Origin of the sequence: Pseudomonas saudiphocaensis (assembly GCF_000756775.1) — a bacterium.
GTDB lineage: Bacteria > Pseudomonadota > Gammaproteobacteria > Pseudomonadales > Pseudomonadaceae > Stutzerimonas > Stutzerimonas saudiphocaensis.
In genome coordinates this window covers 2,665,798-2,720,371 of record NZ_CCSF01000001.1, presented here as the reverse complement: position 1 = coordinate 2,720,371, position 54,574 = coordinate 2,665,798, and the positions used below count along the sequence as shown (strand labels likewise).

Annotated in this window: 57 protein-coding genes and 1 pseudogene (2 of these 58 running past the window's edge); 34 read left to right on the top strand and 24 right to left on the bottom strand. The window is 63.2% G+C overall.

Annotated elements, in window-relative coordinates:
* Window positions 1-8, top strand: partial view of a PilZ domain-containing protein gene (locus tag BN1079_RS12545; RefSeq protein WP_037024850.1) — the final stretch only. It extends 259 nt beyond the left edge of the window; 8 of the gene's 267 nt are visible here — the last part of the coding sequence; the start codon falls outside the window, past its left edge; its stop codon occupies window positions 6-8.
* A gap of 107 nt (window positions 9-115) precedes the next feature.
* On the opposite strand, the gene BN1079_RS12540 is transcribed toward BN1079_RS12545, so the two are convergent.
* The 9 genes from BN1079_RS12540 to def form a co-directional block, all read right to left on the bottom strand.
* Window positions 116-433 (bottom strand): tetratricopeptide repeat protein, encoded by a 318-nt coding sequence (locus tag BN1079_RS12540; protein ID WP_037024849.1) that lies wholly within the window; start codon window positions 431-433, stop codon window positions 116-118.
* A 144-nt stretch (window positions 434-577) separates the two neighbouring features.
* Window positions 578-1,405, bottom strand: coding sequence for an ectoine/hydroxyectoine ABC transporter ATP-binding protein EhuA (gene ehuA / locus BN1079_RS12535; protein WP_037024848.1), 828 nt, complete (start codon window positions 1,403-1,405; stop codon window positions 578-580).
* Entirely contained in the window at window positions 1,402-2,061 is a 660-nt protein-coding gene (gene ehuD, locus BN1079_RS12530) for an ectoine/hydroxyectoine ABC transporter permease subunit EhuD (protein WP_037024846.1), read from the bottom strand. Before ehuD ends, ehuA begins: the two co-directional genes overlap by 4 nt.
* Window positions 2,058-2,717 carry an ectoine/hydroxyectoine ABC transporter permease subunit EhuC gene (gene ehuC / locus BN1079_RS12525; RefSeq protein ID WP_037024843.1) on the bottom strand — a complete coding sequence of 220 codons (660 nt, stop codon included), beginning with the start codon at window positions 2,715-2,717 and terminating at the stop codon, window positions 2,058-2,060. The genes ehuD and ehuC overlap by 4 nt, the downstream gene beginning before the upstream one ends.
* A 190-nt stretch (window positions 2,718-2,907) precedes the next feature.
* Window positions 2,908-3,762 (bottom strand): ectoine/hydroxyectoine ABC transporter substrate-binding protein EhuB, encoded by an 855-nt coding sequence (gene ehuB / locus BN1079_RS12520; protein WP_037024840.1) that lies wholly within the window; start codon window positions 3,760-3,762, stop codon window positions 2,908-2,910.
* 291 nt (window positions 3,763-4,053) lie between these two features.
* On the bottom strand, window positions 4,054-5,427 hold the full coding sequence (gene trkA / locus BN1079_RS12515; RefSeq protein ID WP_037024838.1) for a Trk system potassium transporter TrkA: 1,374 nt from the start codon (window positions 5,425-5,427) through the stop codon (window positions 4,054-4,056).
* Between the two features lie 30 nt (window positions 5,428-5,457).
* The gene (gene rsmB / locus BN1079_RS12510) at window positions 5,458-6,780 is read right to left on the bottom strand and encodes a 16S rRNA (cytosine(967)-C(5))-methyltransferase RsmB (protein WP_037026919.1); all 1,323 of its coding nucleotides are present in this window, start codon (window positions 6,778-6,780) and stop codon (window positions 5,458-5,460) included.
* Window positions 6,781-6,785: 5 nt separating this feature from the next.
* Window positions 6,786-7,715: a methionyl-tRNA formyltransferase gene (gene fmt / locus BN1079_RS12505; protein ID WP_037024836.1), complete on the bottom strand. Its 930-nt coding sequence runs from the start codon at window positions 7,713-7,715 to the stop codon at window positions 6,786-6,788.
* Window positions 7,716-7,772: 57 nt separating this feature from the next.
* A complete protein-coding gene (def, locus tag BN1079_RS12500) occupies window positions 7,773-8,279 on the bottom strand; it encodes a peptide deformylase (RefSeq protein WP_037024834.1) in 507 nt (168 codons plus the stop codon).
* Window positions 8,280-8,428: 149 nt separating this feature from the next.
* On the opposite strand from def, the gene BN1079_RS12495 reads away from it, so the two are divergent.
* The 3 genes from BN1079_RS12495 (at window position 8,429) to tsaC (ending at window position 11,241) form a co-directional block, all read left to right on the top strand.
* On the top strand, window positions 8,429-9,454 hold the full coding sequence (locus BN1079_RS12495; protein ID WP_037024832.1) for a LysM peptidoglycan-binding domain-containing protein: 1,026 nt from the start codon (window positions 8,429-8,431) through the stop codon (window positions 9,452-9,454).
* A gap of 79 nt (window positions 9,455-9,533) precedes the next feature.
* On the top strand, window positions 9,534-10,634 hold the full coding sequence (gene dprA, locus BN1079_RS12490; RefSeq protein ID WP_037024830.1) for a DNA-processing protein DprA: 1,101 nt from the start codon (window positions 9,534-9,536) through the stop codon (window positions 10,632-10,634).
* A gap of 49 nt (window positions 10,635-10,683) precedes the next feature.
* Window positions 10,684-11,241 carry an L-threonylcarbamoyladenylate synthase type 1 TsaC gene (gene tsaC, locus BN1079_RS12485; RefSeq protein ID WP_037026915.1) on the top strand — a complete coding sequence of 186 codons (558 nt, stop codon included), beginning with the start codon at window positions 10,684-10,686 and terminating at the stop codon, window positions 11,239-11,241.
* A 154-nt stretch (window positions 11,242-11,395) separates the two neighbouring features.
* Here tsaC and BN1079_RS12480 read toward each other — a convergent pair whose 3' ends face one another.
* A complete protein-coding gene (locus BN1079_RS12480; RefSeq protein WP_037024829.1) occupies window positions 11,396-12,373 on the bottom strand; it encodes a quinone oxidoreductase family protein in 978 nt (325 codons plus the stop codon).
* Window positions 12,374-12,518: 145 nt separating this feature from the next.
* Here BN1079_RS12480 and hemF point away from each other — a divergent pair, with 145 nt between their 5' ends.
* A complete protein-coding gene (gene hemF / locus BN1079_RS12475; RefSeq protein ID WP_037024825.1) occupies window positions 12,519-13,433 on the top strand; it encodes an oxygen-dependent coproporphyrinogen oxidase in 915 nt (304 codons plus the stop codon).
* A gap of 23 nt (window positions 13,434-13,456) precedes the next feature.
* Complete coding sequence (gene aroE, locus BN1079_RS12470) at window positions 13,457-14,275, top strand: shikimate dehydrogenase (RefSeq protein WP_037024822.1); 819 nt, start codon at window positions 13,457-13,459, stop codon at window positions 14,273-14,275.
* Window positions 14,276-14,282: 7 nt separating this feature from the next.
* Here aroE and BN1079_RS12465 read toward each other — a convergent pair whose 3' ends face one another.
* A complete protein-coding gene (locus BN1079_RS12465) occupies window positions 14,283-14,894 on the bottom strand; it encodes an NAD(P)-dependent oxidoreductase (RefSeq protein WP_037024820.1) in 612 nt (203 codons plus the stop codon).
* Window positions 14,895-14,929: 35 nt separating this feature from the next.
* The gene (locus tag BN1079_RS12460) at window positions 14,930-15,244 is read right to left on the bottom strand and encodes a DUF883 family protein (RefSeq protein WP_037024818.1); all 315 of its coding nucleotides are present in this window, start codon (window positions 15,242-15,244) and stop codon (window positions 14,930-14,932) included.
* A 165-nt stretch (window positions 15,245-15,409) separates the two neighbouring features.
* Between BN1079_RS12460 and pbpG the strand changes: the two genes are divergently transcribed.
* The 5 genes from pbpG (at window position 15,410) to BN1079_RS12435 (ending at window position 20,705) form a co-directional block, all read left to right on the top strand.
* A complete protein-coding gene (gene pbpG / locus BN1079_RS12455) occupies window positions 15,410-16,333 on the top strand; it encodes a D-alanyl-D-alanine endopeptidase (protein WP_037024816.1) in 924 nt (307 codons plus the stop codon).
* Window positions 16,334-16,435: 102 nt separating this feature from the next.
* Window positions 16,436-18,505 carry a maltose alpha-D-glucosyltransferase gene (gene treS, locus BN1079_RS12450; protein ID WP_037024815.1) on the top strand — a complete coding sequence of 690 codons (2,070 nt, stop codon included), beginning with the start codon at window positions 16,436-16,438 and terminating at the stop codon, window positions 18,503-18,505.
* 275 nt (window positions 18,506-18,780) lie between these two features.
* A complete protein-coding gene (locus BN1079_RS12445; protein WP_037024813.1) occupies window positions 18,781-19,224 on the top strand; it encodes an NfeD family protein in 444 nt (147 codons plus the stop codon).
* Window positions 19,225-19,255: 31 nt separating this feature from the next.
* Complete coding sequence (locus tag BN1079_RS12440) at window positions 19,256-20,119, top strand: SPFH domain-containing protein (protein ID WP_037024811.1); 864 nt, start codon at window positions 19,256-19,258, stop codon at window positions 20,117-20,119.
* An 82-nt stretch (window positions 20,120-20,201) separates the two neighbouring features.
* Entirely contained in the window at window positions 20,202-20,705 is a 504-nt protein-coding gene (locus BN1079_RS12435; RefSeq protein ID WP_037024808.1) for a DUF4126 family protein, read from the top strand.
* A gap of 84 nt (window positions 20,706-20,789) precedes the next feature.
* On the opposite strand, the gene yghU is transcribed toward BN1079_RS12435, so the two are convergent.
* The gene (yghU, locus tag BN1079_RS12430) at window positions 20,790-21,635 is read right to left on the bottom strand and encodes a glutathione-dependent disulfide-bond oxidoreductase (RefSeq protein ID WP_037024805.1); all 846 of its coding nucleotides are present in this window, start codon (window positions 21,633-21,635) and stop codon (window positions 20,790-20,792) included.
* A 397-nt stretch (window positions 21,636-22,032) separates the two neighbouring features.
* The gene (gene galE, locus BN1079_RS12425) at window positions 22,033-23,100 is read right to left on the bottom strand and encodes a UDP-glucose 4-epimerase GalE (protein ID WP_037024803.1); all 1,068 of its coding nucleotides are present in this window, start codon (window positions 23,098-23,100) and stop codon (window positions 22,033-22,035) included.
* 401 nt (window positions 23,101-23,501) lie between these two features.
* On the opposite strand from galE, the gene BN1079_RS12420 reads away from it, so the two are divergent.
* The 5 genes from BN1079_RS12420 (at window position 23,502) to BN1079_RS12400 (ending at window position 29,588) form a co-directional block, all read left to right on the top strand.
* The gene (locus BN1079_RS12420; protein WP_037024801.1) at window positions 23,502-24,686 is read left to right on the top strand and encodes a glycosyltransferase family 1 protein; all 1,185 of its coding nucleotides are present in this window, start codon (window positions 23,502-23,504) and stop codon (window positions 24,684-24,686) included.
* Entirely contained in the window at window positions 24,674-25,912 is a 1,239-nt protein-coding gene (glf, locus tag BN1079_RS12415) for a UDP-galactopyranose mutase (RefSeq protein ID WP_037024799.1), read from the top strand. Before BN1079_RS12420 ends, glf begins: the two co-directional genes overlap by 13 nt.
* A gap of 12 nt (window positions 25,913-25,924) precedes the next feature.
* Window positions 25,925-27,079, top strand: a complete 1,155-nt coding sequence (locus BN1079_RS12410; protein WP_037024797.1) for a glycoside hydrolase family 1 protein — start codon at window positions 25,925-25,927, stop codon at window positions 27,077-27,079.
* Window positions 27,076-28,866, top strand: coding sequence for an ABC transporter ATP-binding protein (locus BN1079_RS12405; RefSeq protein WP_037024795.1), 1,791 nt, complete (start codon window positions 27,076-27,078; stop codon window positions 28,864-28,866). The genes BN1079_RS12410 and BN1079_RS12405 overlap by 4 nt, the downstream gene beginning before the upstream one ends.
* 506 nt (window positions 28,867-29,372) lie before the next feature.
* Window positions 29,373-29,588: a dodecin gene (locus BN1079_RS12400; RefSeq protein ID WP_037024793.1), complete on the top strand. Its 216-nt coding sequence runs from the start codon at window positions 29,373-29,375 to the stop codon at window positions 29,586-29,588.
* 309 nt (window positions 29,589-29,897) lie between these two features.
* Here the strand turns inward: BN1079_RS12400 and BN1079_RS12395 are convergent, their stop codons facing one another.
* From BN1079_RS12395 to BN1079_RS12385, 3 genes are all read right to left on the bottom strand, one after another.
* A complete protein-coding gene (locus BN1079_RS12395) occupies window positions 29,898-30,893 on the bottom strand; it encodes an LLM class flavin-dependent oxidoreductase (RefSeq protein ID WP_037024791.1) in 996 nt (331 codons plus the stop codon).
* A 21-nt stretch (window positions 30,894-30,914) separates the two neighbouring features.
* Window positions 30,915-31,325, bottom strand: a complete 411-nt coding sequence (locus tag BN1079_RS12390) for a PA0061/PA0062 family lipoprotein (RefSeq protein ID WP_037024790.1) — start codon at window positions 31,323-31,325, stop codon at window positions 30,915-30,917.
* A gap of 218 nt (window positions 31,326-31,543) precedes the next feature.
* Window positions 31,544-31,969: a PA0061/PA0062 family lipoprotein gene (locus BN1079_RS12385; protein WP_037024787.1), complete on the bottom strand. Its 426-nt coding sequence runs from the start codon at window positions 31,967-31,969 to the stop codon at window positions 31,544-31,546.
* Window positions 31,970-32,063: 94 nt separating this feature from the next.
* Here BN1079_RS12385 and BN1079_RS12380 point away from each other — a divergent pair, with 94 nt between their 5' ends.
* The 3 genes from BN1079_RS12380 to BN1079_RS12370 all read left to right on the top strand — a co-directional run bounded on the left by BN1079_RS12380 (window position 32,064) and on the right by BN1079_RS12370 (window position 35,243).
* Window positions 32,064-33,152, top strand: a complete 1,089-nt coding sequence (locus BN1079_RS12380; RefSeq protein ID WP_052114478.1) for an aminopeptidase — start codon at window positions 32,064-32,066, stop codon at window positions 33,150-33,152.
* A gap of 186 nt (window positions 33,153-33,338) precedes the next feature.
* A complete protein-coding gene (locus BN1079_RS12375) occupies window positions 33,339-34,508 on the top strand; it encodes a hypothetical protein (protein WP_037024785.1) in 1,170 nt (389 codons plus the stop codon).
* Window positions 34,509-34,520: 12 nt separating this feature from the next.
* Window positions 34,521-35,243 (top strand): demethoxyubiquinone hydroxylase family protein, encoded by a 723-nt coding sequence (locus tag BN1079_RS12370; protein ID WP_037024783.1) that lies wholly within the window; start codon window positions 34,521-34,523, stop codon window positions 35,241-35,243.
* Window positions 35,244-35,363: 120 nt separating this feature from the next.
* Here BN1079_RS12370 and BN1079_RS18050 read toward each other — a convergent pair whose 3' ends face one another.
* From BN1079_RS18050 to BN1079_RS12350, 5 genes and pseudogenes are all read right to left on the bottom strand, one after another.
* Window positions 35,364-36,068, bottom strand: coding sequence for a methyl-accepting chemotaxis protein (locus BN1079_RS18050; RefSeq protein ID WP_414860266.1), 705 nt, complete (start codon window positions 36,066-36,068; stop codon window positions 35,364-35,366).
* Window positions 36,069-36,266: 198 nt separating this feature from the next.
* Window positions 36,267-37,148 (bottom strand): annotated as a pseudogene (locus BN1079_RS18045) (methyl-accepting chemotaxis protein); the annotation flags it as partial.
* Window positions 37,149-37,440: 292 nt separating this feature from the next.
* Window positions 37,441-38,085: an HAD family hydrolase gene (locus BN1079_RS12360; RefSeq protein ID WP_037024781.1), complete on the bottom strand. Its 645-nt coding sequence runs from the start codon at window positions 38,083-38,085 to the stop codon at window positions 37,441-37,443.
* 100 nt (window positions 38,086-38,185) lie between these two features.
* A complete protein-coding gene (locus tag BN1079_RS12355; protein WP_037024778.1) occupies window positions 38,186-38,725 on the bottom strand; it encodes a gamma carbonic anhydrase family protein in 540 nt (179 codons plus the stop codon).
* Between the two features lie 26 nt (window positions 38,726-38,751).
* Window positions 38,752-39,567, bottom strand: coding sequence for an AraC family transcriptional regulator (locus BN1079_RS12350; RefSeq protein ID WP_037024776.1), 816 nt, complete (start codon window positions 39,565-39,567; stop codon window positions 38,752-38,754).
* An 84-nt stretch (window positions 39,568-39,651) separates the two neighbouring features.
* Here BN1079_RS12350 and BN1079_RS12345 point away from each other — a divergent pair, with 84 nt between their 5' ends.
* From BN1079_RS12345 to BN1079_RS12300, 10 genes are all read left to right on the top strand, one after another.
* Window positions 39,652-40,653, top strand: coding sequence for a bile acid:sodium symporter family protein (locus tag BN1079_RS12345; RefSeq protein WP_037024774.1), 1,002 nt, complete (start codon window positions 39,652-39,654; stop codon window positions 40,651-40,653).
* An 87-nt stretch (window positions 40,654-40,740) separates the two neighbouring features.
* A complete protein-coding gene (prlC, locus tag BN1079_RS12340; protein ID WP_037024772.1) occupies window positions 40,741-42,789 on the top strand; it encodes an oligopeptidase A in 2,049 nt (682 codons plus the stop codon).
* Window positions 42,786-43,064, top strand: coding sequence for a YheV family putative zinc ribbon protein (locus BN1079_RS12335; protein WP_037024769.1), 279 nt, complete (start codon window positions 42,786-42,788; stop codon window positions 43,062-43,064). Before prlC ends, BN1079_RS12335 begins: the two co-directional genes overlap by 4 nt.
* 16 nt (window positions 43,065-43,080) lie before the next feature.
* Window positions 43,081-43,512, top strand: a complete 432-nt coding sequence (locus tag BN1079_RS12330; RefSeq protein WP_052114477.1) for a DUF3658 domain-containing protein — start codon at window positions 43,081-43,083, stop codon at window positions 43,510-43,512.
* Window positions 43,513-43,593: 81 nt separating this feature from the next.
* Window positions 43,594-44,658, top strand: a complete 1,065-nt coding sequence (locus tag BN1079_RS12325) for a PA0069 family radical SAM protein (RefSeq protein ID WP_037024767.1) — start codon at window positions 43,594-43,596, stop codon at window positions 44,656-44,658.
* A gap of 194 nt (window positions 44,659-44,852) precedes the next feature.
* Window positions 44,853-45,122, top strand: coding sequence for a hypothetical protein (locus BN1079_RS12320; RefSeq protein ID WP_037024759.1), 270 nt, complete (start codon window positions 44,853-44,855; stop codon window positions 45,120-45,122).
* Between the two features lie 235 nt (window positions 45,123-45,357).
* Window positions 45,358-46,491, top strand: coding sequence for a cytochrome c oxidase subunit II (coxB, locus tag BN1079_RS12315; protein ID WP_037024758.1), 1,134 nt, complete (start codon window positions 45,358-45,360; stop codon window positions 46,489-46,491).
* 12 nt (window positions 46,492-46,503) lie between these two features.
* Entirely contained in the window at window positions 46,504-48,132 is a 1,629-nt protein-coding gene (gene ctaD / locus BN1079_RS12310; protein WP_037024756.1) for a cytochrome c oxidase subunit I, read from the top strand.
* Window positions 48,133-48,158: 26 nt separating this feature from the next.
* Window positions 48,159-48,722, top strand: a complete 564-nt coding sequence (locus tag BN1079_RS12305; protein ID WP_037024753.1) for a cytochrome c oxidase assembly protein — start codon at window positions 48,159-48,161, stop codon at window positions 48,720-48,722.
* A complete protein-coding gene (locus BN1079_RS12300; RefSeq protein WP_052114476.1) occupies window positions 48,719-49,654 on the top strand; it encodes a cytochrome c oxidase subunit 3 in 936 nt (311 codons plus the stop codon). Before BN1079_RS12305 ends, BN1079_RS12300 begins: the two co-directional genes overlap by 4 nt.
* A gap of 9 nt (window positions 49,655-49,663) precedes the next feature.
* Here BN1079_RS12300 and BN1079_RS12295 read toward each other — a convergent pair whose 3' ends face one another.
* A complete protein-coding gene (locus BN1079_RS12295) occupies window positions 49,664-49,864 on the bottom strand; it encodes a twin transmembrane helix small protein (RefSeq protein ID WP_037026904.1) in 201 nt (66 codons plus the stop codon).
* Window positions 49,865-49,934: 70 nt separating this feature from the next.
* On the opposite strand from BN1079_RS12295, the gene BN1079_RS12290 reads away from it, so the two are divergent.
* The 5 genes from BN1079_RS12290 (at window position 49,935) to BN1079_RS12270 (ending at window position 54,017) form a co-directional block, all read left to right on the top strand.
* A complete protein-coding gene (locus BN1079_RS12290) occupies window positions 49,935-50,666 on the top strand; it encodes an SURF1 family protein (RefSeq protein ID WP_037024752.1) in 732 nt (243 codons plus the stop codon).
* The gene (locus BN1079_RS12285; protein ID WP_037026902.1) at window positions 50,647-51,216 is read left to right on the top strand and encodes a hypothetical protein; all 570 of its coding nucleotides are present in this window, start codon (window positions 50,647-50,649) and stop codon (window positions 51,214-51,216) included. Before BN1079_RS12290 ends, BN1079_RS12285 begins: the two co-directional genes overlap by 20 nt.
* 138 nt (window positions 51,217-51,354) lie before the next feature.
* Entirely contained in the window at window positions 51,355-52,443 is a 1,089-nt protein-coding gene (locus BN1079_RS12280; RefSeq protein WP_037024751.1) for a COX15/CtaA family protein, read from the top strand.
* Between the two features lie 20 nt (window positions 52,444-52,463).
* Entirely contained in the window at window positions 52,464-53,363 is a 900-nt protein-coding gene (gene cyoE, locus BN1079_RS12275; protein WP_037024748.1) for a heme o synthase, read from the top strand.
* Window positions 53,364-53,381: 18 nt separating this feature from the next.
* Window positions 53,382-54,017: an SCO family protein gene (locus BN1079_RS12270; RefSeq protein ID WP_037024745.1), complete on the top strand. Its 636-nt coding sequence runs from the start codon at window positions 53,382-53,384 to the stop codon at window positions 54,015-54,017.
* Between the two features lies 1 nt (window position 54,018).
* Here the strand turns inward: BN1079_RS12270 and darH are convergent, their stop codons facing one another.
* Window positions 54,019-54,574: the 3' portion of a BtrH-related acyltransferase DarH gene (gene darH / locus BN1079_RS12265; RefSeq protein WP_037024741.1), read on the bottom strand. Its footprint extends 440 nt past the window's final position; the window shows 556 of its 996 coding nt (coding positions 441-996); the start codon falls outside the window, past its right edge — the gene reads right to left on this strand; its stop codon occupies window positions 54,019-54,021.

Below are 54,574 nucleotides of genomic sequence, written 5' to 3'. Positions count from 1 at the left end.
CGAACTGATAGCTGTAGGGCCGAACTTCTTCGGCCTTACAGCTGCTGAATGAATTCGGCTTCAGGCTTAAAAAGCGCTTTTGCAAGCGCGATGCAGGCCGAAGCGGGGAGAAGGCTCAAGGGCTCTGCGCCTTGTCCAGCTTGCGCAGAAATACCGTCATTTCCTTCTCGGCCTGCTTGTCGCCATGTGCCTGTGCGGCAACCAGCCCTTTTTCCCAGGCCGCGCGTGCTCCATCGAGATCGCCGCAACTCTGTAACGCCCGCCCCAGCAACTTCCAGGCTGCGGAATACTTCGGGTCCAGCTCCACGCAGCGGCGAAAGTGCGTGACCGCCCGCTCGGCATCACCGGCATCCAGATAGCCCTTGCCCAGACCGAAACGCAGCATGGGGTTGTCCATGCCCTGCGCAAGCATCTTTTCCAGTGAATCAAGCATCGGTTGCCTCCTTTGGCGCGCTGAAAGCGTCAAGTGACTGAAGCGAGCCGGCAGGCTCACGTCCAGCTTAATCGTTCTGCCCCCAATAGCCATGTTCCAGGGGCTGAACGAAAAAGTGCATTGCTCGAAGGCGGCGTGCAGAGCCTAGTGCGCTTCGTTGACTGCACTGAGAAACGCCTGGGTACGCTCCTGCTGTGGATTGCCAAAGAGCTCGTCCGGCGTGCCCTCCTCGAGAATACGTCCCTCGTTGAAGAAGCATACGCGGTCGGCGAACTCCCGGGCGAAGCCCATTTGGTGGGTCACCATCAGCATGGTCAGGCTGTGCGCATCGCCGAGTCGGCGAATCACGTTGAGCACTTCGCCACAGAGTTCGGGGTCAAGCGCCGAGGTAACCTCATCGAACAGCATCACTTTGGGCCGCATGGCCAATGCCCGGGCGATCGCCACGCGCTGCTGCTGGCCGCCGGAAAGCTGCGACGGATAGTGCTCGAACTTGTCGTCCAGACCGACCATGGCCAGCAACTCGGTAGCCCGCTCGCGCGCCTCAGCCGTGGACAGGCCGAGCACCTGCACCGGCGCTTCCATCACGTTCTGCAGCGCATTCATGTGAGGGAACAGATTGAAGCTCTGGAATACCATGCCGACCTTGCCGCGCACGTTGCGCTGATGCCGGGAACTGGCGCGCACCAGCTGGCCGTTGGCATCGGGCATGTGGGTCAGTGGCTCGCCGTCGACCATGATCATGCCCTCGTCGATGTCCTCCAGGGTCATCAGGGCGCGCAGCAAGGTGGATTTTCCGGAGCCGCTGGGGCCGATGATGGCGACCTTTTCGCCGTTATGAACATCGAGGTCCAGATGGTCGAGTACCGTCAGGTCGCCATAGCGCTTGGTTACGTCGCGAAACTGCACCATGGGTTCCGAGCTGGCGCTGGTTTCGGTGGGCTGGACGGGGGTGGGCGTCGACGGGTTCATCGGGCGAGCTCCATGCGGTTTTCCAGACGGCGCACCAACCAGGCGAGGCCGAGACTGAGGATAAGGAAGAACAGGCCGACCATGGTGATCGGCTCCAGGTAGCGGAAATGTTCGGAGCCGATGTTCTTGGCCCGCTGCATGATTTCCACCACGGTGATCGCGGACAGCACCGGCGTGTCCTTGAGCATCGAGATCAGGTAGTTGCCCAGTGCCGGCAGAATCGGCCGCAACGCCTGGGGCAGGATGATCTTGCGGTAGGCGGTCAGCGGCTTCATGTTCAGCGCAGTGACTGCCTCCCACTGAGCGCGCGGCACCGCGTCCAGCCCGGCGCGGTAGACCTCGGCGGTGTAGCAGGCGTAATGCAGCGCGATGCCGATGATGCCGGCCTGCAATGCCGTCAGGTTGAGGCCGTAGGCCGGTGCCACGAAGAACAGGAAATAGACCTGGATCAGCAGCGGCGTGCTGCGGATGAATTCGATCAGGCCGGTCACCGGCCACGACAGCCAGCGCAGGCGGCTGCGACGGCCGATGGCAAGGAACAGGCCGAGCACGATGGCGATGGAAAAGCCGGCCAGGGTGATGCCGATGGTCTTTAGCGAGGCATCCAGCAGCCGCGGCAGGATGCTCCAGGCAAATTCCCAGTCGAAGAAGTTCATGACAGACCTCCACGCATGCGCCCGCGACTGAGCCGACGCTCCAGCGCCCGCATGGAGAAATTGATGATCTGCGCCAGGATGAAGTACATGACCAGCGCCAGGCCGAAGATCTCCAGAGTCATCAGCGTCGCCTGATCCAGCTGGCGCGCGCGGAAGGCCAGGTCCGACAGGGTGATCAGGGAGACCAGCGAGGTGTTCTTCAGCAGCTCGATCAACAGGTTGGTTCCCGGCGGAATCGCTGCCAGCAGCGCCTGCGGCAGGATGATGCGCCGGGTGCGCTGCCAGGGCGTCATGTTCAGCGCCTGGCACGCCTCGTACTGGCCTTCATGTACTGATCGGATGGCCCCGCGCAGCACTTCCGCGCCATAGGCACCAATGTTTAGGCCCAGCCCGATAACCGCCACCTGGAAGGCACTGAGACTGACATTGAAGGGCGGCATCGGCAGCACGAAGTAGAGCCAGAAGAGCTGCACCAGCAAGGAGCTGCCGCGAAAGACTTCGATATAGCTGATGGCCAGCCAGCGCAGCGGGGCAATCGGTGACAGGCGGCCGAAGGCGGCCACCAGCGCGACGGCAATGGCCAGCAGGGAGCCGAAGAAGGTGACCTGCACGGTCACCCAGGCACCCTCCAGCATCAGGGGGAGGAGTTCATTCATGGACTTTTCCGATTGGCCCGAGGCAGGCCAGGTAAAAACGTGCGGCCGGAGTCGGCGCGTTCGACCACCGGCAAGCGCACCGCGGGAGAGGCGATGGGCTTGGGTGAAGACGAGGTGTTCCGGTGGGCGGAAATCAAGGTGGGTGCAAGGCTGCAGCGGTGCCCTTAGGCCTCGCGTACAGCCGTTCCGGTCAGGCGGAGCAGAGTTCCTCGGCCGTCTTGTCGGTGACATTGGAGCGGTCGAAGCCGAAAGGCTCAACGGTCTTCAGATGCTCCTCACTGCCCAGCCACTTCTTTAGCTCGGCGTTCACTGCATCACGCAGCGCCTTGTCCTGGGGACGGAAGGCCAGCGCACCGTAGCCGGTGTGAGCAGGATCATCCTTGAAGTCGGTGGTCGCTTCGACCTGATCGCCGGCCTTCTCGGCCAGGCCTTTCATGGTCAGCTGGGTGCCGATCGCAGCATCCGCGCGGCCGGTGCGTACGGCCTGCAGCTGCGAGGTTGTGTCCGGAACCTGGACGATCTGCGAATCCTTGATCCCGGCCTTGCGTGCATAGGCCAGGTTGACGGTGCCGGACATGATCGCCAGCTTGGCATCGGGGTTGTTGGCGATGTCCTCATAGCTGCGCAGATTCTTTGGATTGCCGGTCTTCACCAGCAGGGTGTCGGGCAGCTGATAGTGTGGGTCGGTGAACAGCACCTGCTTGCAGCGCTCGGGGGTGATGTACATGCCGGCGGCGATGAGGTCGAAGCGGCTGGCGCGCAGGCCGGGGATCAGTGAGCCCCATTCGGTAAGGACGGGGTTGATGGTTTCGATGCCCAGTCGCTGGAAAATCTTTTCGACGATTTCGGGGGATTCGCCGGTGACGCTGCCGTCGGTGGCGGTGTAGGCGAAGGGTGTTTCGTTGGCATAGCCGATGCGGACGCTGCTGTTTTCCTTGATCTTGGCCAGCGTATCGGCCTGGGACAGGCTGCTGATCGTGATGCTGGCCAAGGCCGTACAGCCGATCAGAAGCCGGGAAATGGGTGAGATGGTGGGAGCCCTCATGGTGTTTCTCCTGTTTGTTGTTCTTGCATCGCGGATGGCGAATCGTTTGCCAGGAGGCATCGGGGTGCCGCTACAAGCGCGACGGATGTATCGAGTGAATGCCTCGCCGGTTGCTGGTTGACAGACTATAGGGAGCCTCGGCTCCCGGCGTGAGCATACAAAGCTGAGCCGCAAACGAAAACCCGAAGCCATCTGAAGCGAATGGTCGCCAATTTTGACCGAACAAACGAAACCCGGTTCAGAGCGGATTTCGGGGCCAACTTGCAGCGAAACGGCCGTATGGGCAGGAGATTAGAAAAAGGTCAGGCCGGCCTGGAACAACCGCTCGACATTGCGCACCTGCTTCTTGTCGACCAGGAACAGGATCACGTGGTCGCCGGATTCGATCACGGTATTGCTGTGGGCGATGAGGACCTTTTCGTCGCGGATAATGGCACCGATGCTGGTGCCCGGCGGCAACGAGATCTTGCCGATCTCCCGGCCGATGACCTTGCTGGAGCGGATATCGCCATGGGCGACCACCTCGATGGCTTCGGCGGCGCCGCGGCGTAGCGAGTGGGCGCTGACGATGTCACCGCGGCGCACGTGGGTCAGCAGCGTACCAATGGTGGCCAGCTGCGGGCTGATGGCGATATCGATCTCGCCGCCCTGCACCAGGTCGACGTAGGCCGGGTTGTTGATGATGCACATGACCTTGCGCGCACCGAGACGTTTGGCCAGTAGCGACGACATGATGTTGGCTTCGTCATCGTTGGTCAGCGCGAGGAACACATCCACGTCACGGATGTTTTCCTCCAGCAGCAGGTCGCGATCCGAGGCGCTGCCATGGAGGATGACGGTGTTGTCCAGGGTATCGGAGAGGTAGCGGCAGCGAGCCGTGCTCATTTCGATGATTTTTACCTGGTAGCGGTTTTCGATGGCCTCGGCCAGGCGCTCGCCGATATGGCCGCCGCCGGCGATCAGGATGTTCTTGTAGCTTTCGTCCAGGCGGCGCATTTCGCTCATCACCGCGCGGATGTCGGCTTTGGCGGCGATGAAGAATACTTCGTCATCGGCCTCGATTACGGTGTTGCCCTGGGGCAGGATCGGCTGGTTGCGGCGGAATATCGCCGCTACGCGGGTGTCGACGTTGGGCATGTGCGCGCGGATCTGGCGCAGTTCCTGTCCAACCAGCGGGCCGCCATAGTAGGCGCGTACGGCCACCAGCTGCGCCTTGCCGCCGGCGAAGTCGATCACCTGCAGCGAGCCGGGAATCTCGATCAGGCGCCTGATGTAGTTGGTCACCACCTGCTCGGGGCTGATCAGCACATCCACCGGAATGGCTTCGTTGTTGAACAGGCTGGTGCGTGTCAGGTAGGCCGGTTCGCGCACCCGGGCGATCTTGGTCGGCGTGTTGAACAGGGTGAAGGCGACCTGGCAGGCGACCATGTTGGTTTCATCGCTGTTGGTGACCGCCACCAGCATGTCGGCATCATCGGCGCCGGCCTGGCGCAGCACGGTGGGAAAGGATGCGTGGCCGACGACGGTACGAATATCCAGGCGGTCGCCCAGATCGCGCAGGCGGTCGGGGTCGGTATCCACCACGGTGATGTCGTTGGCCTCGCTGGCGAGGTTTTCCGCCAAGGTCCCGCCGACCTGCCCTGCCCCCAAAATGATGATTTTCACGCGGTCACTCCTGAAGCGCGATGAAGCCCGTTAGCGTTTCCCAGCGCCCGGCTGGGCGGCAATCTTGATCAGTTTGGCGTAATAGAAGCCGTCGTGCCCGTCTTCCTGGGGCAGCAGTTGCCGGCCGTGGGGCTGCTGGAGGCCGAAGGCATCAGGCAGGTCCAGCTCGCGGGCGCCAGGCGTGCGGTTGAGAAAGGCTTCGATCACCTCGCGATTCTCGGTCGGCAGCACCGAGCAGGTGGCATACAGCAGTACGCCCCCGACTTCCAGGGTGGGCCAGAGCGCATCGAGCATTTCGCCCTGCAGGATGGCCAGGGGGGCGATGTCGTCTGCCTGGCGTGCCAGTTTGATGTCCGGGTGACGGCGGATAACGCCGGTGGCCGAGCACGGCGCGTCGAGCAGAATGCGCTGGAAGGGCTTGCCGTCCCACCAGGCTTGGGTGTCGCGGGCGTCGGCAGTGGTCAGGGTGGCCTTGAGTTGCAGGCGCTGGAGATTCTCCTGCACACGCTGCAGGCGCTTGGGTTCCAGGTCCAGGGCGACGACTTCCGCCAGCTCCGGCTCACGTTCGAGGATATGGCAGGTCTTGCCGCCCGGTGCGCAGCAGGCGTCCAGCACGCGCTGACCGGGTTTCAGCTCCAGTAATCCGGCAGCCAGCTGCGCGGCTTCATCCTGCACGCTGACGCGACCTTCCGCGAAACCCGGCAGTTGCTGCACATCGCAGGCCGCTGCCAGACGGATGCCGTCCTCACTGAACCGGCAGGCGAAGGCCTCGATGCCGGCGGCCTGCAGTTCGGCCAGATATTCGTCCCGGCTGGTCTGACGGCGATTGACCCGCAGCATCATCGGCGGATGCGCATTGTTGGCGGCACAGATGGCTTCCCAGTGCTGCGGCCAGAACGCCTTGAGCGATTTCTGCAACCAGCGCGGGTGCGCGACGCGAATCACCGGGTCGTGTTCCAGCTCGGCCAGCAAGGCTTCGCCTTCGCGCTGGGCGTTGCGCAGCACGGCATTGAGAAGGCCCTTGGCCCAGGGTTTCTTCAGTTTTTCCACGCAACCGACGGTCTCGCCGATGGCCGCATGATGGGGAATACGGGTGTAGAACAGCTGATACAGGCCGACCAGCAGCAAGGCCTCGACATCGCGGTCGGCCGCCTTGAAGGGCTTCTGCAGCAGGCGTTCGGCCAGGCCCGCCAGGCGCGGTTGCCAGCGCGCGGCGCCAAAGGCCAGCTCCTGGGTCAGGCCGCGGTCACGTGCTTCGACCTTGGCCAGGACATCGGGCAGGCTGCTGCCCAGCGAGGCCTTGCCGGCGAGCACCGTTGACAGCGCGCGGGCGGCGGCCAGGCGCGGGTTCATCGCCATTATTCGAACACCTTGCCGGGTGTGAACTGCTCGCGCCGGCTGTTGAACAGATCGCCAAAGCCCAGCGGCTTGCCGCCCGGTAGTTGCAGGCGAGTGAGCAACAGTGAGCCCTGACCGCAGGCGACTTCCAGGCCGTCCTTGCCAGCGGCAAGGATCTGACTGGGATTGCCCTGCCCTGCGCCGATCTTGGCTGCGTGAATCTTCACCACTGCACCGTCGAGGCTGGCATGGCAGATCGGCCAGGGATGGAAGGCGCGGATCAGTCGTTCCAGCTCGAGCGCCGGACGTGTCCAGTCGATGCGCGCTTCGTCCTTGTTCAGCTTGTGGGCGTAGGTGGCCAGGGTGTCGTCCTGCACTTCGCCTTTAAGGGTTCCGGCTGCCAGTGCCGCCACACCTTCAACCAAGGCCTGGGAACCCAGGCTGGCGAGGCGGTCATGCAGGCTGCCGCCGGTGTCATCGGCGCTGATTGGCGTGCTGACCTTGAGCAGCATCGGCCCGGTGTCCAGGCCTGCTTCCATCTGCATCAGAGTTACACCGGTTTCACTGTCGCCGGCTTCGATGGCGCGCTGGATCGGCGCCGCACCGCGCCAGCGCGGCAGCAGCGAAGCATGGCTGTTGACGCAGCCCAGGCGCGGCATGTCCAGCACCGCTTGCGGCAGGATCAGGCCATAGGCGACCACCACCATCAGGTCCGCCTGCAGCGCCTGGAGCTCGGCCTGGGCAGCGGGATCGCGCAGGGTCTGCGGCTGATAGACGGGAATCGCATGTTGCAGGGCGAGCTGCTTGACCGGGCTGGGCATCAGCTTCTGACCCCGTCCGGCGGGGCGATCCGGTTGGGTATAGACCGCAACGATGGCATGGCCAGCATCAAGCAGAGCCTGAAGGTGCTGGGCGGCGAATTCCGGCGTGCCGGCGAAAACGATGCGCATGGAAAAGGTCCGTCAAATAAAAAAGGCTTGCCGTAGCAAGCCTTCGAAGTGTGGGTCTCAAGCCTGCTGGCGGTGAATCTTTTCCAGCTTCTTCTTGATCCGGTCGCGCTTGAGATTGGACAGGTAGTCGACAAACAGCTTGCCGTTGAGGTGATCGCACTCGTGCTGAATGCACACCGCCAGCAGGCCCTCGGCTTCCAGCTCGAAAGGCTGGCCGTCGCGGTCCAGCGCCTTGATCCGCACCTTCTGCGGGCGGTCGACATTCTCGTAGAAGCCGGGTACCGACAGGCAGCCTTCCTGATACTGGTCCATTTCGTCGGTGAGGAACTCGAACTCGGGGTTGATGAAAACCCGTGGCTCGCTCTTGTCCTCGGAAAGGTCCATTACCACCACGCGCTTGTGCACATCCACCTGAGTTGCGGCCAGGCCAATTCCCGGTGCGTCGTACATGGTCTCGAACATATCGTCGATCAATTGACGAATGCTGTCATCGACCACTTCGACCGGCTTGGCGATGGTGCGCAGGCGTGGATCGGGAAATTCGAGGATGTTCAGAATCGCCATATACGTTTGTGATGCACTTATGGAATAAATTCAAAAGCCGCTGCTAAGATGCCGGGCAGCTTGTAAAACGGCTTAACGCCGCTTTCCACAAGGATTACCGCGGCGCCCGGGCGCTTTACGTGAAGGCACATCATAAAGGGATTCACCACATGAGGAAATCACTACTCGCCTTGCTGCTGGTGGCGGTTAGCGGTATCGCCCAGGCTGAAGTTCAGCTCAAGGCAGATCATCCCGAGCAGTACACCGTAGTCAAAGGCGACACGCTCTGGGACATCTCGGGGCGATTTCTGCGTGAACCCTGGAAGTGGCCTGAACTCTGGCATGCCAATCCCCAAGTGGAAAACCCGCACCTGATCTATCCCGGTGACCGCCTCAGCCTGGTCTATGTTGATGGCCAGCCACGGCTGATGCTCAACCGCGGCGCTTCGCGCGGCACCATCAAGCTCTCGCCCACGGTGCGCACCACACCGATGGCCGAAGCCATTCCCACCATCCCGCTGCAGGCGATCAACAGCTTTCTGCTGAGCAACCGCATCGTCGACAGTGCGGAAGAGTTCAATGGTGCGCCCTATATCGTTGCGGGTAATGCCGAACGGGTTATCAGCGGCTCGGGTGATCGGGTCTATGGCCGTGGCGTTTTTGAAGACAACATCCCGGTCTACGGCATCTTCCGCCAGGGCAAGACCTATATCGACCCGGAAACCGGAGAGTTCCTCGGCATCAATGCCGATGACGTCGGCAGCGCAGAGATTGTCGACATGGAAGGTGATATCGCCACCATGATGCTGACCCGCGTTACTCAGGAAGCGCGTATCGGTGATCGCCTGTTTGCCAGTGAAGAACGTGCGGTCAATTCCTCCTTTATGCCCAGCGAGCCGGAAGAGGAAATCAACGGCCTGATTCTCGACGTGCCGCGCGGTGTGACGCAGATCGGCCAGTTCGATGTGGTCACCCTGAACAAGGGCGCCCGTGATGGCCTCAAGGACGGCAACGTCCTGGCCGTATACAAGACCGGCGAAACCGTACGCGACCGGGTTACCGGTGAGAATGTGAAGATTCCCGATGAACGTGCCGGCCTGCTGATGGTGTTCCGCACCTACGAGAAGCTCAGCTACGGCTTGGTGCTGCAAGCCACACGCTCGCTGGCGGTACAGGACAAGGTCCGCAACCCCTGACAAACAAGCCCCGCTGATGCGGGGCTTTCAGCTTCTGGGTGCCGCACGGATGCAGCGCCCGGCAACAAGGAGGTTTGCCATGCCCGCCATTTCCCCCGCCGAACTAGAAGCACGCCTGCGTCTGCACCTGTTGCCCGAACTGGGGCCACGGCGCCTGCAGCGGTTGCTTGAAGCCTTTCCCAACGCCTCCTCTGCCCTGAGCGCACCGGCCAGCGCCTGGCGTTCGCTTGGTTTGCCCCTTAGCTGCGCCGAGTACCGCCGCGAATCCTCGGTGCGTGAACGTGCTGCCGCAGCGCTGACCTGGCTGGAGCAACCTGGCCATCATCTGCTGATGTGGGATGACCCCAGCTACCCTGCGTTATTGGCAGAGCTGCCGGATGCTCCGCCGCTGCTGTTCGTCGAGGGCGACGTCAGCCTGCTGGAACGCCCGCAACTGGCCATGGTGGGCAGCCGCCGCGCTTCGCGTGCAGGGCTGGACAATGCACTGTCGTTCGCCCGCAGCCTGGCGCGGGCCGGCTTTGTCATCACCAGCGGCTTGGCGCTGGGCATCGATGGCGCAGCCCACCAGGGTGCGCTGGATGTTGATGGCCACACCATCGCGGTACTGGGCACCGGCCTGCAGCGGCTTTACCCGGCGCGCCACGTGGGCCTGGCCGGCAGAGTCGTTGAAGGCGGTGGTGCGCTGGTATCGGAACTGCCGCTGGATTGCCCGCCGCAGGCATCCAACTTTCCCCGGCGCAACAGAATCATCAGCGGTCTTTCCCTGGGCGTACTGGTGGTCGAGGCCAGTCCGTCCAGCGGCTCGCTGATCACCGCACGTCTTGCCGCTGAGCAGGGCCGCGAGGTGTATGCCATTCCCGGCTCCATTCATCATCCCGGCGCCCGCGGCTGCCATCAGTTGATCCGCCAGGGCGCGGCGCTGGTGGAGGGTGTCGAGGATATCCTTCAGGCTCTGCGGGGCTGGCAGCAGGTGGTGCCGCACGCAACGTTGGACACGGCGGCGCCCGAGCCCGAAAAGCATGAGCTGCTCGTCCAACTACACGCAGCGCCCATGAGCAGCGAAGCCCTCGCCAGCGCGCTTGATCGACCGCTCGCGCAGGTGCTCGCCGAGCTGACCGAACTGGAGATCGAAGGCCGGGTGGCCTGCGAGCATGGCCAGTGGATTGCGTGCAGCGGTTGAGCGCCCTGCTCAGGTAAACTGCCGCGGTTTTCCTTCAGCTGGGGTCATGATGTTCGGCAATTGGCGTATACAACAGGCGGCGCGTGTGGTGCGGGCCGGTGGCGTGATTGCCTATCCCACGGAGGCCGTCTGGGGCCTGGGTTGCGATCCCTGGGACAGTGACGCGGTGTATCGCCTGCTGGCGCTCAAGGAGCGGCCAGTGGAAAAGGGCCTGATCCTGATCGCCGGCGACATCAGGGATTTCGACTTTCTTCTCGCTGACCTGCCCGAGCGCTGGCTTGATCGGCTGACTAGCAGCTGGCCGGGCCCCAATACCTGGGTGGTGCCGCACCGCCAGCTTCTGCCCGAATGGATCACCGGACGGCACGATACCGTGGCGCTGCGCGTGACCGACCACCCGCTGGTGGCCCGACTCTGTGCATTTACCGGACCGCTGGTGTCCACCTCGGCCAATCCAGCCGGCCGCCCTTCTGCCCGTTCGCGTCTGCGAGTAGAGCAATATTTCCCGCGCCAGCTGGATGCCGTTCTCGACGGCCCGCTAGGTGGAAGACGCAACCCCAGCACCATTCGCGATGTGCGTAGCGGCGAAGTCATACGGGCCAGTTAGCGTTGGGCTAACCCTGTTTGAGCATGCGTGATAGCAATGGAAAAGCTTCGCGCCGAGGGCTGCGCTCCCACCGAACAAAGCCTCCGCTCCGGTGGGAGTCGCGCCCTCGCGGCGAATGCAGGCCTAAGGACTGCAAATAGGGAAAGCCGTATATCTACGGCAGCAGGATGGTCGACCCAGTGGTGCGTCCCTCTGCAAGCAGGCGCTGGGCTTCGGCGGCTTCGCCAAGTGCGAAACGCTGACCGATCTCCACCTTGATCCGGCCGCTTTCAATCATTTCGAACAGCTCGGCGGCCATTGCCTGCAAGCGCGGCGCCGTGTCGGCATAGCCCGCCAGGATCGGCCGGGTGACGAACAGCGAACCCTTCTGCGCCAGCACGCCCAGGTTGACGCCCGTTACCGCACCCGAAGCATTGCCGAAGCTGACCAGCAGGCCGCGCGGCGCCACGCAATCGAGGGAGATTTCCCAGCTGCTCTTGCCCACCGAGTCGTAGACCACCGGACACTTTTGCCCGTCGGTCAGCTCCAGTACGCGCTGCACCACATCCTCGCGGGTGCGGTCGATGGTTTCCCAGGCACCCAGTGCCTTGGCGCGCTCGGCCTTTTCTTCCGAACCGACCACGCCGATCAGCTTGGCGCCCAGAGCCTTTGCCCACTGGCAGGCAATCGAGCCCACGCCACCGGCTGCCGCATGGAACAGAATGGTTTCGCCTGCCTGCAGCGGATACACCTGGCGCAGCAGGTATTGCGTGGTCAGGCCCTTGAGCATCACCGCCGCCGCCTGCTCGAAGCTGATCGCCTCCGGCAGCTTCACCAGATGCTGCGCCGGCAGTACATGATGCTCAGCGTAGGCGCCCAGCGGGCCGGTGGCGTAGGCGACGCGATCACCGATCTGCCACTGATCGACGCCCTCCCCCAGCGCCTCGATCACGCCGGCGCCTTCGGTTCCCAGCCCCGACGGCAGGCTCGGTGGCGCGTAGAGGCCGCTGCGGAAGTAGGTGTCGATGAAGTTCAGGCCGATGGCATGGTTGCGCACGCGGACCTCACCGGCTGCGGGAGCGGGAATCTGGGTCTCGATCTGTTCGAGAACCTCGGGACCACCGTGCTGGCTGAATTGAATGCGCTGCGACATGGGAAGCTCCTGGGGGTGGACCTAAAGGAGTCTATCCAACCGCCCTGCCAGGAATTCGTCAACCGGGTGGATGATATGCTTACGCCTTTTCACCCCGGCCTAAGCCGTCGGGGATGTACTGCCCATCAAATGCCAAGGTGATTTCGTGAGCGACCGGACCGAAGCCGTCAAAGCCTACCTGCTCGATCTGCAGGACCGTATCTGCGCCGCACTGGAGGCCGAGGACGGCAGTGCGCGCTTCGTCGAGGATGCCTGGGAGCGGCCGGGTGGCGGTGGTGGCCGTACCCGGGTGATTGAAAGCGGCGCGATGATCGAAAAAGGTGGCGTCAACTTTTCCCATGTGTACGGCAGCGGCCTGCCGCCTTCGGCCAGTGCCCATCGGCCCGAGCTGGCCGGGCGCGGTTTCGAGGCCATGGGCGTGTCGCTGGTGATCCACCCGCACAACCCGTACGTGCCCACGTCACATGCCAATGTGCGCCTGTTCAACGCCGAGAAGGAAGGCGAAGAGCCGGTCTGGTGGTTCGGCGGCGGTTTCGACCTGACGCCCTTCTACGGATTTGATGAAGACTGCATCCATTGGCACCAGGTCGCCCGTGACGCCTGCGCGCCCTTTGGGGCCGACGTCTACCCGCGTTACAAGGAATGGTGCGACCGCTACTTCCACATCAAGCACCGCAACGAGCCGCGCGGTGTCGGTGGGCTGTTCTTCGACGATCTCAACCAGTGGGATTTCGACACCTGCTTCGCCTTTATGCGCGCAGTCGGCGATGCCTATCTGGAGGCCTATCTGCCGATCATCCAGCGCCGCAAGGCCACGCCTTACGGTGAGCGCGAGCGTGAATTCCAGTTGCTGCGCCGTGGCCGTTACGTGGAATACAACCTGGTCTACGACCGCGGCACGCTGTTCGGTCTGCAGTCGGGCGGGCGCACCGAGTCGATCCTGATGTCGCTACCGCCGAATGTCAGCTGGGGCTATGACAAGAATCCTGCGCCCGGCACGCCGGAAGCGCGTCTGACCGAATACTTCCTGAAGGATCGCGACTGGCTCGCTGACGCCTGATTTCTAGCAGCTTGGAGTTTTTCATGGACCGCTACGGCGTATTCGGCAACCCCATCGGTCACAGCAAGTCACCGCAGATCCACCGCATGTTCGCCCAGCAGACCGGTCAGGCGCTCAGTTACGACGCCCTGCTGGCTCCGCTGGATGATTTTCCCGGTTTCGTTCGGCAATTCTTCGTCGAGGGGCGCGGCGCCAACGTCACCGTGCCCTTCAAGGAACAGGCCAGGCGTCTCGCCGACCAGCTGACCGAGCGCGCCCGCCGCGCCGGGGCGGTAAACACCTTGCACAAGCTCGACGATGGGCGCCTGCTGGGTGACAACACCGATGGCATCGGCCTGGTACGCGACCTGCTGGACAACGCCGGTGTGACCCTCCAAGGCAAGCGCATCCTGTTGCTGGGGGCCGGTGGTGCGGTGCGTGGCGTACTGGAGCCGCTGCTGGCGCAACGCCCTGCCACGCTGGTGATTGCCAACCGTACCCTGGCCAGGGCTGAACAATTGGCCGAGGAGTTCGCCGAGCTGGGGCCGGTCAGCGCCAGTGCTTTCGAGCAGCTGGAGGGCGCCTTCGATGTGATCATCAACGGCACCTCGGCCAGCCTTGCCGGCGAGCTGCCACCGCTGGCCGTTGAGCTCATCGCTGCCAGCCGGACCTTCTGCTACGACATGATGTACGGCGCCAAACCCACACCGTTCTGCCAATGGGCCATCGACCTTGGCGCCCACAGCCGCGACGGCCTGGGCATGCTGGTGGAGCAGGCGGCGGCGGCTTTCGAACTGTGGCGTGGTGTACGGCCGGAGTCGGCGCCGGTGTTGCTGGAGCTGCGGCGTCAGCTCGAGGGTTGAAATCTATTCAGAAGTGGAACTGGATCTGCTGATGCAGGTGTTGCGGACGCTCCAGCTCGTCGACCAGGCCGGCGGCGATACGTCGTAACTGCACGCGAGGATCGTTGCTGGGCAGCCCGTCGATATCGCTGAAGTCTTCGATGGACAGGTCCTCGCCGGCGGTGCTGGCATCCACCAGGGTCCATTTTAGCGGATGCGAGGCGATCAGTTGCCGGGCGGCTGCCAGTTCCGACTCCTCGGCATGGGCATTGAAATCGGCCACCAGCAGCAGACGTTGGACGCCGGCGTCGGTCATGCCCGAAAGCAGCGACGACACCGCCTGATACAGGTCCTGCGGCCGACCTACGACACTGGCATCAGGCGCGGTCGGAACCGAAGGGCTATCGAACAGGCAGATCACTCCATGCATACCGGCCACGCTGCGGGACACGCTGGTGGGATCGAACAGATCGCCGGCCTTGGTGCGCAGCCCGGGACGGGCAGTCATGGAGTTGAAGTCGTTGATCAGCGCGACAGCCTCGTGTTGCCGGCTCAACAGCTCGCACAGCACCGCGTTGCCCAGGCTGGAGTGCGCTCCGTAGAGCGCAAACTTGAGACGTGGCGTTTCGGCGTTGAGCATGGCGGTGCCCTCAGCAGGTCTTTGACGCAGGCGGTTTACGAGCGACGCGTGGCCAGATAGCCGATCAGGGCCACGGCACCTGCTGCCAGCGCCAAAGTGCTCAGCGGATGCCGGCGTGCACATTCGCCGGCCATGCGCGTGGCCTCACGGCTACGTCGGGACAGTGCTTCGCGATGCTCATCCCAATGGTTGTCGTGCCAGAGCGACTCGGCGCGCGAGCGCAGATCATTGAAGCGATGACGCGACCCGCGGCTGGCGTCGCGCTTGAGCTCGTCCAGTGCGTTCATCAGGTTGTGAATTTCGCGCTCGATCTCGTCACGAGTGGTGATTTTGCTGCTGAAGCGGGACATGAGAACCCTCCCCTGGATGGATATCTGCTGGTTTGACAGCCAGCACGCCTGAAGGTGCGACGATTCTCTTCTACACTCCATCGACACAAACCTGTCTGGGGCGGCTTTTCCGTATACTGCGCGCCGCGTGACACCACCTATTTCGCCACTTCTCTGGTGCTTGTTTTGAAACTACGACATTCCATTTTCGGCCTGCTGCTGGCTTGCAGCAGCGTCATCGCCAGCCCCGCCTCGTTCGCGGCGCCGGCGCAGCAGGAGCTGGCCTCCGGCAGCGCCCTGCTGGTCGACCTGAATACCAATCAGGTCCTCTATTCGAGCAATCCCGATCTGGTGGTGCCGATTGCCTCGGTCACCAAGCTGATGACAGCCATGGTGGTCCTGGATGCTCAGCTGCCGCTTGACGAGCAACTGCCCATCACCATTCGTGACGCAGCGGAAATGCAGGGGGTGTTCTCGCGGGTGCGCATCGGTAGCGAAATCAGTCGTCGCGAGATGCTGCTGCTGACGCTGATGTCTTCGGAAAACCGTGCGGCCGCCAGCCTGGCGCACCACTACCCGGGCGGTTATGCCGCCTTTATCCAGGCGATGAACCTCAAGGCCAGTGAACTGGGCATGAGCAGCACCCGATATGTCGAGCCCACCGGTCTGTCGCAACACAACGTCTCCAGTGCCAATGACCTGGTCAAGCTGCTGCGTGCCAGCCGCGCCTATCCGCTGATCGACGAACTCAGCACCCAGGGCGAGAAGACCGTGGCCTTCCGCAAGCCCAACTACACCCTGGGCTTTCGCAACACCAACGCCCTGGTGCGCAAGCCCAACTGGGATATCCAGCTGACCAAGACCGGCTTCACCAACGCTGCTGGCCATTGCCTGGTGATGCGCACCGTGATGGACCGGCGTGATGTGGCCTTCGTGGTGCTCGACGCCTTCGGCAAGTACACCCATATGGCCGATGCCAATCGTCTGAAGAAATGGCTGGAAACCGGTAAAACCACACCGGTGGCACCGGCCGCCCTGGCCTACAAGGCGCAAAAGCAGGCCGAGCGCCAGCTGGCCGGACAGGCCGGTGAGGTAGCCGGCGCGCGCTGACCGGAGTTTTCAGCGACTCGTTGCATCGCCTGATGCAACGATGCCGGTGCGTCCGACTCAAACGACACATCGTCCCTTGCGCACCGGGAAATGCATGTCGCTATGAGTACACCTGACAGCAGCTATATCGAATGGCTGGAAAGCCAGTCCATGCTACGAGCGGCCCGTGAGCGGGCCCGCTACTATGCCGGCCAGGCACGGCTCTGGCAGCGCCCCTACGCACAGGCGCGCCCGCGGGATGCAAGTGCGACGTCCTCAGTGTGGTTCACCGCCTATCCCGCGGCGATCATCACCCCAGAGGGCGGCTCGGTGCTCGAGGCACTGGCGGATGAGCGGCTCTGGAGCGCCCTTTCCGAGCTTGGCGTACAGGGCATCCACAACGGTCCGATGAAGCGCTCCGGCGGCTTGCGGGGTCACGAATTCACCCCGACCATCGACGGCAATTTCGACCGCATCAGCTTCGACATCGACCCCAACCTCGGCACCGAGGCGCAGATGCTGCAGCTCAGCCGAATGGCCGCCGCGCACAATGCCATCGTCATCGACGACATCATCCCGGCACACACCGGCAAGGGCGCCGATTTCCGTCTCGCGGAAATGGCCTACGGCGACTATCCGGGCCTCTACCACATGGTGGAAATCAACGAGGAGGACTGGCCGCTGCTGCCCGAGGTGCCGGCAGGGCGAGACTCGGTCAACCTGTCCCCGGCGGTAGTGGACCAGCTCAAGGACAAGCACTACATCGTCGGCCAGCTGCAACGGGTGATCTTCTTCGAGCCGGGTATCAAGGACACCGACTGGAGCGCCACCGATATTGTCACCGGCGTCGACGGCAAGCGCCGGCGCTGGGTGTACCTGCACTACTTCAAGGAGGGGCAGCCGTCGCTGAACTGGCTTGACCCGACCTTCGCTGCGCAGCAGCTGATCATTGGCGATGCCTTGCACGCCATTGATGTGTCCGGTGCGCGCATGCTGCGCCTGGACGCCAATGGCTTTCTCGGTGTCGAGCGCCGCGCCGAGGGCACCGCCTGGTCGGAGAGCCACCCGCTGTCGCTCACCGGCAACCAGCTGATCGCCGGCGCCATCCGCAAGGCCGGCGGTTTCAGCTTCCAGGAGCTGAATCTGACCATCGACGATATCGCCGCCATGACTCACGGTGGCGCCGATCTGTCTTATGACTTCATTACCCGCCCGGCCTACCACCATGCCCTGCTGACCGGCGATACCGAGTTCCTGCGGCTGATGCTGCGCGAGGTGCATGCCTTCGGTATCGACCCGGCTTCGCTGATCCATGCGATGCAGAACCATGACGAGCTGACCCTGGAGCTGGTGCACTTCTGGACCTTGCATGCCCACGACCACTATCACTACCACGGCCAGACCCTGCCGGGCGGCATCCTCCGCGAGCACATTCGCGAGGAGATGTACGAGCGGCTGACTGGCGAGCACGCGCCCTACAACCTCAAGTTCGTCACCAATGGCGTCGCCTGTACCACCGCCAGCGTGATCACCGCGGCACTGGGCATTCGTGACCTGAACAGCATCGACGCCGCCGATATCGAGCAGATTCAGCGGCTGCATATCCTCCTGGTGATGTTCAACGCCATGCAGCCCGGCGTATTTGCCCTCTCCGGCTGGGATCTGGTCGGCGCCCTGCCGCTGGAGGCGGCGCAGGTCGAGCATCTGATGGGTGACGGTGATACCCGTTGGTTGCACCGAGGCGCCTATGATCTGGCCGATCTTGCACCCGAAGCTGAAACCTCCGCCGAAGGCTTGCCGCGTGCGCGTGCGCTGTACGGCAGTCTGGTTGATCAGCTGCAGGCCCCCGGCTCTTTCGCCTGCCAGCTCAAGCGCATCCTCAGCGTGCGGCGCGCCTACGATATTGCCGCGAGCAAGCAGATCATGATTCCCGATGTGCAGGCGCCGGGGCTGCTGGTCATGGTGCATGAGCTGCCCGCAGGCAAGGGGGTGCAGATCACCGCGCTGAACTTCAGCGCCGAATCGATCAGCGAAACCCTCTGCCTGCCCGGCATAGCGCCCGGCCCGGTGGTGGATATCATCCATGAACGGGTCGAAGGCGACCTGACCGATGACTGCGAGCTGACCCTGCACCTCGATCCCTATGAAGGCTTGGCGCTGCGCGTGGTCAGTGCGGTATCGCCGGTGCTTTGAAACGCCGGCCTGACCGGCAATAGCGTGCCGAGGGCGACGGGTTTGGCAGGGGCATGTCGAAGCCGGCGTTTTCGGACGCCCGAATTCGCTGACCTGGCCGGTTGCTGCCGCCAGGCGTCCTGCCCGTTGAGCGCACTTGTGGTGTGCGTCGTTCTGCGCCCCAGCAGATGAATGACAGCCTTCCGATAATCCGCAGAAAATAGGTTCATACTCGCCCGGCTCGTGCGCATGAGCCGAGCGCGGGCATGGGTGCGTGCACTGACAATGGAGCCGAAATGACTATCGAATGGTGGTACTGGGCGGTCGGCGGTTTGCTGCTGATCATGCTGGAGCTGGTGATTCCCTCGTTCTTCGTGATCTGGTTCGGCATGGGCGCGCTGCTGGTGGCGGCAATCCTGCTGCTGGCTGGTGATCTGTCGCTGACGATGCAGCTGGTGATCTGGGCCCTGGCTTCGCTGGCCATGGTGGTGCTGTGGTTCAGGGTGTTCAAACCCAGCCGACACAAAACGCTGATCGGCACCGCCGCCGGCGAGGTGATTGGCGAAGTGGGTCTTCTGGTCGGCCAGGTCGAGCCGTTCCAGCGCGGACGGGTGCGTTTCCAGCGGCCCATCCTGGGCGCCGAGGAGTGGGCCTGTGTAGCGGAGCAAAGCATCAGCGCTGGCGAGCGCGTGCGGCTGGTTTCCGTTGAAGGCAGTTATCTGAAAGTCGCTAAAGCCTGAACAGGTTGTTTCTTACTCAAGGAATCGTGTCATGAATGAAGGACTGATCATTGCTGGCGTAGTGCTGGTATTTATCGTCATTACCATCGCCAAGGGCGTGCGCCTGGTGGCCCAGGGCGAGGAGTGGGTGGTGGAGCGGCTGGGCAAGTACCACACCACTCTGCGACCGGGGCTGAATATCCTGATTCCCTATCTGGATAACGTCGCCTACAAATTGGTGACCAAGGACATCATCCTCGACGTGCAGGAACAGGAGGTCATTACCCGCGATAACGCGGTTATCCTCACCAATGCCATTGCCTTTATCAAAGTTACCGACCCGGTCAAGGCGGTTTACGGCATTACCGATTTCTCCGAGGCGATCCGCAACCTGATCATGACCACCCTGCGCTCCATCGTCGGTGAAATGGAGCTGGACGAGGCGTTGTCCTCGCGCGACCGGATCAAGGCGCGCCTGCGCGAGAGCATCGCCGACGAAGCGGTGGACTGGGGTCTGACGGTCAAGTCGGTGGAAATTCAGGACATCAAGCCTTCGGAATCCATGCAGCGCGCAATGGAGCTGCAGGCCGCCGCAGAACGTGAGCGCAAGGCCACCGTGACCCGCGCCGAAGGCGCCAAGCAGGCGGCCATCCTCGAGGCCGAGGCGCGCCAGGAGTCCGCCCGCCGCGACGCCGATGCCCAGGTGATGCTGGCAGAAGCCTCGGCAGAAGCGATCCGCCGGGTCAGCGGTGCCGTCGGCAATGAGAGCGCGCCGATGATGTACCTGCTCGGCGAAAAATACATCGCTGCCCTGGATCGTCTCAGCCAGAGCGATAACGCCAAGACTGTGCTGTTGCCCGCCGATATCCAGGAAACCCTGCGCGGCGTGGTCGGCAAGTTCGGCGCGCGCAGCTGAGCACTGCTTTACAGCTGACGATAAGCTGAACGCCTGTACCTCTCTCCCGGTCGGAATTAGACAAGCCACCGGGAGCCACCTCATGAGCACATCCAGCAATCTGTTATGGGCCGCCCTGGCCATCGGGGCGGTCACCGGTATGCGCAGCATGCTGGCGCCGACCCTGGTCAGCCGGGCGTTGAGCGAGCGGGGCGATCTGCAGGGTTCGGGTGAGGCGGTACAGCTGCTGACCTCGGATACCGCGCAAACATTTCTACCGGTGCTGGCAGCAGGCGAGATTGCCGGCGACAAGCTTCCGTTTGCGCCTGATCGCACCATTGTGCCGTCGATGATGTTTCGTGCCTTGTCCGCAGGGGTGAGTACGGCGGCGCTGGCCGGGGCGCGGCGCGAGCCGTTGCTGATGCCGGTATTGCTCGGCGCGACGGCAGCGCTGGTTGCCTCGAAGATCGGCCTGAGCCTGCGCAAGCCCTACCAGCCCAATGCGCTGCTCAACGCCACGCTCGGTTTGGCTGAGGATTGTCTGGCGCTGGGCCTTGGTCGGGTCGGGTTGCGTCAGGCACTGGGCGAGGAACGCCGCGGGCGGTGATGATGCGGGTAGGGTGGATAACGCGCGAAGCGCTTATCCACCGTGGCAGGTGGAAAAGGCTGCGACGTTTTCCACCCTTGTGACTCAGTCCAGATCTGCTGCGCTGTGGCGTTCCGGCGCCTGCTCGGACTCATCGCCCCAGGTGCGGTTGACCTTGCGTCCGCGAATCACGGCGGGGCGCTTGGCGATTTCGGCGGCCCAGCGCTGTACGTGCTGGTAATCCTGCACTGAGAGGAATTCACCGGCCTGGTACAGCTCACCCATCGCCAGCAAGCCGTACCAGGGCCAGATCGCCATGTCGGCGATCGTGTAGTCATCGCCAGCGATAAAGCGCCGTTCGGCCAGCTGGCGGTCGAGTACGTCGAGCTGTCGCTTGGTTTCCATGGCATAGCGGTTGATCGGATATTCGTACTTTTCCGGTGCATAGGTATAAAAATGCCCGAAGCCGCCCCCGACGAAAGGCGCCGAGCCCATTTGCCAGAACAGCCAGTTCAACGTTTCGGTACGGGCGCGGAGTTCAGTGGGCAGAAAGGTGCCGAATTTTTCCGCAAGGTAGACCAGGATCGAACCGGATTCGAACACCCGTAGCGGTTCGCCGCCCACGCTGTGATCGGCCAGTGCGGGGATCTTCGAGTTGGGGTTGATATCGACGAAGCCGCTGCCGAATTGGTCGCCATCGCCGATCTTGATCAGCCAGGCATCGTACTCGGCGCCGCTGTGGCCAAGGGCAAGCAGCTCTTCGAGCATGATGCTGACCTTGACGCCGTTGGGCGTGGCCAGGGAATACAGCTGCAATGGGTGCTTGCCCACCGGCAGCGCCTGTTCCTCTCTCGCCCCGGCCGTAGGCGCGTTGATGCTGGCGAACTTGCCGCCCGAAGGCGCATCGTGCGTCCAGACCTTCGGCGGAACGTAGGAAGTGGTGTCAGTCATGGCAATCCTCACGAGCGGTTGGTGGAGAAAGTTCGGCTACAGCGGGCCGTACGGCCGATCATACGCAGGTCGCTGCGAGTGACCGTATCGAGGCCACCTTCTTGGATCACAAGCGGAAGGCCGGATTCCGGCATCCTTGGTCGACAAACAGCTGAAATTCGCCATCTGACGAGCTTTGATCATTCAGCATCAGAAAGCGGAAAACTTGCACGGACCATCATAGCAAGGGGTGCTGTTCCGATTCCCGGCCAGGCGCTGGCCAGAACTTCTCTATTGACCTGGCGAGGCACAAGGCTTCGCAATCTGAGCACCGGGCATCGATTCTGCGGAGCGGGTGGAAGAGGGGAGCAGTCGGCAGGTGCAATCCGTGCACCTGTCTGGGTGAAGCCGGGCGGGGTTAGCTGGCCAGCGCCGTGCTGAGCGGCGCGCTGGAAGTGGCGGTGTTCTCTTGCGGCTCGGCATAGCCATGGGGGTTACGGCTCTGCCAGCGCCAGGCATCGGCAAGCATGGTCACCAGATCCTTTTCGGCACGCCAGCCGAGTTCCGCCCAGGCCTTGCCCGGCTCCGACCAGCACTGAGCGATATCCCCGGCGCGGCGTGGCTTGATCACGTGGGGCAGGGGGCGGCCGGTGACTTCCTCGAAGGCGGTAATCATCTCGCGTACCGAATGCCCCTTGCCGGTGCCCAGGTTCCAGACCGATACCCCGCGCACCTGCTCCAGGCGATCCAGCGCTTTGAGGTGGCCTTTGACCAGGTCCACCACATGTATGTAATCGCGAATGCCGGTGCCGTCAGGGGTCGGATAGTCCGCACCGTAGACGCTAAGCTGCTTGCGCCGCCCGACAGCCACTTGAAGCATGTAGGGCAGCAGATTGTTCGGCACACCGTTGGGGTCTTCGCCGATCAACCCGGACTCGTGGGCGCCGATGGGGTTGAAGTAGCGCAACAGGCCGATGGACCAGCGCGGATCGGATTCGGCCAGCCCCTTCAGCACGTTTTCCGCCATCAGCTTGGACTGGCCGTAGGGGTTGGTCGGGGTGCCGGTTGGGCGATCCTCGGTAATCGGCATCACCGGTGATTCGCCATAAACCGTGGCCGACGAGCTGAACACCAGGCGAAAGACCCCGGCTTCTGCCATTGCCTGGCAGAGCGTGATGCTGCCGCTGACATTGGTTTCGTAGTAGCGCAGTGGCTCGCGCACGCTTTCGCCCACAGCCTTGAGTCCGGCGAAATGCATGACCGCACGGATCGGGTAGGAGGCGAACAGCGCCTGCAGCAAGGCGCGGTTGCGCACGTCGCCCTTGATGAATTGCGGCGCTCGCCCGCTCAGCTGCGCGACCCGGTCAAGGGCGGTTTTAGAGCTGTTGCAAAGGTTATCCAGTACGAGCACTTCTTCGCCTGCAAGAAGCAGCTCCAGTACTGCGTGTGAGCCGATATATCCCGCTCCGCCAGTGACCAGAATCATCTATTTCCACCTCCGCAATGCAGTTTGTGGACGCGAACGGAACACACCCGGGCTGCCGTAAAGACAGCGCCGCAGGGAAATCTCCAGAGAAAGTACGACCTGCCGAGCCGGGCACCAAAGCGGGTTGCGTGCACGACTGAGGCCGAGTGAGTCAGGCGTCCTGAAATAGTGACGGGTGGGGTGGCGCGCAAGTTCAACCCACCCGCCAGCCGGCAATTGGCAGGGGCGGACGCGAGAGCAAGAAAAGGCCAGTCGTCAAGCGCTTCCCGGCGAACGGTGCGTCTGAAACCGAACTATTGCGCGCGCTGTACGCCTTATATGTTGCGCAGGAGAGCACCGAATTCACGCGCGATGCCGCAGAAGGGACGCTGACCGCACCGCCGCCCGTACCGAGGTTTCTCATGAGCTGGGCTGGCCCCTTTCAGTACGAAATAGGCAAATCCCCCCACAAGTCTGCCGAACCGGCGGAGGTGGTCTTTGACGAGCAGGTTCCGACACTGTTGTGCCTGTCGCACCTGCGTTGGAGTTTCGTCTACCAGCGCCCCCAACACCTGATGTCGCGCTTCGCCCGCGACTTCAACGTGCTGTTCTGCGAAGAGCCTGTCCCTACCGAGGATGCCCAGCCCTGGCTGGAGGTGCGTCCCGAGGAAAATGGCGTGCAGGTTCTGATCCCGCGTCTGCCAGCCGGCTGCGAAGGCGAGGCTGCCGAGCCGGTGCTGCGCCGTCTGGTGGACGGCTACCTGGCCAAGCTGGGCGTGGAGGATCTGCTGCTCTGGTACTACACGCCAATGAGTCTGGCGTTTACCGATCACCTGGAGCCGAAGGTGGTGATCTACGACTGCATGGACGAGCTGTCGGCCTTCCATGGTGCGCCGCCACAGTTGATCGAGCGTGAACGCCAGCTGCTACGCCGCGCCGACCTGGTATTCACTGGCGGCTACAGCCTCTATGAGGCCAAGCGCAAGCATCACGACAACGCGCACCCCTTTCCCAGCAGCGTCGACGTTGATCACTTCGCTGCGGCGCGGCGGCCCCAGGCCGATCCGGCGGATCAGGCCGAGATTCCGCTGCCGCGCCTCGGGTTCTACGGCGTGATCGATGAGCGCCTGGACCTGCCGCTGATCGCCAAGGTCGCTGCACAGCGCCCCGACTGGCAGATCGTGCTGATTGGTCCGGTGGTGAAGATCGACCCGGCGTTGTTGCCGCAACGCGACAATATCCACTACCTGGGCGGCAAGACCTACGACGAGCTGCCGCAATACCTCGCCGGCTGGGATGTGGCGATCATGCCGTTCGCGCTGAACGAGTCGACCCGCTTTATCAGCCCCACCAAAACCCCCGAATACCTGGCCGGTGGTCGCCCGGTGGTTTCCACGCCGATCACCGATGTGGTGCGTACTTATGGCGACACCGGCATCGTGCGTATCGCCGACAGCCCCGAGGCGTTCGTCACAGCCTGCGAGGCGGCCCTGGCTGATGCCGAAGACCGCGACAGCCTGCTGGAAAAGGCCGACGAGATCCTCGGCGACATGTCCTGGGACCATACTTGGAGCCTGATGAAGGAGAAGATTCAATGCGCAATCTGAACCCGCAAGACAGTCATCCTGAGCGTCTCGGCGGGGTCGGCGGCGAGCTGCCGCAGCGCCAGAGGGGCTTCGACTATCTGATCGTCGGTGCCGGCTTTGCCGGTAGCGTGCTGGCCGAGCGTTTGGCGGCCGGGCTGAACAAGCGAGTGCTGGTGGTCGATCGCCGCTCGCATATCGCCGGCAATGCCTACGACTACTACGACGAATCCGGCGTGCTGATCCACCGCTATGGGCCGCATATCTTTCACACCAATGCCCAGCGCATTGTCGACTACCTGTCGCGCTTCACCGAGTGGCGGCCCTACGAACACCGCGTGCTCGCCCAGGTGGATGGGCAGGAAGTGCCGATTCCAATCAACCGCACCACCCTGAACAAGCTCTACGGGCTGGATCTGCAGACCGATGAGGACGCCGCGCATTACCTGGCCAGCCGCGCCGAGCCGGTGGAGAACATCCAGACCAGCGAAGACGTGGTGATCAACGGCATCGGCCGCGAGCTGTACGAGAAGTTCTTCCGCGGCTACACCCGCAAGCAGTGGGGCCTGGACCCTTCGCAACTGGACAAGTCCGTCACCTCGCGCATTCCCACCCGCACCAATACCGATGATCGCTACTTCACCGACACCTTCCAGCAGATGCCCAAGTACGGCTACACCAAGATGTTCGAGAAGATGCTGGCGCACCCGAATATCAAGGTGATGCTCAACACCGACTACCGCGAGATCCGCGACGAGGTGCGCCACGATCATCTGATCTTCTGCGGCCCCATCGACGAGTATTTCGATTACCGTTTCGGCAAGTTGCCCTATCGTTCGCTGAAGTTCGAGCATAAACAGCTGGATCAGGAGCAGTTTCAAGCGGTCGGCACGGTCAACTACCCGAGCGAGGATGTGCCCTACACGCGTATCAGCGAATACAAGCACCTCACCGGACAGGTGCACCCCAAAACCAGCGTCACCTATGAGTACCCCAGCGCCGAAGGCGATCCCTATTACCCGATCCCGCGGCCGGAGAACGCCGAGCTGTACAAGCGCTACCAACAGCTGGCCGAGCAGACGCCGGGGGTGACCTTCGTCGGACGTTTGGGCACCTACAAGTACTACAACATGGACCAGGTGGTGGGTCAGGCGCTGGCACTGTACAAGCGCATCGAGGAGGCCGAGCGCGGCTCAGAGTCCGAAGCGAGCCCGGAACACAACCAGTCGCTGACCGAACAGGCCCCCTGAGACGAGACCAAGATGCATCAGCCCACGCTATTCAAGAGCTTCTTCATGGGTGGTTTCGAGTGCTCGAATCATCGCCGCAGTGATGGTCGGCGTCTCGATCTGCTGGCCGCCACCGGCCACGATCGCTGGGCGGCGCACGACTACGCGGTGTTGCAGCGCCATGGTCTGCGTAGTGTGCGTGACGGTCTGCGCTGGCACCTGATCGAGCCGGCGCCGGGTCAGTATGACTGGTCGAGCTTCCTGCCGATGCTGCTGGCCGCGCATCGCCAGGGCACCCAGGTGATCTGGGATCTTTGCCATTATGGCTGGCCGGACGATATCGATATCTGGCGGCCGCAGTTCGTCGAGCGTTTCGGCCGTTATGCCGCTGCCGTTGCGCAGCTGGTCAAGGATGAAACCGATACGGTGCCCTTCTACGCGCCGCTGAATGAAATCTCGTTCTGGGCCTGGGCCGGCGGTGACGAAGCCTATTTCAACCCCATGGCGCGCGGCCGCGGCTTCGAACTCAAGCATCAGCTGGTGCGCGCCACCATTGCCGCCATGCAGGCGATCCGGGACGTGGAGCCGCGCGCGCGTTTCGTGCAGGTCGATCCGGCCATCCATGTGGTGGCGCCCAACGACCGTCCCGGCCCGCAGCGCGAGGCGGAGCGTTTCCGTCAGAGCCAGTTCGAGGCCTGGGACATGCTTTGCGGTGAGCACTGGCCGGGCCTGGGCGGGGCGCCGGAATATCTCGATGTACTGGGCGTCAATTACTACTCCGACAACCAGTGGTACCTGGGCGATGGCCGCACCATCGAGCGTGATAACCCGGACTACCGGCCGTTCAAGGGCATCCTCAGCGAGATCTGGCAGCGCTACAAGCGCCCGCTGCTGATCGCGGAAACCGGCGCAGAGGGTGATCTGCGCGGCGACTGGCTGCGCTACGTCAGCGAGCAGGCCGGACTGGCCATGCAGCGCGGGGTGCCGGTGGAAGGCATCTGTCTGTATCCGGTGCTGGACTATCCCGGCTGGACCGATGAGCGCCATTGCCCCACCGGCCTGCTGGGCTTCCCCGACGAAAATGGCAACCGCAAGGTGCATGAAGGACTGGCTGACGAGCTGCGTCTGCAACAGATGCGATTCAGCCAGTTCAGCGCTGCCTCGCCGCTTGCCCAAGCACTGCCATGAACGCCCCGGAAAAGCCCACGCGGGCGAAAACCTCGTCGGTGCCGCTACCCAGCACGCCGCTGGCTTTTCTCTGGCGTTATATCCGCGCCCGGCCCTGGCATTTCGGCGGCTTGCTGGCGCTGATCATCGGTGCCGCCAGCTGTGCGGTGGCCGTGCAGTACGGCATGAAGCTGCTGGTGGACGCCATGGCCCAGGGCGCTTCTGACCGCAGCGCCAGCAATGTCTGGTTTCCGCTGTGGCTGTTTATCGGCCTGATCGTGGTCGAGAACGTGTTCTGGCGCCTTGGAGGCTGGCTCGGCTGCCGCACCGTGGTGGCCAGCGTGGTTGATCTGCGGGTCGATCTGTTCAAGCATTTGACCGGCCATCCGATGCGCTACTTCACCGAGCACTTTGCCGGCTCGCTGGGCAATCGGATTTCGGCGCTGGGGCAGGCGGCGGGAGCCATTTACGGCGGCCTGGCCTGGAAGATCGTGCCGCCTATCGTGGATTTCATCGGTGCGGTGGTGGTGCTGTTGACCGTCGATGTGCGCATGGCGGTCGCGCTGATTCTGTTCGTCGCCATCGTCGCGGCATTGATCACCGGCTTTGGTATTCGTGGCCGCGCCAAGCATCAGCGCTTCGCCGCTCAGTCGGCGCGAGTCGGTGGTGAGCTGGTGGATGCGGTGTCCAACGTCTGGACCATCAAGGCTTTCTCCGCCCGGGATCGCGAAGCCGAGCGGCTGGCGCAGGAAATCGGCTACGAAGCGCGGGCTCAGCGCCGGAGCTGGATGTACCTGGAAAAGGCCCGGGTGATGCACGATATCTGCCTGTCGGTGATGGCCGGCGGCATGCTGATCTGGGCCATCAGTCTGTGGCTCGACGGGGAGGTGACCGCAGGCGACGTGGTGCTGGTCAGTGCTCTGACGTTCCGCATCCTGCATGGCTCGCGGGATCTGGCGCTGGCGCTGGTGGACGCCACGCAGCAGGTCGGTGCCATTGAGGACACCCTGCGCATCATTGTGCAGCCCCACGGCTTGGAGGACAGCGACGCTCAGCTGCTGCTTGCCGAGGGCGATATCACCTTTCAAGACGTCAGCTTCAGCTACCCGGATCGCGGCGCGGTGTTCCGTCATCTCGATCTGCACATTCCCGCCGGGCAGAAGGTTGGCGTGGTGGGCTCGTCCGGTGCCGGCAAGTCGACCCTGATCAATCTGATCCAGCGCCTCGACGACGTGCAGGACGGCTGCATCCTGATCGATGGCCAGGACATCCGCGGGGTCAGTCAGGACAGCCTGCGCGAGAAGATCGCCGTGGTGCCGCAGGAAACCGCGCTGTTCAATCGCAGCATTCGCGAAAACATCCGCTATGGTCGGCCGGGCGCGACGGATGAAGAAGTGATTCAGGCGGCGCGCCATGCGTTCTGTGACAGCTTTATCCGCGAGCTGCCGGAAGGCTACGACACCCTGGTCGGCGAGCGTGGCGTGATGCTCTCCGGTGGCCAGCGCCAGCGTCTGGGCATCGCCCGAGCGTTCCTCAAGGATGCGCCGATCCTGATCCTCGACGAGGCCACGTCAGCGCTGGATACCCAGTCCGAAGCCGAGATTCAGACGGCGCTCAACGATCTGGTGAACAACCGTACGGTGGTCGCCGTGGCGCATCGTCTGTCGACCCTGTCCAGCTTCGACCGGATCATCGTGCTTCGCAACGGTCGCATCGTCGAGGACGGCCCGCCCCATGAACTGCGCAGCCGCGGCGGCGAATTCGACGCACTGTGGCGGATGCAGGCCGAAGGTTTCAGCCGGACGTAGGGTGGAAACGGCGAAGCCTTTTCCACGCGTTTGCCGATCCCGGCAGATCGGTGTCCCTCCGACAATATGCAATGGTGGATAAGCTTCGCGTTATCCACCCTACGCCTGAATTCAAGCAGCCTGCGCTATCTGGGCTACGACCCCGACGAGCAGCGTAGGGTGGAAAACGGCGAAGCCTTTTCCACGCGTTTGCCGATCCCGGCAGATCGGTGTCCCTCCGACAATATGCAACGGTGGATAAGCTTCGCGTTATCCACCCTACGCCTGAATTCAAGCAGACTGCGCTATCTGGCTACGACCCCGACGAGCAGCGTAGGGTGGAAAACGGCGAAGCCTTTTCCACGCGTCTCTCGATGCCAGTCGGAGCAGCGCAGTTCGACGATACGCAACCGTGAATAAGCTTCGCGTTATCCACCCTACGCCTGAACTTCGCCACGCTCTGCTGGCCTCAATTCAGCAGGACGCACTCATTCGAGCGGAGTCTCGCGGACCAGAAGGAGGCATTCATGTCGGATCATCACACCTACAAGAAAATCGAGATCGTCGGCTCGTCGCGCAATAGCGTCGACGAGGCCATCCGCAACGCCATCGCCGAGGCGAACAAGACGCTGCAGAGCATCGAGTGGTTCGAGGTGGGCGAGATTCGCGGCCATGTCGCCGATGGCCAGGTGGCGCACTTCCAGGTAACGATGAAGATAGGCTTCCGTCTGAAGGACAGCTGATACGTTGCGGTAGGGCCGAGCTTGTTCGGCCTATGCCGGAACTTCCGGCGATTTGCCTGCGGCTGATTTTGGCAGTCGCAGTTGCACGATCACATTGACGCGAAGCGTATGGCCGAGTCTACAAGACGCACTGCCAGGCGAAAACCGGGTTGGTCCATTGACCATTTTCGGCGCGTGGGCGCGCCTCCCACAGGTAGTGCGACGCCTACTGCGACTTGAGGGAGCGCCGCCCCCGGCGCGAAGCTTTGAATAAGCGACTTCGCATTGGCCTTTACGCGTTGACCGGCGGCATTACCCGCCAGCCAAACGTTACTTCAGCCCGGCCAGTATCTCGAAGGCGCGATGGCGGTCGGCGGTTTCGTAAAGGTCGCAGGTGAAGATCAGCTCGTCGGCCTGGGTCTGTTCCAGCAGCACATCCAGTCGCGCGCGAACCTTCTCCGAGCCGCCAATCAGCGCCAGGCCAAGGAAGTCACCCACTGCCTGCTGCTCGTGGGGCAACCACAGGCCCTTCATGCTTTGCACCGGCGGGCGCAGCACCAGGCTCTGGCCGCGGATCAGCGCAAGGATGCGCTGGTAGACGCTGGTGGCCAGATATTCGGCCTGCTCGTCGCTGTCGGCGGCAATCAGCGGTACGCCGAGCATCACGTAGGGTTTGTCGAGCACCGCGGACGGCTGGAAGTTGTCGCGATACAGCTTGATCGCCTGGTGCATAAAGCGCGGCGCAAAGTGCGAGGCGAAGGCGTAGGGCAGGCCCTTGGCCGCCGCCAGCTGGGCGCTGAACAGGCTGGAGCCCAACAGCCAGATCGGCACATTGCTGTTCACTCCGGGCATGGCGATCACCCGCTGGTTGGGCTGGCGCGGGCCGAGCAGCATTTCCAGCTCTTCAACGTCCTGCGGGAAGTCATCGGCGCTGCCCATGCGATCGCGGCGCAGCGCGTGGGCGGTGAACTGGTCGGCGCCGGGTGCGCGACCCAGGCCCAGTTCGATGCGCCCGGGATACAACGCCTCAAGGGTGCCGAACTGCTCGGCGATCACCAGGGGCGCATGGTTGGGCAGCATGACGCCGCCCGCACCCAGACGGATACGCGAGGTATTGGCGGCCAGGTAGCCGATCAGTACCGAGGTGGCCGCGCTGGCGATGCCGTCCATGTTGTGGTGTTCGGCGACCCAGAAGCGTTCGAAGTCGAGTCCTTCCACATGTTGGGCCAGCGCCAGGGCGTTGTGCAGGGCTTGCGCCGGGGTGCCATCGTCGCGGATGGGCGCCAGATCCAGTGCGGAAAAGCGGGTCTCGGAGATACGGGACATCGTCTACCTCGAAATTCAGATTCAGTAGCAGTGTTCGGCTTCAGCGCGGACCAGCACATTGCGCTGCTCGTCGCGCAGCCAGCCCTGAGGGGTGAAGCCCAGTGAGCGGGCCTGGAACAGGTAACGCTTGCCGGCCTCGAAATTGTCGTAATTGACCACCAGGGTACAGCGCATGGTCTGGGTATCGCCGAACAGGCCGAACCCGCCGCTGCTGATTTCGAATTCGTAGCGCGCTTCGAGTTCATGTTTGCCCGGCGGGACCTGGAAGTAGCGACCATCATAGGTGCGTTTGCCGTCCAGACGGTCGGACATGAAGATATCGGTGGTCTGCGCCGTCATGTCCACCCAGGCCATATTCGGGTCGGGCGACGGCAGCGGACCGGCACAGCCGCCAAGGGCAAGGGCGAGCAGGAGGGCAAGCGACAGGCGCATGGGTGACTCCAGAGTTGTTTGATTCGTCTGCCCGAGCCTGCGCCAGATACCGTCGGTTTTCAATGTGCGAGCGGACTTGCGGGCGCAGCTGGCTCGTGCTGGCGGGTCTGCGCTTTTTCTGTGGGAACGGGCCATGCCCGTGAAAGATCCCGCACCAGAGCATGCGCCCTGTTCGCAGGCATGGCCAGCTCCTACGAGGTGCTGTGATAAGGGCTGAATCAGCGTTCCGCGAGGTTGCCGCAACCTTTTTCCGTGGCCCGCGCCAACAGCCGCTGTTGCGGGTCGTAGAGTTTGGCCCAGGGGCGGAAACCGTAGCCGCCAGCGACCAGTCGGTAGCGGTTGCCGGCAGTGAAGCCGTCGTACTCCAGGCTCAGCTTGCAGTCACGTGCGAGCGGCTTGCTGCCGGGACCGATATCGGCGCCCTCTACCTGAAAGCGATAGCGCATCTCCAGCGTGCGACTGCCGGGCTGGACCTGAAAGTAGCGGTCGTCATCCAGGCGGCGGCCATCCACTGCCAGCGCCTGCAGGTCGGTTTTCTCCAGCGGCTCCAGGTCGATCCAGGCCTGGGTCGGGTCGGGCTTGGGCATCCACAGCGAGCAGCCGGCCAGGCTTGAAATCAACAGGGCGACAAGGAAACCACGCATGCTAGAACTCCGGCTGGAGGGGTCGATACGGCGGGATTGCCGTCCGCCGTACCGCTTTGTAGGGTGTCTGCGCCGCATTTCCATAGGTTGCCCCATGTCGAAGCTCAACGCCGCCTTGATCGACCGCCTGCGTCTGCGCTGGGTTCCCCTGTTGCTGGCCGTCGGTCTGAATGGTTGCAGCAGCTACTACGGGCAACTGGCACAGGGGCAACTGGAGTTGTTACGTGCGCGTCAACCGGTGGCGGCGCTGATCGCCGATGAAAGCCGTGACCAGGCCCTGCGCCAGCGCCTCGACCAGGCGCAGCAGGCGCGTGATTTCGCCAGCAGTGCGCTGGGTCTGCCGGACAACAGCAGTTATCGGCTCTACGCCGACCTGCAGCGTCCTTACGTGGTGTGGAATCTGTTTGCCACCGAGGAGTTTTCCGTCGAGCCGCTGCAGCACTGCTTCCCTATCGCCGGCTGCGTGGCCTACCGCGGCTACTACCGTCAGGGCGCAGCGCGTGGTGCGGCGGCGCGGTTGCAGGCCAAGGGCCTGGATACCCTGGTCGCCGGCGTGGAAGCCTATTCGACCCTGGGCTGGTTCGATGATCCGCTGCTCAACACCATGCTGCGGCGCAACGATGAGCAACTGGCCGGGCTGATCTTCCATGAGCTGGCCCACCAGCAGCTTTACCTGCCCGGCGACACGGCGTTCAACGAGTCCTACGCCAGCTTTGTAGAGCGTGAAGGGTTGCGGCAATGGCAGGCCAGCCGTGGCCTGCCCGAGCAGGCGGCACAGGCTCGGGCACGCTACCGACAACTGGTGGAGCTATTGCTGGCGACCCGCGAGCGCCTGGCCGAGCTGTACGCGTCGCCGCGCTCCGAGGAAGAGCTACGCCAGCTCAAACAGGCCGAATTCATGCGCCTGCGCCAGGCCTACCGAACCTTGCGTGATACCCAGTGGGGCGGCGATCGGCGTTTCGATCGCTGGTTCGCCCAGCCGCTGAACAATGCCACCCTGGTGCCGTTCGGCCTGTATGACCGTTGGGTAGCCGCTTTTTCCGCCCTGTTCGAAGAGTGCGAACGGGACTGGCAGCGCTTCCATACCGAAGTGGCGGCGCTGGCCAAACGCCCCGCCGACGAACGGGAAGCTCGCCTGACGCAACTGTTGGGCCAAACAGGCGAAGCGGCCAATCGCTTGTAATCACCACGCAAGGCGCCTGTAGCCCTTAGCGAAGCCTTCACGTTTGCGACTCATCGGCGACGATCAGCTCACCGCCGATGAACGGCGCGAATCCTTTTGCGAGCTCTCCGGTCCCCTTTAAAGGTCGCCCACATTCGTGGCCGCGATTACCGATGCCTGATTCCCATGCATAACAACGGAGGCTCCATGGAGACCATTTCCGGAATTCTTGATAACAAAGGCACGCCCCTGGAGAAGCAAAAATTCACATGGAAGGAAATGGCGGGCCAGCCGATCAGCAAGCTGGATGACGACGCTTTTACCCGGGTCCGTATCATCCTGATGAATGGCGTCGAGACCGACGCGCTACGCCTGAAGCACGGCATCGCCCGCTTCAACAAGGAGCTGCGCCTGCCGCTGGCGGACATCCGTCGTGTCGAGCAGCACCAGGCGACCATGGTCAACTGGCTGATTGGTGCCGACCACTCGCCGCTGGAAACCACCGTCGCCTACGAGCAGGTGGCCATCGAGGTGACCGCCGCCGTGGCGCAGAACGAACCCGATCCCTACCAGGCGCAGACCTACCGCTTCGGCCTGCTGGAGGACTTTGATCACCTGTACCGCTACTCGGCCATGCTCGATCGCCTGGAAGGCAAGGATGCCAACAACATCTTGCAGGGCTATACCGACATCGTTCCCGGTCGCAAGACGTCCGAGCACCATCGTCACCCGGAAAACGACATCCGCGACAACTACGAGAAGAACAACGCTGCGCTGATCACCAAGATCCACGCGGCGCTGATCACTGGCGCGGAATACCAGACCCACGATTACTACATGAACATCGGCCCGCTGTTCGCCGACCCGGTGGCGCGGCAGCTGTATGCCGAGATCGCTTCGGTGGAAGAGCAGCACGTGACTCAGTACGGCGCGCTGCAAGACCCCAGCGAAAGCCATATCGAGAAGTGGCTGGTGCATGAGGCGATGGAGGTCTACATGTACGCCAGCTGCGCCGAGCAGGAGACCAACCCGCGTATCAAGGCGATCTGGGAACGCTTCCTCGACTACGAGCTGGGCCACCTGAACGTTGCCTGCGAATGGTTCAAGAAGATCGAAGGTCGCGACCCGGCCGAGATTCTCGCCGGCCCGCTGCCGAAGATGGTCGAGTTCAAGAGCCAGCGTGAATTCGTCCGCCAGGTACTGGCTGCCGAAGTCAATCTGCGTACGGCCGGCCCCGCCTATGTCGATAAAGCCAAGGAGCCGCAATCTTCCCTGGACTATCGCGCTTACCTGGCCTCCCAAGGGCTCGCCTCGGACATCGTCTCGGCGGGTTACCAGTGGGGACCGGGCGGCGAACTCATGCGCAAGAAATCCTGAGGAGAGATCGATATGGCAACTTCAGCGAAAGTCGGCGCCAACATGACTGGCGTGCAGATGTCACCCAAAGACACCAAGAGCCTGCTCGAAGCGGTGGAGCAGATTCGCCCGGATGTCCCCGGCGACTCCAAGGCGATCAAGACCGAGCGCATCGTGCGCAACGAGGAGGCCGAGCGGATTGGTTCGGTACCGGTGCCTGGCTCGGCCAAGGGCATGCTCAAGACCACCTTCGACATGGCCCTGGGCAAGAGCCCGGAAATACTTATCGACAAGCTGGGCGAGCGCCTGGCCTTCGAGCGTAACGGCGTGCGCCTCTACGACGCCATGATCGCCAAGGCCAAAGCCCTGGAAGGCGCCGATTCGGACCTTGTGCAGGTACTCAAGCACATTCGCGACGAGGAGTTCGAGCATATGAACCTGGTGCGCGAGGCCATCGAGACGCTGGGCGCCGACCCCACGGCGATGACGCCCTGCGCCGATGTGGCCGGGGTAAAAGCCATGGGCGTGATGCAGGTGCTCACCGACTCGCGGACCAATGTCGCCCAGGGCATGGGTGCGCTGCTGACCATCGAGCTTGAGGACAACGCCGCCTGGGAGCTGCTGATCGAGCTGGCCGAGGCAGGCGGTCATCCGAACATCGCCAAGAGCTTCCACAAGGCCAAGGAGCAGGAGGACGACCACCTGGTGAAGATCAAGACCCTGGTCCGCCGAGACCTGATCGTCCAGATCAAATAGATTGCGTGTGCGCTTCATTTGGCGTGCCTTCGGGCACGCTTTTTTTTTGCCTGCGGGCTACGGGCGGGCGTGAAAACGCCCCTCCACCTGAGTGGCGACGGGGCGTTCTTTTTGCAGTGATCAGATCCGGAAGCGGCTGACCATGCCGGTCAGCTGGTGGCCCAGGCGCGCCAGTTCGGTACTGGACTTGGCGATCTCCTGAGTGGCGGTGCTGCTTTGCTCGGTCACATCGCGAACGTTCAGCACGCTGCGGCTGATTTCCTCGGCCACCGCGCTCTGCTGCTCGGCGGCGGCAGCGATCTGCTGGTTCATCGACTGGATGCTCGATACGCCGCTGTTGATGGCGATCAGCGCGGTGCCGGCCTTGCGAGTCAGCGTCACGCTGCTACCGGCCAGGTGGTGGCTGCTGTTCAGGCTGGCAGAGACGCGTTGGGTTCCCGACTGCAGACCGGCCACCAGGCCCTCGATTTCTTCAGTGGACTGCTGAGTACGTTGAGCGAGCGTGCGAACTTCATCGGCGACCACGGCGAAGCCGCGACCGGCCTCGCCTGCGCGCGCGGCCTCGATGGCGGCGTTCAGCGCCAGCAGGTTGGTCTGCTCGGCGACTGCCTTGATAACGTCCATGACGCTGCCGATCTTGTGGCTTTCCTGCTCCAGGTGGGTCATCGCTTCGGTGGAGCGGTTGACCTCCGAGGCCAGGCGCTCGATCTGCGTGATCACCTCGTTGACCACTTCGTCGCCCTGGCGGGCTTCGTTATCGGCGTGGGTCGCCGCTTCGGCAGCCGCTTCGGCGTTGCGGGCGACGTCCTGAACGGTGGCAGACATCTCGTGCATGGCGGTGGCGACCTGGTCGGTCTCGATCTTCTGCTTCTGCGCGCCGGTGCTGGTCTGTTCGGTAACCACCGAAAGCTCTTCAGCGGCGGCGGCTATCTGGGTGGCGCTGTCGCGGATGCCGGCAATCAGCTCGCGCAGCGTGGCGGCCATGCTCTGGATGCCGCGCTGCAGGTTGCCCAGCTCGTCGCGGCGGGTGGCCGGCTCGGTGGCGGTCAGGTCGCCCTGGGCAATACGCTCGGCGATGCGCATGGTGTGGTGCAGCGGGTGGGTTATCTGCCGGGTGATGACCACCGCGGCGAGCAGGCCCAGCAGCAGCGCGGCGAGTGCGCCGATCACCTGCAGACTGCGGGCTGCGGCACTGTCGGCGTCACGCAGCGCAATCTGATGGCTTTGCAATTCCTCGGTCAGGCGCTGGATGGCGCTGGCATGCTCGGTCAAACCGGGGCCGATGGCCTTCAGCGCGCGCAGGCTGTTCTTGTACCCATCCAGCGAGGCGAAGTAGGCCTCCAGAGCACTCTTGAGGCGCTTCAGGCTCTCGGGAAATTCCTGCGCCAGGATGGGTTCGATACGCGCCAGCTCAGCGCGGGTGACGTCCATCTGCTTGCCGAGGGTGGCTTCGCGGTCGGCGGAGCCGGTCATCATGAAGCCGCGCACCTCGTAGCGGGTGACCAGCATCTCTTCATTGAACGCGGTGAAGGCGCGGAACAGGCGGTCGCGCTCTTCGGGCAGTTCGATCTGCTCGATGCGCACGCGTACCGCGTCGATGCTTTGTACCACTTCGTTGCCCTGGGCAATCATGTCCCGGCGAGCGGCCTGGGTGCTGCCGACGGCGGCAACCATCTGCTGCAGGGCCTGCTGATAAACCTGGATACCCTGCTCAATCTCGCCCAGCAGACTTACGTTGGTGCCCTGGGTGAAGTTCTGCTTCATCGCCTGCTGTTTGTGCTTGAGCTCGTCCAGCGCGGCCTGGGCCTGGCGCAAGGCGTTTTCATCGCCATCGGTGAGCATGTATTCCAGCCGGCTGATCTGAACCAGATTGGTTGCTGCACCCAGCGAGGCGATGTCGCCCATTCGATCGCTGCGGTCGATCATGCTGTTCAGGCTGTTCCAGCCGATGACGGCGAGCGCCAGGGTGAACAACAGTACAAGACCGAAGCCCAGACCGAGCTTGCGGTTGACGCTCAGGTTGCCGAACCAATTCATCAGAATCTCCAATAGCCGTTGGGTGCGAAAAAAACAGCGCCGCTTTTCTGGCGTCAGTTTTTGTCGCCGGCGCAGCTATCGGCCAAACGTCTAAAGTCTTGAGAGCCGCGTCACAGAGCGCTCGGATTTCCGCCAAGCGGTAGCAGCGACCGGCGCTTTATCAGGCGAAGGCCTGGCGTAGTTCGGCGAGCGTGGCGTAGTAATAGGCGGGCGCCTCGGCCATCAGTTCGGCATGACTGCCGAAGCCGTAGCCTACGGCGGCAGCCTGCAAGCCGTTTTCCCGGGCTCCGATCAGGTCGTGCTTGCGGTCACCGATCATCAGGGTTTGTGCGGCTTCAAGCTTCTCTTCGGCGAGCAGGTGGGCAATCAGCTCGACCTTGTCGGTGCGAGTGCCGTCCAGCTCGCTGCCGTAGATCACCTTGAAGTGATGGTCGAAGGAGAAGTGCCGGGCGATCTCGCGGGCAAATACCGAAGGCTTGGAAGTGGCGACATAAAGCGTGCGGCCCTGGCCGCGCAGGTGTTCGAGCATTTCCAGCACGCCGTCGAACAGCAGGTTTTCGTAGAGCCCCTGCACCTTGAAGCGCTCCCGGTAGAAGGCCACCGCCTGCCAGGCACGGGCTTCGTCGAAACCGTAGAACTGCATAAAGGCCTGCAGCAGCGGCGGGCCGATAAAGGGCTCGAGCTTGGTCAGGTCCGGCTCGTCGATATCGAGCTTGGCCAGCGCGTACTGGATCGAGCGGGTGATGCCTTCACGCGGGTCGGTGAGGGTGCCGTCGAGGTCGAAGAGAATGGTGGAGTGGTGCATGAGCAACTCGTTGTGGCGTTTTCAATAAGCGGCATTCTAGGTCTGCTTGCCCGCAGGGCCGAATTTATTTGGCCGGGATGGTGCAGCCGAATCAATTGCCCTACGACGTCCCTTCGGCCATGTGCATGTCCTTGAGCTTCACGTAGTTGCCGGCGGTGTAGCTGAAGAAGCTGCGCTCCTTGTCCGTCAGCGGGCGTGCCTGTTTTACCGGGCTGCCGACATAGAGAAAGCCGCTTTCCAGTTTCTTGCCCGGTGGTACCAGGCTGCCGGCACCGATGATGACTTCATCTTCCACCACCACACCGTCCATGACGATGGAACCCATGCCCACCAGGATGCGGTTGCCCAGGGTGCAGCCGTGCAGGGTGACCTTGTGGCCGACGGTCACCTCGTCGCCGATCACCAGCGGGAAGCCGTCCGGGTTGAACGGGCCGGCGTGGGTGATGTGCAGCACGCTACCGTCCTGGATGCTGCTGCGCGCACCGATGCGGATGCGGTGCATGTCGCCACGGATCACGGTCAGCGGCCAGACCGAGCTGTCGGCACCGATTTCTATATCACCGATCAGCACGGCGCTGGGGTCGACGAACACCCGCTCGCCGAGCTTGGGCGTGTGGGTCTGGTAGGTGCGGATGGGCATGGCGGGGCTCCTGAGGTGGGTAAGGGTCAGACCAGCTGGAATTCCTGGCGTGCGCCGCGAAAGAACTCGCCTGGCGTGGCGCCGAACTGTTCGCGAAAGGCAGCGATAAATGCCGAAAGCGACTCGTAGCCACAGCTTAGCGCCACGTCGGTGACGCGCTCGCCGCGCTCCAATGCCGGCAGCGCGCTGAGCAGGCGCAGGCGTTGCCGCCAGGCGCGGAAGGTCAGGCCCGTTTCCCGCAGGAACAGGCGGCTCAAGGTGCGTTCCGAAACGTTCAGCATCTGGCTCCAGTCGGCCAGGGTATCGCGTGCGTCAGGGTGGCTCTGCAGTTGCCGGCACAGTTGTCGCAATCTGGGTTCGGTCGGCAATGGCAATACCAGTTCGACTTCCGGTGCGCTGCCAAGCTGATCCAGCAGCACCTGCACCAGCCGGCCTTCGGGGCCGTCCTCGGCGTAGTCTTCAGGCAGGCTGCTGAAATGCTGGATCAGCTCGCGCAACAAGGGGCTGACCTGCAGCACGCGGCAGCGCTCGGGAGCAGCGCCAGCCACACTGCGATCGATATAGAGGCTGCGAATGCAGGTATCAGGCGCGCAGAACACCTGGTGGGTAATCCCGGCCGGAATCCACACGGCGCGCAGAGGCGGCGCGATAAAACGGCCAAGCTCGGTACGTACCTCCAGCACGCCTTCCACCGCGTGGGACAGTTGTATCCAGGGGTGGCTATGGCGGTAGCCGAGCTTGAGGTTGGGCGGCGAGTCGAGCTGGCCGTACACAGGCCTCGGCAGTGCCTGTAGTTCGCTGAGGCGGGTCAGCAGCCTGGCCTGTTGTCCGTTTGGCGACATTTAGTGCCTGCTTGGCGTTAGTCGGAAGAAGGCGATGACGATAAGGTTGCCGCCTGTTGTTCGCAAGTCAAAGGAACGTCCGTCATGGCTCATGTGCGTCTCTTGTTCGATAACTTCACCCTCGCCCTGCTGGCGGTTATCGCCATCGCTACCTTTTTGCCTTGTGAGGGGCAGGGCGCGGTCATCTTCGGCTGGGCGACCACATTGGCCATTGCCCTGCTGTTCTTTATGCACGGCGCCAAGCTTTCGCGCGAAGCCATCCTCGCCGGGGCCGGGCACTGGCGCCTGCACCTGCTGGTGTTCGCCTGCACCTTCGTGATGTTTCCGCTGCTGGGTCTGGCGCTCAAGCCGCTGCTGACGCCGATGGTCGGCACCGAGCTGTACCTGGGCATTCTCTACCTCTGCGCCCTGCCGGCCACGGTGCAATCGGCCATCGCCTTCACCTCGCTGGCCCGCGGCAACATTCCGGCAGCCATTTGCAGTGCAGCGGCGTCCAGCCTGCTCGGCATCTTCCTTACGCCGGTGCTGGTCATGCTGTTGCTGGGCGTAGAAGGCGAAGCCGGCTCGACGCTCGACTCCATCGGCAAGATCGTCCTGCAACTGCTGGTGCCCTTTATCGCCGGCCAGATCGCGCGGCGCTGGATCGGCGCCTGGGTCACGCGCAACAAGAGTTGGCTGAAGTTCGTCGATCAGGGCTCCATTCTGCTGGTGGTCTACACCGCCTTCAGTGATGCAGTGGTCGAGGGGCTCTGGCAACTGATCCCGCTGTCGCGGCTGCTGGCGCTGACGCTGGTCTGCTGTGCCCTGCTGGCGCTGGTGCTCTGGCTGACCCACTTCCTCGCCCGGCGCCTGGGCTTCAACCTGGAAGACCGCATCACCATCCTCTTCGCCGGCTCGAAGAAGAGCCTGGCCACCGGTGTGCCCATGGCTCAGGTGCTGTTCGCCAGCAGCGCGGTGGGCATGATCATTCTGCCGCTGATGATCTTCCACCAGATCCAGCTGATGGTCTGTGCGGTACTGGCCCAGCGCTACGCTCAACGAGAAGAGCCTGAGCCGAGTCCCGAAGTCGCCGCTTCGAAGGGATAGACAGGCGCTATCGGGCTGATTCCCAGCTGCGCGGTCAGGCATTTGTCATTAACATGCCTTGGTTATTCATCAGAAAGGGCCAATGCCGTGACCGCTACCAATCCGCTGCTCCGCGATTTCGACCTGCCGCCCTATTCCGAGATCCGCCCCGAGCACGTCGAACCCGCCGTGGACACCATCCTCGGCGACAACCGTGTCGCCTTGCAGGAGCTGCTCAGCCGCCCGGCCGAGAGTCTCGACTGGTCGACGCTGGTGGTCGGCCTGGATGAGCTGAACGAGCGTCTCAGCCGCGCCTGGAGCCCGGTCAGCCACCTCAACGCCGTGTGCAACAACGCCGAACTGCGTACGGCCTACGAGGCCTGCCTGCCCAAGCTGTCCGCCTACTTCACCGAGCTGGGGCAGAACCCGGATCTGTTCGCCGCCTATCAGGCGCTGTCGCTAAGCCCAGAGGCAGACGGCTTCGATGTGGCGCAGAAGACCATCATCGAGCACGCTCTGCGCGACTTCCGCCTGTCCGGCATCGACCTGCCGCCGGCCGAGCAACAGCGCTTCGGCGCCATCCAGATGAAGCTCGCCGAGCTGGCCAGCACCTTCTCCAACCAGCTGCTCGATGCGACCCAGGCCTGGACCAAGCACATCACCGACGAAGGCCAACTGGCCGGCATTCCCGACTCGGCCCGTGCGCAAATGGCCGAGGCTGCCAAGGCCAAGGAGCTCGACGGCTGGCTGATCAGCCTGGAATTCCCCAGCTACTACGCGGTGATGACCTACGCTGATGACCGCGCCCTGCGCGAAGAGGTCTATGTCGCCTATTCCACCCGTGCCTCCGACCAGGGACCGAACGCCGGTCAGTTCGACAACGGCCCGGTGATGGAACAGATTCTCGACCTGCGCCAGGAGCTGGCCGGTCTGCTGGGCTTCGGCAATTACGCCGAGCTGTCGCTGGCCACTAAGATGGCCGAGAGCACCGACCAGGTGCTGGGCTTCCTGCGCGACCTGGCCGTACGCAGCAAGCCGTTCGCCGAGCGCGACCTCAAGGAATTGCGCGCCTTCGCCGCCGAGAACGGCGTCGACGACCTGCAGAGTTGGGACGTTGGCTATTTCGCCGAAAAATTGCGGCAGCAGCGCTACAGCCTGAACCAGGAAGAGCTGCGCGAATACTTCCCCATCGACAAGGTGCTGTCCGGGCTGTTCACCATCGTCCAGCGTCTGTACGGCATCGAGATCCAGGAGCTGGAAGGCTTCGACAGCTGGCACCCGGACGTGCGCCTGTTCGAGATCCGCGAGAACGGCGAGCATGTCGGGCGCTTCTTCTTCGATCTCTACGCCCGCGCCAACAAGCGCGGCGGCGCCTGGATGGACGGTGCCCGCGACAAGCGCCGCACCAGCCTGGGCACGCTGCAGACGCCGGTGGCCAACCTGGTCTGCAACTTTACCCCGCCGGTTGGCGAGCGCCCGGCGCTGCTGACCCATGACGAAGTCACCACCCTGTTCCACGAATTCGGCCACGGCCTGCATCACCTGCTGACCCAGATCGAACATGCCGGTGCTTCGGGCATCAACGGCGTGGCCTGGGATGCCGTCGAGCTGCCGAGCCAGTTCATGGAGAACTGGTGCTGGGAGCCGGAAGGTCTGGCGCTGATCTCTGGTCATTACCAGACCGGCGAGAAGCTGCCACAGGAGAAGCTGGAGCAGATGCTGGCGGCGAAGAATTTCCAGTCCGGCATGATGATGGTGCGCCAGCTGGAGTTCTCGCTGTTCGACTTCGAGCTGCACGCCACCCATGGCGACGGGCGCAGCGTGCTGGAGGTGCTGGAAAGCATTCGCGACGAGGTTTCGGTAATGCGCCCACCGGCCAGCAACCGCTTCCCCAACAGCTTTGCGCATATCTTTTCCGGCGGTTATGCAGCCGGTTACTACAGCTACAAATGGGCCGAGGTGCTGTCCTCCGATGCCTTCTCGCGCTTCGAGGAGGAAGGCGTATTCAACCCCGAGACCGGCCGGGCCTTCCGCGACGCGATCCTTGCCCGTGGCGGCTCCCAAGAGCCGATGGTGCTGTTCGTCGACTTCCGCGGCCGCGAGCCGTCCACCGACGCGCTGCTGCGCCATCTCGGCCTGACGGAGAAAGTGGCATGAGCGACGAGCCGAAAGTTACCGCCAAACGTTTTATCGCCGGTGCCGTGTGCCCGGCGTGTAGCGCCACAGACAGCATCAAGATGTGGGACGTGGATGAGGTGCCGCACCGCGAATGCGTGGTCTGCGGCTACGCCGATACTCTCAACGCCCAGGGCCAGTCAGTGCCCTCGGAGCTGGGCACGCGGGTCAATCAGGTCAAGCCAAAGGCAGCCGCAGCTCAGGTGCAGACGGTGCAGTTCTTCCCCAATCCCAAGTTGAAGAAAAAACCCGACTGACGCTTGCGAGGCCTGCATGTGGCATCTCACCTGCGGCACGGGCGACAGCCGGGCGGGCACGCGTATGGCGGTATCCCTACACCGGCCGGAGGCGTTGGCGCTGCTCTACCGGCCTCGTCTCGTCGGGCCTGACAGGCTCGCCTCGCTGGCTGACCAATGGCGCGCTGCGGTGCGGCAGCATTCGCTGATACGCCGTTGGGATCAGGGCTTTTTCGCGGGCGAGGACTACCAACGCATCGATCAGCAGCTCACGGCCGCCTGTGGCGTGGATTGGCAGCCGCTGGCGCGGGCCATGGCGGAGGTCATGGCAGCCTGCAACGGCTTTTTCCCCACCGATATGTTGCTGTTCTGGCGTGCGCGTGAACTGGCGCGCATGGACCTTCTGCAGCTGAGCGACTGCGTTGAATCGAAGTACGAGAACGTCCAGGTACGTCGCCCTGAGCCCTGATACGACGAGCGGGCCTGCGAAAAATAGCGGCGTAGAGAATAGCTCTGTTACTGTATCGATATACAGTATTCGGAGCCCGTCATGTTCCCGCCGAAAGTCACCCCGCGCGGTCGCGGCACCGCCATCAATCCGGACAACCGCTTCGCGCCGACCCATAGCGAGGCCTATGACGACGGCTGGGAGCAGGAGGTGCCGCCGACGCGCGCCACCGAGGTGCGCAGCGAGACGGCGAAAACCGTCATCACCCGTAATCAGTCGCCGGACGTGGGCTTCGATCGCTCTGTAAATCCCTACCGGGGCTGCGAACATGGCTGCATCTACTGTTTCGCCAGGCCCAGCCACGCCTACTGGGATCTGTCCCCGGGCATCGATTTCGAGACGCGCTTGATCGCCAAGACCAACCTGGCCGAGCGTCTGGAGCAGGAGCTGAGCAAGCCGGGCTACGTGCCTCAGCCGATTGCCCTGGGCGTGAACACCGATGCCTATCAACCGCTGGAGCGCGAACAGCGGCTGACCCGTCAGGCGCTGGAAATCCTGCTGCGCTTCAAGCACCCGGTGCACATCATCACCAAGGGCTCGCTGGTGCTGCGCGATCTCGATTTGCTGGTGCCCCTGGCCGAGCAGCGGCTGGTCAGTGTCTCGCTCAGCCTGACCACCCTGGACGACGAACTCAAGCGCATCATGGAGCCGCGCGCCGCAGCGCCTTCGGCGCGTCTGCGCGCCATGCGCGCGCTACACGAGGCCGGCGTGCCGGTCAGCGTCATGTGCGCGCCAATAATTCCGATGATCAACGACATGGAGCTGGAACGCATGCTTGAGGCCGCCCGCGAGGCCGGTGCGGCATCGGCGGGCTATGTGTTGCTGCGCCTGCCCCATGAGGTCGCGGAGTTGTTCGAAGACTGGCTGGCCGAGCACTTTCCGCAGCGAGCCGCCCATGTGATGAGCCTGGTGCGCCAGTCCCGTGGCGGCAAGGATTACGACAGCCGCTTCGGCAGCCGCATGCGCGGCGAAGGCCAGTTCGCCGACCTGCTTTCCCAGCGCTTCCGGCTGGCCTGCAAGAGGTTGGGCTTCAACCGCCGCGATCAGAACTACGGGCTCGATTGCAGCCGTTTCGCGCCGCCAGGGCAGCAGATGAGCCTGCTGTAAGCGTGCGAAGCTGGGCGGCTGGCCGCAGCCATCCACGCGGTGGCGTCTGGCGGGCAGATGCGTTCCGGCTTTGTCGCGTGGAATCTCACTCGGGTTTTCCACCCGCCATGGCCTGCGGGATGCTTCGGAACTCTGCGCAACGCCACAGCACCAACCTTGACGGGACAACAGGCTCCCGCTTCGTTGGAGGCAATATGGATTGGATCGACCTGCTGCAATGGCCGGCGATGGTGGTGACGGTAATCGCGGCATGGCTGATCGGCTCGCTGCGGCCCGGCCGTCGGACAGTCGGTTTCTGGTGCTTCCTGGCAAGCAACCTGCTCTGGGTCATCTGGGGCTGGCATAGCGGTGCCTGGGCGCTGATCACCCTGCAGGTGTGCCTGGCTTTGATGAACATTCGTGGCGTGAAAAAGAACGAAGGCGACAGCTCTAGCCGGGCCGAAGCGGCCGTCGACGGCTCTTGAATTGCGAGTGGGCAATCGCTGTCTATACTCCCAAGCGTAAGGGTACTGAGTGCAATCCGACTGTGCGTGCAGGCGAAGGATTGGCCACTGTGTAGTCTCGGTGGCGTAGCCAGAGCAGATCGGTCTGATCGGAAAGTGGCGAGTATCACCGGGACAGGCTTCAGGCCCGGGACAGCCGAATTTCGGCGGAACGAAGCGGTCGGCGGGATAACAAGAACCATAAGGGGAACCCGCAATGTCTCGACATCCAAAGCTTTGGATGAGTCTCGGGCTGTGCTTCTTGTTCGGCCAGGCCCATGCCGCCTGGGACGTGAACATGCCAGTCGGCGTGACCGATGTCAGTCGATCCGTATTCAACCTGCACATGGCGATCTTCTGGATCTGCGTAGTCATCGGTGCGTTGGTATTCGGCGTGATGATCTATTCGATGATCGCCCATCGCCGTTCCAAGCGTCCGCAGTCTTCGAACTTCCATGAAAACACCAAGGTCGAGGTGGCCTGGACGGTCATCCCGCTGGTGATCCTGGTCGTCATGGCGGTTCCGGCGACGCAAACGCTGATTCATATCTACGACCCCAGCGAGTCCGACGTCGATATCCAGGTCACTGGCTACCAGTGGAAGTGGCACTACAAGTACCTGGGTGAAGACGTGGAGTTCTTCAGCAACCTCACCACGCCGCGCGAGCAGATCAACAACCTGTCCCCCAAGGGCGAGCACTACCTGCTGGAAGTGGATGAGCCGATGGTGATCCCGACAGGCGCCAAGGTGCGCTTCCTGATCACCGCAGCGGACGTCATCCACTCCTGGTGGGTACCGGCTCTGGCGGTGAAGAAGGATGCGATACCGGGCTTTATCAACGAGTCCTGGACCCGCGTCGAGGAGCCCGGCATCTACCGCGGCCAGTGCACCGAGCTGTGCGGCAAGGATCACGGCTTCATGCCGGTGGTGGTGGACGTACGCTCACCTGAAGACTACGCCGTGTGGCTCGCCGAGAAGAAGGAAGAGGCGGCCAAGCTGGCTGAGCTCACCAGCAAGGAATGGACGCTGGAAGAGTTGAGCGAACGCGGCGAGCAGGTCTACCGCACTGCCTGCGTGGCCTGCCACCAGGCCACGGGCGAGGGCATGCCGCCGACCTTCCCGGCGCTCAAGGGCTCGCCGCTGGTCACTCAGGACCGCGAGGGTCATATAAACATTGTCGTCAACGGCAAGCCCGGTACCTCGATGGCCGCGTTCGGCAAGCAGCTTTCCGAGGTCGATCTGGCCGCCGTGATCACCTACGAACGCAACGCCTGGGGCAATGACACGGGCGAGATGGTCACGCCGAAAGACGTGCTCGATTTCAAACAGGCCGATGAAGCCACCCAATAAGAGGACAGGCTGATGAGTGCAGTGATCGACGACCATGGTCATGCCGGACACGACCATCACCACGGCCCGGCCAAGGGCCTCTCGCGCTGGCTGCTGACAACCAACCACAAGGACATCGGCTCGATGTACCTGTGGTTCAGCTTCTGCGCCTTTCTGCTCGGTGGCTCCATGGCCATGGTGATCCGCGCCGAGCTGTTCCAGCCGGGCCTGCAGATCGTGCAGCCGGAATTCTTCAACCAGATGACCACCATGCACGGCCTGATCATGGTCTTCGGCGCGGTGATGCCGGCCTTCGTCGGCCTGGCCAACTGGATGATCCCGCTGATGATCGGCGCGCCGGACATGGCCCTGCCGCGGATGAACAACTTCAGCTTCTGGCTGCTGCCGGCGGCCTTTGGTCTGCTGGTCAGCACGTTGTTCATGGAGGGTGGGGGGCCGAACTTCGGCTGGACCTTCTACGCGCCGTTATCGACGACTTACGCGCCGGAGTCGGTGACCTTCTTCATTTTCGCCATCCACCTGATGGGTATCAGCTCGATCATGGGCGCGATCAACGTGATCGCCACGGTGCTCAACCTGCGCGCACCGGGCATGACGCTGATGAAGATGCCGCTGTTCGTCTGGACCTGGCTGATCACCGCCTTCCTGCTGATCGCCGTGATGCCGGTGCTGGCTGGCGTTGTGACCATGATGCTGATGGACATCCACTTCGGTACCAGCTTCTTCAGCGCCGCCGGCGGCGGCGACCCGGTGCTGTTCCAGCATGTGTTCTGGTTCTTCGGCCACCCCGAGGTGTACATCATGATCCTGCCGGCCTTCGGTGCCGTCAGCTCGATCATCCCGGCGTTCTCGCGCAAGCCGCTGTTCGGCTACACCTCCATGGTCTATGCCACCGGCGCGATTGCCTTCCTGTCGTTCCTGGTCTGGTCGCACCACATGTTCACCGTGGGCATTCCCCTGACCGGCGAGCTGTTCTTCATGTACGCCACCATGCTGATCGCGGTGCCGACCGGGGTGAAGGTGTTCAACTGGGTCAGCACCATGTGGCGCGGCTCGCTGACCTTCGAGGCGCCGATGCTGTTCGCCGTGGCATTCGTCATCCTCTTCACCATCGGCGGCTTCTCCGGGCTGATGCTGGCCATAGCCCCGGCGGACTTCCAGTATCACGACACCTACTTCGTGGTGGCGCACTTCCACTACGTGCTGGTGCCGGGCGCGATCTTCGGGATCTTCGCCTCAGCCTATTACTGGCTGCCCAAGTGGACCGGGCACATGTACGACGAGACCCTGGCCAAGCTGCATTTCTGGATGAGCTTCGTCGGCATGAACCTGGCGTTCTTCCCGATGCATTTCGTCGGCCTGGCCGGCATGCCGCGACGGATCCCCGACTACAACATGATGTTCGCCAACTTCAACATGATCTCCTCGGTGGGCGCTTTCATGTTCGGCGCCACGCAGTTGCTGTTCCTTTACATCGTCATCAGGTGCATTCGCAGCGGCCCGATTGCGGCAGCCAAACCCTGGGACGGCGCCGAAGGGCTGGAATGGAGCGTGCCGTCGCCGGCGCCCTACCACACCTTCGTCACGCCGCCGGATGCGCACACGCTGCATGAGCATCGGACGGGTCCCAAGCATGATTAGCATCGGATCTGCCGGAGGGTGCAGCCATGAACACTGAGCTCCCGCTCGGCCGCTTGGTCCGCCGCCTGCTGATCGCGGTGGTGGTGATGTTCGCCTTCGGCTTCGCCCTGGTGCCGATCTACGACGTGATGTGCAAGGCCTTCGGTATCAACGGCAAGACCGCCGGCGCCTACCAGGGCGTGCAGACGGTGGATGAAACGCGGGAAATTCGCGTGCAGTTCCTCGCCACCAACGCCGCCGGGATGGTCTGGGAGTTCGGTCCGGTGGATGACCAGGTGCGGGTGCATCCAGGCGCCAGCCAGGAAATCCGTTTCATTGCCTATAACCCCACGGACAAGCCGATGTCCGCCCAGGCGATACCCAGCGTCTCGCCTTCCAAGGCTGCGGCGTACTTTCACAAGACTGAATGTTTTTGCTTTACCCACCAGGTGCTGCAGCCGGGTGAGCGTATCGAGATGCCGGTGCGCTTTATCGTCGACCGCGACCTGCCAGCCGATGTGCACCACCTGACCCTCGCCTACACGCTGTTCGACATCACGTCCCGCCAGCCCCCGGTCGCCGTCCTGTCGGCCAAGGAGAGTCTGCAATGAGCACCGAGAGCCATCAGCGAATTGAGAGCCATCATGGCTTGGAAAGCCAAAGTCATGCGCAGTATTACGTTCCTGCGCAGAGCAAGTGGCCCATCGTCGCCACCGTCGCATTGCTGGTCACGGTCTATGGCCTGGGCACCTGGTTCAATGACCTGACGGCAGAGCGTGCCGAGTCCAATGGGCCACTGATCTTCTTCTTCGGCGCCCTGCTGATCGCTTACATGATGTTCGGCTGGTTTGGTGCCGTAGTGAGGGAAAGCCGCTCTGGGCTCTACAGTGCGCAGATGGACCGCTCGTTCCGTTGGGGCATGACCTGGTTCATCTTTTCCGAGGTGATGTTCTTCGCAGCTTTCTTCGGGGCGCTGTTCTATATCCGCTACTGGGTCGGGCCCTGGCTTGCCGGAGAGGGCGACAAGGGCGTCAGTAACATGCTCTGGCCGGGCTTCGAGTACACCTGGCCGCTGCTGAACAACCCAGACCCGCGGCTCTTTCCCGCACCGGATGGTGTGATCAGTGCCTGGGGCCTGCCGCTGATCAATACCGTTTTGCTGGTGACCTCCAGCTTTACCCTGACCTGGGCACACCACGCGCTGAAGAAGGGCAACCGCAAGCACCTGAAGATCGGCCTGGGAGTGACCGTACTGCTCGGTGCCGCCTTCCTCGCGTTGCAGATCGAGGAGTACATCCACGCCTACAGCGAGCTGGGCCTGACCCTGGGTTCGGGCATCTACGGCGCTACCTTCTTCATGCTCACGGGCTTTCACGGCGCGCACGTGACCATTGGCGCGATCATTCTGACGGTGATGCTGGTGCGCATTCTTCGCGGGCATTTTACCCACGAACATCATTTCGGCTTCGAGGCGGCTGCCTGGTACTGGCACTTCGTCGATGTGGTCTGGCTGGGGCTGTTCATCTTCGTCTACGTGCTCTAGGGCGAGGTTTCAGCCAAGGATCGGCTGCAGCTGTCCTGAATAAAAGCCCCAGCCGATCAAGGCGATGATCATGCCGCTGAGGATGACGCGGATAAGCAGGGCGGTGACGACACGAGACGTCCGGCCCTCGTCATGGACCAGAAAGAAAAGACCGCTGAACAGACTGATCAGCGTGGCGACTAAGAGAACAACGATAACCGCCTTGAGCATGGGCGGATCCACGACAGGGGTGATGGGGGTGGAGTATAGCCAGTCGTATCCACAGACCACGGGGGCGTTCATGAGCGGCTTCAAGCCGGGGCTGCTGCCGACGCTGGTGGTCTTGGCCTTGCTGCCGGTACTGGTCTGGCTGGGCTTCTGGCAGCTGGAGCGCGGCGAGCAGAAGCGCGACATGCTGGAACGCCAGGAAGCCCGCGCCGAGCTTGGACCCCTGTCGCCCGCCGAGCTTGAAGAACTGACGGACCCTGCCTACAGCCGCGTGTACCTGCAGGGCCGTTTCGACGCCGAACACAGCTTCCTGCTCGACAGCCGCACCCGCGACGGCCAGGTCGGAGTCGAGCTGCTGCAGCCTTTTCAGGATCGGCCCAGTGGGCGCTGGGTGATCGTCAACCGTGGCTGGATACCATGGCCGGACCGCCGCATTGCGCCGCAATTCGATACTCCCGAACAGGAGTTGAAGCTTGCTGCCTGGACCTATGTACCGTCGGGCAAGCCCTTCGTTCTCGACCGAGGCATGGCCGAAGGCTGGCCGCGGCTGATCAATCATGTGGATATGCAGCAGCTTTGGCAGGCGCTCGGGCGTGAGGGTGTGGCTTATGAGCTGCGCCTCGAGCCGGGACCAGCGGCCTATCGCGCCGACTGGCCGGTTACCAGCATGAGCCCGGCGCAGCATCGGGGCTATGCCGCGCAGTGGTTTGCGTTGGCCGCTGCGCTGCTGGCGCTGTTTATTTATCTGGGTGTGCATCAGGCACGGGAGAGTCGCCATGGTGAGCATGAATCCGACCGTCGCTGAGCCGAGACGGGCCCGAGGGCGGCTGCAGCTGCTGCTGATCATCGGCGTGGTGCTGGGGCCGATGCTGCTTGCTTCAGCCATGTACCGCTTCGGTTTCTGGGTGCCGGAGAGCCGCAGTTACGACGGTGTACTGATCGCCAACGGCCAGGGTCGCGAAGCCCTCGGCGTACAGGCCGGGGCGGAAGCGCGCTGGGAACTGCTGGTCACGGCACCGCAAGGCTGCAATGAAAACTGCCAGAAGCTGGTCTATCTGGCGCGGCAGATCAATATCGGCCTGGCTCGGGAAGCGGGCCGGGCCGGGCATGCCCTGGCGATAACGCAGGCGCTGGATGCCGTCTACGAACAACGCCTGCAGCGTGAATACCCGCAGCTCAAGCGCTATGCACTGGATGCGTCGGTGTACTCGAGCAATCCCGAAGCCCCCGCCGCCCCGCAGCTGTGGATCGTCGACCCCCACGGCAACCTGGTGTTGCGCTACGCGGCGGATGCCGACGGCAAGGCGATTCTCGATGACCTGAAGTACCTGCTGAAGATTTCGCAAATTGGCTGAAGATCAACCGGAAGCCAGACGCAAAACCAATCCACCCCCTCGCCCCTTGGGGAGAGGGCTGGGGTGAGGGGAAATAGCCAAGTCCAACATCGGATTCAAAAAACAGCGTCTTCCCCAGCTTTTCATAAAGAGGACCTCATGCCACCAACATCACGCCCCGGTTACCGCCTCGCCCTGTTCGCCACTGCCCTGGCCGTGGTCGTGGTGCTGCTGGGTGCTTACACGCGGCTGACCCACGCCGGCCTTGGCTGCCCGGACTGGCCCGGATGCTACGGCTTCCTTGCCGTGCCGATGAGCGAACACAAGCAGGTGCTGGCTGCCGAACGTTTCCCTGATGCACCGCTGGAAGTGCGCAAGGGTTGGAACGAGATGATCCATCGCTATTTCGCCGGCACCCTGGGGCTGGTGATTCTCGGGCTGGCGGTACAGGCGCTACGCCGACGCGGCGAGCCGGGGCAGCCGCTGAAACTGCCGCTGCTGTTGCTTGCAGTGGTGATTGCACAAGCCATCTTCGGTATGTGGACGGTGACGCTGCAGCTCTGGCCGCAGATCGTTACCACCCACCTGTTGGGCGGCTTCGCCACTCTGAGCCTGCTGTTTCTACTGTGCCTGCGCTTGTCCGGGCGCCTGCCGCCATTATCCGTGCCGGTGCCGCCGGCACTGCGATGGTTCGCCGGGGTTGGCATGGCACTGGTGTTGGCGCAGATCACCCTCGGCGGCTGGGTCAGCAGCAACTACGCGGCGGTAGCCTGCACCGACTTTCCCACCTGCCACGGCCAGTGGTGGCCGCAGATGGACTTTTCCCGCGCCTTCGACCTGACCCACCACGACATCGGCCCCAACTACCTCGGCGGCCTGCTCTATGGCGAGGCGCGTACCGCCATCCATGTCGCTCACCGAATTGGTGCGCTGATTGTCGCCCTGTTCCTGCTGGCGCTGGCCTGGCGGCTGTTCCGTCACGGATTCACGTCGCTGGCGGCATTGCTGCTGGCGGCACTGGCCGTGCAGCTCGCCCTGGGCATCAGCAACGTGCTGCTGAACCTGCCGTTGGCCGTCGCGGTTGCACATAACGGCGGCGGTGCGGCGTTGCTGCTGGTGCTGGTGCTGATCAATTTCCGCCTGCGCCAGCCCGCCCCGGCTGTTACGCGGACACATGTTGAAACCGCAAGCGAAACGCTGCGGCGCGACCCCAATGGCACGGGCGGTGTCGAACTGCCCAGCCAATGATCAGAACAAGGAGAAGCCCCATGGCCACAGCACTCAGCCAATCGAGCGGCGCGGCAGGCTGGCGCGACTATCTGGAACTGACCAAACCGAAGGTGGTGCTGCTGATGCTCATCACCTCGCTGGTGGGCATGTTTCTCGCCACCCGTGCCGGGGTGCCCTGGACGGTACTGATCTTCGGCAACCTGGGCATCGCGCTGTGCGCCGGTGGCGCGGCGGCGGTCAACCATGTGGTGGACCGCCGTATCGACGCGGTAATGGCGCGCACCCACAAACGGCCGTTGGCCGAGGGCCGGGTTTCGCCGTTTGCCGCGCTGGCTTTCGCCCTGGCGCTGAGCATCGCCGGCCTGGCGCTGCTGCTGGTGTTCACCAACCCGCTGGCGGCCTGGCTGACTCTGGCCTCGCTGCTCGGCTATGCGGTGATCTATACCGGCTTTCTCAAGCGGGCAACGCCGCAGAATATCGTTATCGGCGGGCTGGCCGGTGCGGCACCGCCGTTGCTGGGCTGGGTCGCGGTGACCGGGCAGGTAAGCGCCGAGCCGCTGCTGCTGGTGCTGATCATCTTCGCCTGGACGCCGCCGCACTTTTGGGCCCTGGCCATTCACCGGAAGGCCGAATACGCCAAGGTGAATATCCCGATGCTGCCGGTGACCCATGGCGAGCACTACACCAAGGTGCACATCCTGCTTTATACGCTGATGCTGCTGGCGGTGAGCGTCATGCCCTTCGCCATCCACATGAGCGGCCCGCTGTACCTGGCGGCGGCGCTGATACTGGGCGCGCGCTTTCTCTTCTGGACGGTCGTGCTCTACCGCGACAGCCGGCCGCATGCGGCAATCAGGACCTTCAAATTCAGCATCTGGTACCTGTTCGCCCTGTTCATCGCGCTCTTGGTTGACCATTATCTGCTGCTCAACCTTTGAACCATCCCAGGGAAGTACATGAGCCGTATTCAGACCACTGTCTTCATCCTTGTCGCGCTGATTGCGCTGGTCGTCGGGCTGACGGTTTACCGGGTACTCGACCGTGAGCCCCCGGCCGACCCGACCCGAATGCTCGATGCCGGAATCATCTTGTTGCCACAGAGCCGTCCGGTACCGGTGCTGAGTCTGACGGATCAGGACGGCGAAGCAGTGCAGACCGATGAGCTGCAGGGCAAGTGGACGCTGCTGTTCTTTGGCTACACCTTCTGCCCGGACATCTGCCCGGCGACCCTGGCCGAGCTGCGCCAGTTGCGCAGCGGGCTGCCCGAGGCGGTGCGCGAGCGCCTGCAGCCGGTGTTGGTCAGCGTCGACCCGCACCGCGACACGCCCGAGCAACTAGGCAAATACCTGAAATTCTTTGGCGAAGGCTTTATCGGCCTGACCGGCTCGCTGGACGATATCCAGGCTCTGGCCAACGGCGTCGGCATTCCCTTTATCCCCGGCGACACCAGCCGCGAGAACTACACCGTCGACCACAGCGGCAATCTGGTGATCATCGGCCCGGATGGGCGTCAGCGCGGGTTTATCCGTGCGCCGCTGAAGGTGGACAAACTGCGTGAGCAGCTGCCGGCGCTGTTGAGTCAAACGGAATAGGTCAGCGCCTGGCCCAGGCTCCCAGTTGCCGCAGCAGATCGCGTTCCTGCACGGCGATGGCTTCCAGCATGGCGGCAATGGCGCTGAAATCGCCGCCGCCCTGCTTGTTGCGTGACTGACGCACACAGGCCGAGGCGAACTGGCGCCAGTCGTCACCGATGCGGGTCAGTTGCGCGGCCATGTCGTTGAGCGCCGGCTCGCCCAGCAGCGTGCCGGATTCCTGGAGGAAACTGGCGTACATGAAGCGGAAACCCGCACCGCCGGTGCCGATTTCTTCCTGCATGCGCACGATATGGGTGAGGTAGAGCCGGTTGTATTTGGCCTGTGCCGGGTCGAGCTTGCGTACCTGGGAGGCCAGGTGGCGGATTCCGCGAATACCGATCCAGGGCAGCGGCATGCCGTCGAGGATGCGCGTGGTGGAAATCAGACTCTTGCGAATCAGCCGCGCCCAGTCCTGCTCGGGCGGCACATCCTCGACCCAGTACAAGAGTCCGTTGCCGGCCAGTGCGCCCTTGGCGAAGCGGGCTTTCTGCAGATCCTCGCTGGCGCAGCGCACC

Coding starts and splice junctions, on each gene's coding strand:
- BN1079_RS12440 (WP_037024811.1), top strand. CDS start 19,256: ATGAATGAAGGACTGATCATTGCTGGCGTAGTGCTGGTATTTATCGTC.
- BN1079_RS12290 (WP_037024752.1), top strand. CDS start 49,935: ATGAGCGGCTTCAAGCCGGGGCTGCTGCCGACGCTGGTGGTCTTGGCC.
- BN1079_RS12390 (WP_037024790.1), bottom strand. CDS start 31,325: ATGCGCCTGTCGCTTGCCCTCCTGCTCGCCCTTGCCCTTGGCGGCTGT.
- dprA (WP_037024830.1), top strand. CDS start 9,534: ATGCCCGCCATTTCCCCCGCCGAACTAGAAGCACGCCTGCGTCTGCAC.
- BN1079_RS12335 (WP_037024769.1), top strand. CDS start 42,786: ATGAGCGACGAGCCGAAAGTTACCGCCAAACGTTTTATCGCCGGTGCC.
- BN1079_RS12330 (WP_052114477.1), top strand. CDS start 43,081: ATGTGGCATCTCACCTGCGGCACGGGCGACAGCCGGGCGGGCACGCGT.
- ehuA (WP_037024848.1), bottom strand. CDS start 1,405: ATGAACCCGTCGACGCCCACCCCCGTCCAGCCCACCGAAACCAGCGCC.
- BN1079_RS12295 (WP_037026904.1), bottom strand. CDS start 49,864: ATGCTCAAGGCGGTTATCGTTGTTCTCTTAGTCGCCACGCTGATCAGT.
- BN1079_RS12385 (WP_037024787.1), bottom strand. CDS start 31,969: ATGCGTGGTTTCCTTGTCGCCCTGTTGATTTCAAGCCTGGCCGGCTGC.
- aroE (WP_037024822.1), top strand. CDS start 13,457: ATGGACCGCTACGGCGTATTCGGCAACCCCATCGGTCACAGCAAGTCA.
- BN1079_RS12435 (WP_037024808.1), top strand. CDS start 20,202: ATGAGCACATCCAGCAATCTGTTATGGGCCGCCCTGGCCATCGGGGCG.
- BN1079_RS12400 (WP_037024793.1), top strand. CDS start 29,373: ATGTCGGATCATCACACCTACAAGAAAATCGAGATCGTCGGCTCGTCG.
- BN1079_RS12360 (WP_037024781.1), bottom strand. CDS start 38,085: ATGCACCACTCCACCATTCTCTTCGACCTCGACGGCACCCTCACCGAC.
- fmt (WP_037024836.1), bottom strand. CDS start 7,715: ATGCGCATCGTTTTCGCCGGCACGCCGGAATTCGCCGCCCAGCACCTT.
- ctaD (WP_037024756.1), top strand. CDS start 46,504: ATGAGTGCAGTGATCGACGACCATGGTCATGCCGGACACGACCATCAC.
- galE (WP_037024803.1), bottom strand. CDS start 23,100: ATGATTCTGGTCACTGGCGGAGCGGGATATATCGGCTCACACGCAGTA.
- tsaC (WP_037026915.1), top strand. CDS start 10,684: ATGTTCGGCAATTGGCGTATACAACAGGCGGCGCGTGTGGTGCGGGCC.
- BN1079_RS12300 (WP_052114476.1), top strand. CDS start 48,719: ATGAGCACCGAGAGCCATCAGCGAATTGAGAGCCATCATGGCTTGGAA.
- BN1079_RS12355 (WP_037024778.1), bottom strand. CDS start 38,725: ATGCCCATCCGCACCTACCAGACCCACACGCCCAAGCTCGGCGAGCGG.
- BN1079_RS12370 (WP_037024783.1), top strand. CDS start 34,521: ATGGCAACTTCAGCGAAAGTCGGCGCCAACATGACTGGCGTGCAGATG.
- BN1079_RS12465 (WP_037024820.1), bottom strand. CDS start 14,894: ATGCTCAACGCCGAAACGCCACGTCTCAAGTTTGCGCTCTACGGAGCG.
- ehuC (WP_037024843.1), bottom strand. CDS start 2,717: ATGAATGAACTCCTCCCCCTGATGCTGGAGGGTGCCTGGGTGACCGTG.
- BN1079_RS12410 (WP_037024797.1), top strand. CDS start 25,925: ATGCATCAGCCCACGCTATTCAAGAGCTTCTTCATGGGTGGTTTCGAG.
- BN1079_RS12270 (WP_037024745.1), top strand. CDS start 53,382: ATGAGCCGTATTCAGACCACTGTCTTCATCCTTGTCGCGCTGATTGCG.
- def (WP_037024834.1), bottom strand. CDS start 8,279: ATGGCGATTCTGAACATCCTCGAATTTCCCGATCCACGCCTGCGCACC.
- glf (WP_037024799.1), top strand. CDS start 24,674: ATGCGCAATCTGAACCCGCAAGACAGTCATCCTGAGCGTCTCGGCGGG.
- BN1079_RS12405 (WP_037024795.1), top strand. CDS start 27,076: ATGAACGCCCCGGAAAAGCCCACGCGGGCGAAAACCTCGTCGGTGCCG.
- BN1079_RS12375 (WP_037024785.1), top strand. CDS start 33,339: ATGGAGACCATTTCCGGAATTCTTGATAACAAAGGCACGCCCCTGGAG.
- BN1079_RS12495 (WP_037024832.1), top strand. CDS start 8,429: ATGAGGAAATCACTACTCGCCTTGCTGCTGGTGGCGGTTAGCGGTATC.
- yghU (WP_037024805.1), bottom strand. CDS start 21,635: ATGACTGACACCACTTCCTACGTTCCGCCGAAGGTCTGGACGCACGAT.
- BN1079_RS12460 (WP_037024818.1), bottom strand. CDS start 15,244: ATGTCCCGCTTCAGCAGCAAAATCACCACTCGTGACGAGATCGAGCGC.
- BN1079_RS12395 (WP_037024791.1), bottom strand. CDS start 30,893: ATGTCCCGTATCTCCGAGACCCGCTTTTCCGCACTGGATCTGGCGCCC.
- ehuD (WP_037024846.1), bottom strand. CDS start 2,061: ATGAACTTCTTCGACTGGGAATTTGCCTGGAGCATCCTGCCGCGGCTG.
- BN1079_RS12480 (WP_037024829.1), bottom strand. CDS start 12,373: ATGTCGCAGCGCATTCAATTCAGCCAGCACGGTGGTCCCGAGGTTCTC.
- BN1079_RS12380 (WP_052114478.1), top strand. CDS start 32,064: ATGTCGAAGCTCAACGCCGCCTTGATCGACCGCCTGCGTCTGCGCTGG.
- BN1079_RS12445 (WP_037024813.1), top strand. CDS start 18,781: ATGACTATCGAATGGTGGTACTGGGCGGTCGGCGGTTTGCTGCTGATC.
- ehuB (WP_037024840.1), bottom strand. CDS start 3,762: ATGAGGGCTCCCACCATCTCACCCATTTCCCGGCTTCTGATCGGCTGT.
- coxB (WP_037024758.1), top strand. CDS start 45,358: ATGTCTCGACATCCAAAGCTTTGGATGAGTCTCGGGCTGTGCTTCTTG.
- BN1079_RS12420 (WP_037024801.1), top strand. CDS start 23,502: ATGAGCTGGGCTGGCCCCTTTCAGTACGAAATAGGCAAATCCCCCCAC.
- BN1079_RS18050 (WP_414860266.1), bottom strand. CDS start 36,068: ATGTCTGCCACCGTTCAGGACGTCGCCCGCAACGCCGAAGCGGCTGCC.
- rsmB (WP_037026919.1), bottom strand. CDS start 6,780: ATGAACCCGCGCCTGGCCGCCGCCCGCGCGCTGTCAACGGTGCTCGCC.
- BN1079_RS12305 (WP_037024753.1), top strand. CDS start 48,159: ATGAACACTGAGCTCCCGCTCGGCCGCTTGGTCCGCCGCCTGCTGATC.
- BN1079_RS12320 (WP_037024759.1), top strand. CDS start 44,853: ATGGATTGGATCGACCTGCTGCAATGGCCGGCGATGGTGGTGACGGTA.
- treS (WP_037024815.1), top strand. CDS start 16,436: ATGAGTACACCTGACAGCAGCTATATCGAATGGCTGGAAAGCCAGTCC.
- BN1079_RS12325 (WP_037024767.1), top strand. CDS start 43,594: ATGTTCCCGCCGAAAGTCACCCCGCGCGGTCGCGGCACCGCCATCAAT.
- BN1079_RS12350 (WP_037024776.1), bottom strand. CDS start 39,567: ATGTCGCCAAACGGACAACAGGCCAGGCTGCTGACCCGCCTCAGCGAA.
- BN1079_RS12285 (WP_037026902.1), top strand. CDS start 50,647: ATGAATCCGACCGTCGCTGAGCCGAGACGGGCCCGAGGGCGGCTGCAG.
- BN1079_RS12540 (WP_037024849.1), bottom strand. CDS start 433: ATGCTTGATTCACTGGAAAAGATGCTTGCGCAGGGCATGGACAACCCC.
- BN1079_RS12345 (WP_037024774.1), top strand. CDS start 39,652: ATGGCTCATGTGCGTCTCTTGTTCGATAACTTCACCCTCGCCCTGCTG.
- cyoE (WP_037024748.1), top strand. CDS start 52,464: ATGGCCACAGCACTCAGCCAATCGAGCGGCGCGGCAGGCTGGCGCGAC.
- BN1079_RS12280 (WP_037024751.1), top strand. CDS start 51,355: ATGCCACCAACATCACGCCCCGGTTACCGCCTCGCCCTGTTCGCCACT.